The organism is Plantactinospora sp. CA-290183, from assembly GCF_050936375.1.
In the GTDB taxonomy this organism is placed as follows: domain Bacteria; phylum Actinomycetota; class Actinomycetes; order Mycobacteriales; family Micromonosporaceae; genus Plantactinospora.
Genome location: NZ_JBNJMX010000010.1, coordinates 57,672 through 110,547, shown reverse-complemented (window position 1 = coordinate 110,547; position 52,876 = coordinate 57,672). Strand labels below are relative to the sequence as shown.

General features: G+C 72.4%; 37 protein-coding genes, 1 pseudogene and 1 riboswitch (1 of these 39 running past the window's edge). Of the genes and pseudogenes, 13 read left to right on the top strand and 25 right to left on the bottom strand.

Features of this window, described 5'->3' with window-relative positions:
* Positions 1-77: 77 nt before the first annotated feature.
* From ACQEUR_RS17520 to ACQEUR_RS17510, 3 genes and pseudogenes are all read right to left on the bottom strand, one after another.
* A pseudogene (locus ACQEUR_RS17520) lies at positions 78-1,492 on the bottom strand (cobyrinate a,c-diamide synthase).
* The gene (gene cobO / locus ACQEUR_RS17515) at positions 1,489-2,103 is read right to left on the bottom strand and encodes a cob(I)yrinic acid a,c-diamide adenosyltransferase (protein WP_433031965.1); all 615 of its coding nucleotides are present in this window, start codon (positions 2,101-2,103) and stop codon (positions 1,489-1,491) included. The pseudogene ACQEUR_RS17520 and the gene cobO overlap by 4 nt, the downstream one beginning before the upstream one ends.
* On the bottom strand, positions 2,103-4,331 hold the full coding sequence (locus ACQEUR_RS17510) for a magnesium chelatase subunit D family protein (protein ID WP_433031962.1): 2,229 nt from the start codon (positions 4,329-4,331) through the stop codon (positions 2,103-2,105). The genes cobO and ACQEUR_RS17510 overlap by 1 nt, the downstream gene beginning before the upstream one ends.
* A 90-nt stretch (positions 4,332-4,421) precedes the next feature.
* A riboswitch (cobalamin riboswitch) is annotated at positions 4,422-4,550 on the bottom strand.
* 67 nt (positions 4,551-4,617) lie between these two features.
* Between ACQEUR_RS17510 and cbiE the strand changes: the two genes are divergently transcribed.
* The 3 genes from cbiE to cobF all read left to right on the top strand — a co-directional run bounded on the left by cbiE (position 4,618) and on the right by cobF (position 7,453).
* A complete protein-coding gene (gene cbiE, locus ACQEUR_RS17505) occupies positions 4,618-5,865 on the top strand; it encodes a precorrin-6y C5,15-methyltransferase (decarboxylating) subunit CbiE (protein ID WP_433031960.1) in 1,248 nt (415 codons plus the stop codon).
* Positions 5,862-6,623: a precorrin-4 C(11)-methyltransferase gene (cobM, locus tag ACQEUR_RS17500; RefSeq protein ID WP_433031957.1), complete on the top strand. Its 762-nt coding sequence runs from the start codon at positions 5,862-5,864 to the stop codon at positions 6,621-6,623. The genes cbiE and cobM overlap by 4 nt, the downstream gene beginning before the upstream one ends.
* Positions 6,624-6,697: 74 nt before the next feature.
* Positions 6,698-7,453, top strand: a complete 756-nt coding sequence (gene cobF, locus ACQEUR_RS17495) for a precorrin-6A synthase (deacetylating) (protein WP_433031954.1) — start codon at positions 6,698-6,700, stop codon at positions 7,451-7,453.
* Here cobF and ACQEUR_RS17490 read toward each other — a convergent pair.
* A complete protein-coding gene (locus ACQEUR_RS17490; RefSeq protein ID WP_433031951.1) occupies positions 7,432-8,772 on the bottom strand; it encodes an MFS transporter in 1,341 nt (446 codons plus the stop codon). The two genes, cobF and ACQEUR_RS17490, sit on opposite strands and share 22 nt — an antisense overlap.
* Before the next feature lie 244 nt (positions 8,773-9,016).
* On the opposite strand from ACQEUR_RS17490, the gene ACQEUR_RS17485 reads away from it, so the two are divergent.
* Entirely contained in the window at positions 9,017-9,256 is a 240-nt protein-coding gene (locus ACQEUR_RS17485) for a hypothetical protein (RefSeq protein ID WP_433031948.1), read from the top strand.
* Positions 9,257-9,358: 102 nt separating this feature from the next.
* Here the strand turns inward: ACQEUR_RS17485 and ACQEUR_RS17480 are convergent, their stop codons facing one another.
* Entirely contained in the window at positions 9,359-9,547 is a 189-nt protein-coding gene (locus ACQEUR_RS17480; protein ID WP_433031946.1) for a hypothetical protein, read from the bottom strand.
* 328 nt (positions 9,548-9,875) lie between these two features.
* Between ACQEUR_RS17480 and ACQEUR_RS17475 the strand changes: the two genes are divergently transcribed.
* Positions 9,876-11,453 carry a phospholipase D family protein gene (locus tag ACQEUR_RS17475; protein ID WP_433031943.1) on the top strand — a complete coding sequence of 526 codons (1,578 nt, stop codon included), beginning with the start codon at positions 9,876-9,878 and terminating at the stop codon, positions 11,451-11,453.
* 12 nt (positions 11,454-11,465) lie between these two features.
* On the opposite strand, the gene ACQEUR_RS17470 is transcribed toward ACQEUR_RS17475, so the two are convergent.
* Entirely contained in the window at positions 11,466-12,719 is a 1,254-nt protein-coding gene (locus tag ACQEUR_RS17470) for a glycoside hydrolase family 26 protein (protein ID WP_433031940.1), read from the bottom strand.
* 226 nt (positions 12,720-12,945) lie between these two features.
* Here ACQEUR_RS17470 and ACQEUR_RS17465 point away from each other — a divergent pair, with 226 nt between their 5' ends.
* Positions 12,946-13,122 (top strand): hypothetical protein, encoded by a 177-nt coding sequence (locus ACQEUR_RS17465; RefSeq protein ID WP_433031937.1) that lies wholly within the window; start codon positions 12,946-12,948, stop codon positions 13,120-13,122.
* 3 nt (positions 13,123-13,125) lie between these two features.
* Entirely contained in the window at positions 13,126-14,325 is a 1,200-nt protein-coding gene (locus tag ACQEUR_RS17460) for a cupin domain-containing protein (RefSeq protein ID WP_433031934.1), read from the top strand.
* Positions 14,326-14,398: 73 nt separating this feature from the next.
* On the opposite strand, the gene ACQEUR_RS17455 is transcribed toward ACQEUR_RS17460, so the two are convergent.
* From ACQEUR_RS17455 to ACQEUR_RS17440, 4 genes are all read right to left on the bottom strand, one after another.
* Positions 14,399-15,571 (bottom strand): hypothetical protein, encoded by a 1,173-nt coding sequence (locus tag ACQEUR_RS17455; RefSeq protein ID WP_433031931.1) that lies wholly within the window; start codon positions 15,569-15,571, stop codon positions 14,399-14,401.
* Between the two features lie 203 nt (positions 15,572-15,774).
* On the bottom strand, positions 15,775-16,356 hold the full coding sequence (locus ACQEUR_RS17450) for a GNAT family N-acetyltransferase (protein ID WP_433031928.1): 582 nt from the start codon (positions 16,354-16,356) through the stop codon (positions 15,775-15,777).
* Positions 16,357-16,439: 83 nt separating this feature from the next.
* Positions 16,440-17,024: a hypothetical protein gene (locus tag ACQEUR_RS17445; RefSeq protein WP_433031925.1), complete on the bottom strand. Its 585-nt coding sequence runs from the start codon at positions 17,022-17,024 to the stop codon at positions 16,440-16,442.
* A gap of 140 nt (positions 17,025-17,164) precedes the next feature.
* On the bottom strand, positions 17,165-21,457 hold the full coding sequence (locus ACQEUR_RS17440; RefSeq protein WP_433031922.1) for a GH92 family glycosyl hydrolase: 4,293 nt from the start codon (positions 21,455-21,457) through the stop codon (positions 17,165-17,167).
* Between the two features lie 184 nt (positions 21,458-21,641).
* Here ACQEUR_RS17440 and ACQEUR_RS17435 point away from each other — a divergent pair, with 184 nt between their 5' ends.
* Positions 21,642-22,304 carry an acetoacetate decarboxylase family protein gene (locus ACQEUR_RS17435; protein ID WP_433031919.1) on the top strand — a complete coding sequence of 221 codons (663 nt, stop codon included), beginning with the start codon at positions 21,642-21,644 and terminating at the stop codon, positions 22,302-22,304.
* Between the two features lie 48 nt (positions 22,305-22,352).
* On the opposite strand, the gene ACQEUR_RS17430 is transcribed toward ACQEUR_RS17435, so the two are convergent.
* The 4 genes from ACQEUR_RS17430 to ACQEUR_RS17415 form a co-directional block, all read right to left on the bottom strand.
* Positions 22,353-24,305, bottom strand: a complete 1,953-nt coding sequence (locus ACQEUR_RS17430) for an FG-GAP-like repeat-containing protein (RefSeq protein ID WP_433031916.1) — start codon at positions 24,303-24,305, stop codon at positions 22,353-22,355.
* Positions 24,306-24,335: 30 nt separating this feature from the next.
* On the bottom strand, positions 24,336-26,435 hold the full coding sequence (locus ACQEUR_RS17425; RefSeq protein WP_433031913.1) for an N-acetylmuramoyl-L-alanine amidase: 2,100 nt from the start codon (positions 26,433-26,435) through the stop codon (positions 24,336-24,338).
* Positions 26,436-26,464: 29 nt separating this feature from the next.
* Positions 26,465-27,985: an FG-GAP repeat domain-containing protein gene (locus ACQEUR_RS17420; protein WP_433031910.1), complete on the bottom strand. Its 1,521-nt coding sequence runs from the start codon at positions 27,983-27,985 to the stop codon at positions 26,465-26,467.
* Between the two features lie 91 nt (positions 27,986-28,076).
* The gene (locus ACQEUR_RS17415; protein ID WP_433031907.1) at positions 28,077-31,364 is read right to left on the bottom strand and encodes a DUF2961 domain-containing protein; all 3,288 of its coding nucleotides are present in this window, start codon (positions 31,362-31,364) and stop codon (positions 28,077-28,079) included.
* 421 nt (positions 31,365-31,785) lie between these two features.
* Between ACQEUR_RS17415 and ACQEUR_RS17410 the strand changes: the two genes are divergently transcribed.
* The gene (locus tag ACQEUR_RS17410; RefSeq protein ID WP_433031904.1) at positions 31,786-33,063 is read left to right on the top strand and encodes a glycoside hydrolase family 16 protein; all 1,278 of its coding nucleotides are present in this window, start codon (positions 31,786-31,788) and stop codon (positions 33,061-33,063) included.
* Between the two features lie 91 nt (positions 33,064-33,154).
* Here the strand turns inward: ACQEUR_RS17410 and ctaD are convergent, their stop codons facing one another.
* The 5 genes from ctaD to ACQEUR_RS17385 form a co-directional block, all read right to left on the bottom strand.
* Positions 33,155-35,152: an aa3-type cytochrome oxidase subunit I gene (gene ctaD / locus ACQEUR_RS17405; protein ID WP_433031901.1), complete on the bottom strand. Its 1,998-nt coding sequence runs from the start codon at positions 35,150-35,152 to the stop codon at positions 33,155-33,157.
* Positions 35,153-35,382: 230 nt separating this feature from the next.
* Positions 35,383-36,633, bottom strand: a complete 1,251-nt coding sequence (locus ACQEUR_RS17400) for a hypothetical protein (RefSeq protein WP_433031898.1) — start codon at positions 36,631-36,633, stop codon at positions 35,383-35,385.
* On the bottom strand, positions 36,630-36,761 hold the full coding sequence (locus ACQEUR_RS17395) for a hypothetical protein (RefSeq protein ID WP_433031895.1): 132 nt from the start codon (positions 36,759-36,761) through the stop codon (positions 36,630-36,632). Before ACQEUR_RS17395 ends, ACQEUR_RS17400 begins: the two co-directional genes overlap by 4 nt.
* A 150-nt stretch (positions 36,762-36,911) precedes the next feature.
* On the bottom strand, positions 36,912-37,856 hold the full coding sequence (locus ACQEUR_RS17390; RefSeq protein WP_433031893.1) for a nucleoside hydrolase: 945 nt from the start codon (positions 37,854-37,856) through the stop codon (positions 36,912-36,914).
* 91 nt (positions 37,857-37,947) lie between these two features.
* On the bottom strand, positions 37,948-39,225 hold the full coding sequence (locus tag ACQEUR_RS17385) for an SGNH/GDSL hydrolase family protein (RefSeq protein ID WP_433031890.1): 1,278 nt from the start codon (positions 39,223-39,225) through the stop codon (positions 37,948-37,950).
* Positions 39,226-39,663: 438 nt separating this feature from the next.
* Here ACQEUR_RS17385 and ACQEUR_RS17380 point away from each other — a divergent pair, with 438 nt between their 5' ends.
* On the top strand, positions 39,664-39,900 hold the full coding sequence (locus tag ACQEUR_RS17380) for a preprotein translocase YidC (protein WP_433031887.1): 237 nt from the start codon (positions 39,664-39,666) through the stop codon (positions 39,898-39,900).
* A 40-nt stretch (positions 39,901-39,940) separates the two neighbouring features.
* Here the strand turns inward: ACQEUR_RS17380 and ACQEUR_RS17375 are convergent, their stop codons facing one another.
* From ACQEUR_RS17375 to ACQEUR_RS17365, 3 genes are all read right to left on the bottom strand, one after another.
* A complete protein-coding gene (locus ACQEUR_RS17375) occupies positions 39,941-40,198 on the bottom strand; it encodes an amino acid permease C-terminal domain-containing protein (protein ID WP_433031884.1) in 258 nt (85 codons plus the stop codon).
* Positions 40,199-40,273: 75 nt separating this feature from the next.
* Complete coding sequence (locus ACQEUR_RS17370) at positions 40,274-43,984, bottom strand: CARDB domain-containing protein (RefSeq protein ID WP_433031882.1); 3,711 nt, start codon at positions 43,982-43,984, stop codon at positions 40,274-40,276.
* A 375-nt stretch (positions 43,985-44,359) separates the two neighbouring features.
* Positions 44,360-44,635, bottom strand: a complete 276-nt coding sequence (locus ACQEUR_RS17365) for a GlsB/YeaQ/YmgE family stress response membrane protein (protein ID WP_433031879.1) — start codon at positions 44,633-44,635, stop codon at positions 44,360-44,362.
* 581 nt (positions 44,636-45,216) lie between these two features.
* Here ACQEUR_RS17365 and ACQEUR_RS17360 point away from each other — a divergent pair.
* Positions 45,217-45,684 carry a cellulose binding domain-containing protein gene (locus ACQEUR_RS17360; RefSeq protein WP_433031876.1) on the top strand — a complete coding sequence of 156 codons (468 nt, stop codon included), beginning with the start codon at positions 45,217-45,219 and terminating at the stop codon, positions 45,682-45,684.
* A gap of 92 nt (positions 45,685-45,776) precedes the next feature.
* Here ACQEUR_RS17360 and ACQEUR_RS17355 read toward each other — a convergent pair whose 3' ends face one another.
* Positions 45,777-47,009, bottom strand: a complete 1,233-nt coding sequence (locus ACQEUR_RS17355; RefSeq protein ID WP_433031873.1) for a PP2C family protein-serine/threonine phosphatase — start codon at positions 47,007-47,009, stop codon at positions 45,777-45,779.
* A 262-nt stretch (positions 47,010-47,271) separates the two neighbouring features.
* Between ACQEUR_RS17355 and ACQEUR_RS17350 the strand changes: the two genes are divergently transcribed.
* Positions 47,272-50,463, top strand: a complete 3,192-nt coding sequence (locus ACQEUR_RS17350; protein ID WP_433031870.1) for a BTAD domain-containing putative transcriptional regulator — start codon at positions 47,272-47,274, stop codon at positions 50,461-50,463.
* A gap of 7 nt (positions 50,464-50,470) precedes the next feature.
* On the opposite strand, the gene ACQEUR_RS17345 is transcribed toward ACQEUR_RS17350, so the two are convergent.
* Positions 50,471-51,037 carry a dihydrofolate reductase family protein gene (locus ACQEUR_RS17345; protein ID WP_433031867.1) on the bottom strand — a complete coding sequence of 189 codons (567 nt, stop codon included), beginning with the start codon at positions 51,035-51,037 and terminating at the stop codon, positions 50,471-50,473.
* Between the two features lie 460 nt (positions 51,038-51,497).
* Between ACQEUR_RS17345 and ACQEUR_RS17340 the strand changes: the two genes are divergently transcribed.
* A complete protein-coding gene (locus tag ACQEUR_RS17340; RefSeq protein WP_433031864.1) occupies positions 51,498-52,112 on the top strand; it encodes a GNAT family N-acetyltransferase in 615 nt (204 codons plus the stop codon).
* On the opposite strand, the gene ACQEUR_RS17335 is transcribed toward ACQEUR_RS17340, so the two are convergent.
* Positions 52,103-52,876, bottom strand: partial view of a CHAP domain-containing protein gene (locus ACQEUR_RS17335; RefSeq protein ID WP_433031861.1) — the 3' portion only. 147 nt of this gene lie beyond the right edge of the window; the window shows 774 of its 921 coding nt (coding positions 148-921); its start codon lies off the right edge, out of view — the gene reads right to left on this strand; its stop codon occupies positions 52,103-52,105. The two genes, ACQEUR_RS17340 and ACQEUR_RS17335, sit on opposite strands and share 10 nt — an antisense overlap.

The window sequence follows — 52,876 nt, the reverse complement described above, 5'->3', positions numbered from 1 at the left end:
CGGATCGCCCGGTCCCGCCCCGACCAGCACCACCGCACCGGTGCGGTCGGCGCCGTGGTGCGGAGCACGGCCCGCGGTCATCGGAGCACCGCCGGCGGCACGCTGCCCGCCGCACTGCGCACCGCGGCGGCGAACCGGGCGGCCAGGCCCGGGTGTCCTGCCCAGTGCACGTGCAGGTAGGAGGCGTGCAGGGAGCCGCCCCGGCCGCCGACGAACCCCTCCTCGACGGTTCCGGCGACCCCGTGCGGCACCGACGGCCGGGGGCGGAACCGCCACGCGGGCCGGCTGCCCGGCGCGGGTGCCACCCGGGTGCGGTGGAACTCGTGGCCGGTGACCACGGTGTCGGTGCCGGTCAGCACGCTGGCGGTGACCGAGGCCGCCTCACGGTAGCCGAGGACCAGCCGGTCGGTCATCCGGGCGGACGCGTCGACCGCGCCGACCATCGGCAGGCCGTCGAGGTCGCGGCAGAGATAGAGCAGTCCGGCGCACTCGGCGGCCACCGGCACTCCCCGGCGGGCCGCGTCGGCGACGGCCGCCCGCAGCGGCTCGTTGCCGGAGAGGTCGGCCGCGTGCACCTCCGGGAAGCCACCGCCGAGATAGAGCCCGGCGCAGTCCGGCGGCAGCGTCTCGTCGCGGGCCGGGTCGACCGGTACCACGGTCAGCCCGGCCGCGCCGAGCAGTTCGTCGGTCTCGGCGTACCGGAAGGTGAAGGCCGGCCCCGCCGCGACCGCGACCGTCGCCGGCGCGCCCCGGGGCAGTTCGCCGGCCGGGTCCCAGGGCTCGCCGGTCAGTTCCGGCGCCCGACGGGCCACCGCCAGTACGGCGTCCAGGTCGGCGGCTTCCAGCCCATCGCGCCAGCCGCGCGGACCCGTTCATCCGCCGTAACTACGCCACGTTCGGCGGCGGGCACCAGGCCGAGGTGCCGGCTCGGGGTGTCCAGGTCGGCATCGCGGCGCAGCGCCCCGAGCACCGGTACGCCGGTGAGCGCGACCGCCTCCCGGATCTCCGCCTCGTGGGTGGCCGAGCCGACTTTGTTGAGCACCACCCCGGCGATGGTCAGCGCCGGGTCGAAGGTGGCGAAGCCGTGCACCAGCGCCGCGATGCTGCGCGAGGTACCGGAGACGTCCACCACCAGCAGCACCGGCGCGCGCAGCAGCCGGGCGACGTGCTGATGAGCGAAGCCGGCCAGCCGCCCGTCGACCTGCAGGCCATCCGCCCTCGATGACCGCGACGTCGGCCGGAACGGGGGTCGCCGCGCCGTGCAGCAGCAGTGGCACGATCCGCGACTCCCCCTGCAGGTGTGGATCGAGGTTGCGCCCGGGCCGCCCGGTGGCCAGCGCGTGGTAGCCGGGGTCGATGTAGTCGGGGCCGACCTTGTGACCGCTCACCGCGAGACCCCGGGACCTGGCGCGGCCATCAGCCCGGTCGCGACGGTGGTCTTTCCCTGTCCCGAGCCGGGCGCGGCGACCACGACCCGGGGCAGCCGGGTCACCACTCGATCCCCCGCTGGCCCTTCTGCCCCGCGTCCATCGGGTGCTTGATCTTCGTCATCTCGGTCACCAGGTCGGCCGCGTCGACCAGCCGCAGGTCGGCGTCCCGGCCGGTGATCACCACGTGCTGGTGGCCCGGCCGGTCCCGCAGCGTCGTCACCACGTCGTCGACGTCGACCCAGCCCCACTTCATCGGATAGGTGAACTCGTCGAGGACGTACAGGTCGTGCTCGCCCGCCGCAAGCCGGCGCTTGATCTCCAGCCAGCCGTCCCGGGCGTCCGCCGCGTGGTCCGCCTCCGTACCGGACCGGCGGCTCCAGCTCCAGCCGGCGCCCATCTTGTGCCACTGGACCGGGCCGCCCTCGCCGGTCTGCTCGTGCACCCGGCCCAGGGCGAGCATCGCCGCCTCCTCGCCGACCCGCCAGCGGGCCGACTTGACGAACTGGAACACCGCGATCGACCAGCCCTGGTGCCAGCCTCGCATGGCCAGCCCGAAGGCGGCGGTCGACTTGCCCTTCATCGCTCCGGTGTGGACGATCACCAGCGGCCGGTTGCGGCGCTGCCGGGTGGTCAGTCCGTCCGCCGGCACGCTCTCCGGCTGTCCCTGCGGCATCAGGCGGCCCTTCCCGTAGAACTCGAAACGGCTGGCGCGCGCCCCGGCGCGCCCGGCGGGCCGGCCACCGGCACAGCGGTGGCCGGCACAGCGGTGGCCGGCACAGCGCCGGCCGGCACAGCGCCGGCCGGGCCGGTACGCGAACGGACGGCGGCGGTCAGCGTGTCGGCCGCGACCGCACCCAGTGGCAGGTGTTCGGCGCCCATCGCGGCGGCGAGGTCGGCGGCCAGCCCCATCCGCACCCGGCCCGCCTCGCAGTCGACCACGATTCCCCGGATCCCGGCGCCGGCCAGCAGCCTCGCCGCCCGGTTGGCCCGGCCGACCGGGTCCGGACCGGCGGTGGCCCGCCCGTCGGTGACCACCACCAGCAGCGGCCGGCGGCGCGGGTCGCGGATCGCCTCGACCCGCAGTGCCTCGCCGGCCCGGAGCAGGCCCTCCGCCAACGGCGTACGGCCACCGGTCGGCAGCGTCTCCAGCCGGGCGGCGGCCGCCTCGACGCTGGAGGTCGGCGGCAGCGCCAACGCGGCCGCGTCACCCCGGAAGGTCACCAGTCCCACCTTGTCCCGGCGCTGGTACGCGTCGAGCAGCAGGGAGAGCACGGCGGTCTTGACCGCACGCATCCGCTGCCGGGCCGCCATCGACCCGGAGGCGTCCACACAGAACAGGATGAGGTTCCCCTCCCGCCCCTCGCGTACCGGCATCCGCAGGTCCTCGGCGCGCAGCAGCAGGCCGGGGCCGAGACGCCCGCGGGAGCGCTGGTGCGGCGCTGCCGCGCGCAGCGTGGCGAGCAGGTGTGGGCGCCCCGGTGCCGGGCCGGCGGGGCGGGCGGTCCGTACGGTCTGGCCGACCGTGGTGAGGGCCCGCGACCGTCGGCCGGCCACCCCGAGACCGGTGCCCGGCACGGTGAGCAGCCGGGCCCGGTACGGCGTGTCGACGCCGGCCGTGCTCACCGTCGCCGGCTCGCCGGACCGACCGGAGAGGTCGGCGCCGTCCGGTGTGGACGGGCCGGACGGGGTGGGGCCGGACGCGGGGCGGGCCGAGGGGTCGCTGCCGCCACCAGGACCGCCCGGGCCGGGACCGCCCGGATCGGGCGGATCGTCCGGTCCCCCGGGACCCGGCTCGTCCGGTCCGCCGTCCGGGTGCTCCGGTCCGTCACCATCGCCGTCGGGCCGGTCCGGGCCGGGGTCGGGCCGCTCCGCCTCGGCGTCCGACTCCGCCACACCCGCCTCGGCCAACGCCTGGTCGAGCTGTTCCTCGTCCATCGCCGGTGGGTCGAACGGATTGCGGCGGCGGCGGTGCGGCAGGGCGAGCCGGGCCGCCGCCCGGATGTCCGCGACGGTCACCGTGCGCCGCCCGCACCAGGCCGCGTGCGCCATCGCGGTACGCGCGGTGACCAGGTCGGCGCGCATCCCGTCGACCTCGAACGCGGCGCAGACCTCGGCGATCCGGCGCAGGGCGTCGTCACCGAGGGTGACCGTGGGCAGCAGGGCCCGGGCGGTGCCGATCCGGCCGGCGAGTGCCGCGTCGGCGTCGGCGTACCGGTCGGCGAACGCCTCGGGACCGGCCTCGTACGCCATCCGGCGGCGCACCACCTCGGCCCGGACCGCCGGGTCCCGGCTGGCCGCCACCTGCACGGTGAGGCCGAACCGGTCCAGCAGTTGGGGGCGGAGCTCCCCCTCCTCGGGGTTCATCGTGCCGACCAGGACGAACCGGGCCGCGTGCGCGATCGAGACCCCCTCCCGCTCCACCGTCGAGCGTCCCATCGCGGCGGCGTCCAGCAGCACGTCGACCAGGTGGTCGTGCAGCAGGTTGACCTCGTCCACGTAGAGCAGCCCGCGGTGCGCGCCGGCCAGCAGGCCCGGCTCGTAGCTCGTGACGCCCTCGTTGAGCGCGCGTTCCAGGTGCAGCGCGCCGAGCACCCGGTCCTCGGTGGCCCCCACGGGCAGCTCGACCAGGCGGGCGGGACGGGTCCGCGCGGGTGCCCCGGGTTCGTGCGGGCCGTCCGGGCAGCCCGGGTCGGGGGCGGCCGGATCGCAGGAGAACCGGCAGCCGGCGACGACCGTCACCGGCGGGAGCAGCCCGGTCAGCGCCCGGACGATCGTCGACTTGGCGGTGCCCTTCTCGCCCCGGACCAGCACACCGCCGATCGCCGGGGAGACCGCGGAGAGGGTCAGCGCGAGCGCCATGTCGTCCATCCCGACGACGGCGCTGAACGGGTACGGCCTCATCGGAGAGGACCTCCTGCCTCACACGGGTGTCCACGCCCGTGACCGGTTCTGACCACGCCGGCAGACCGGGTCTGCACGGCGCGCGACGGTGACGCGAGTATCTGGCTTCCGGGCCTGCGCTGCCCGGTCACAGTGGCGGGACCGCCCCGGACTCGTCGGCCATGTCGGCCGGCTCACCGGTGTTCCTCACCGCACCATCGGAGCAGATGATGGCACATCCCGGCCCGGACGGGCAGCTCGGACCGGCCGGGTCGGTCAGGTCGGCGCTCGGCTAGCGTACGGTCGCGTGGACGTGCGGAGTGCGACGGCAGAGCTGACCGTGGTCGGCATCGGCGCGGACGGCTGGCCCGGGCTGGCGCCCGAGGCGCGGGACGCGCTCGGCTCGGCGCGGGTGGTGCTCGGCGGGCACCGGCAGCTCGCCCTGCTGCCGCGTCCCGAGGTGACCGCCGAGCGGGTCGCCTGGCCGGTGCCGATGATGCCGGCGCTGCCCGGCCTGCTCGACGCGTACGCCGGCCAGCGGCTCTGCGTGCTGGCCAGCGGCGATCCGATGTGGTACGGCGTGGGCGCCCGGATCGCCGGGCTGGTCGGCCCGGAGCGGATCCGGGTCCTGCCCCACCCGTCGTCGATCTCGCTCGCCTGCGCCCGGCTGGGCTGGCCGGTCGAGCAGGTCAGTGTGGTCAGCGCGGTGGGTCGGGACCTGGACCAGGTGCGTCGGGTGCTGCAACCGGGCCGGCTGCTGCTGGTGCTCAGCGCGGACGCGGCCACCCCGGCCGCGCTGGCCGCGACGCTCGCCGGGGCCGGCTACGGGCCGAGCCGGCTCACCGTGCTGGAATCCCTCGGCGCGCAGCGGGAGCGGCGGGTCGACGGCCGCGCCGAGGACTGGGCGCAGCCGCCGGGCGACCCGCTCAACGTCGTCGGGGTCCGGGTGCACGCCGCCGGCGGCGCCCGGGCGCTCTCCACGGTGCCGGGGCTGCCCGACGACGCGTACGCCAGCGACGGGGCGCTGACCAAGCGCGAGGCGCGGGCGCTGGCGCTGGCCCGGCTCGCCCCGCTGCACGGCGAGCTGCTCTGGGACGTGGGTGCCGGCTCCGGCAGCATCGCCATCGAGTGGCTCCGCGCCGAGCCGACCGCCCGGGCCATCGCCGTCGAGTCCCGCCCGGACCGGGCCGAGCGGATCGCCACGAACGCGGCCACGCTCGGCGTACCCGGGCTGCGGGTCGTCGTCGGCGCCGCACCGGCCGCGCTGGCCGACCTGCCCACCCCCGACGCCGTCTTCGTCGGTGGCGGCCTCACCGCCGACGGACTGCTCGACGCCGCCTGGACGGCGCTGGCCGACGGCGGCCGGCTGGTCGCGCACGCGGTCACCCTGGAGGGCGAGCGGGAACTCGTCGCCCGGGCCGGCCGGCTCGGTGGCGAGCTGACCCGGCTCGGCGTGGAGCGGGCCGGCCGGCTCGGCGGGTTCACCAGCTGGCAGCCGGCCCGACCGCTGGTGCAGTGGGCGGCCACGAAAACCGAACCGGAGGTGACGGCATGACCGTCTATTTCATCGGCGCCGGCCCGGGTGCGGCCGACCTGATCACGGTACGTGGGCAGCGGATCCTGGCCCGCGCCCAGGTCTGCCTCTACGCCGGCAGCCTGGTCCCCGCGGACCTGCTCGCGCAGTGTCCATCCGGGGCCACGTTGGTGGACACCGCCGAGCTGACCCTGGACGAGATCGTCGCCGCGATGGTCGACGCGCACGCCGCCGGTCGGGACGTGGCGCGGCTCTGCTCCGGTGACCCGGCCGTGTTCAGCGCGGTCGCCGAGCAGACCCGCCGGCTCGACGCGGCCGGCGTGCCGTACGAGATCGTGCCCGGGGTGCCGGCCTTCGCCGCCGCCGCCGCGAGCCTCGGCCGGGAGTTGACCGTGCCGACGGTCGGGCAGACCGTCATCCTGACCCGGGCCCAGGCCCGGTCGACGCCGATGCCGCCGGGCGAGGACCTGGCCACCCTCGGGCGCAGCCGGGCGACCCTGGTGCTGCACCTGGCGATCGGGCGGCTCCACGCCCTGGTCGACCAGCTCGTCCCGCACTACGGCGCGGACTGCCCGGTGGCGGTGGTCGCGTACGCCAGCCGGCCCGACGAGGTCATCCTGCGCGGCACCCTCGCCGACATCGCCGGCCAGGTCCAGACCGCCGGGGTACGCCGTACCGCGGTGGTCATCGTCGGTCAGGTGCTGGCCGCCGAGGGCTTCCCGGACAGCTACCTCTACTCGACGGGCCGGGACCGCACCGCCAAGCGCGGGGTCCAGTGAGTGCGAGGAGTGAGCCGGGTTTGCGAGCCCCGCAGTCACGAACGAAAGCGGGTCCAGTGCGGCAGACTCGACCGGTGCGGAAGATCCTGATCATCGGCATCGGCGCGGGCGACCCCGACCACCTGACCGGGCAGGCCGCCCGGGCGCTCGGCGAGGTCGACGTCTTCTTCGTGCTCGACAAGGGCGCCGAAAAGCACGACCCGGTCGCGTTGCGCCAGGAGATCCTGCGCCGGCACGCCCGGCCCGGCCACCGGGTGGTCGAGGCCCGGGACCCGGAGCGGGACCGCGACCCGGCCGACTACGTGGCGACGGTGGACGACTGGCGGCGGCGCCGCGCCGACGTCTACGAGCGGCTGATCCGCGACGAGCTGGCCGACGGCGGCTGCGCCGCGTTCCTCGTCTGGGGCGACCCGGCCCTCTACGACAGCACGCTCGGCATCGTCGAGGAGGTGCTCGACCGGGGCGATGTCACCTTCGAGTACGCCGTGGTGCCCGGGGTCAGCAGCGTCTCGGCGCTGGCGGCCCGGCACCGGATCGGGCTGAACCGGGTCGGCCGGCCGTTCCTGGTCACCACCGGCCGCCGGTTGGCCGAGGGCTTCCCCGCCGGGATCGACGACGTGGTGGTGATGCTCGACGCCCACTGCACGTTCACCCGGTACGCCGACGACGAGGAGCTGGATATCTACTGGGGGGCGTACCTCGGCACCCCGGACGAGATCCTGGTCGCCGGGCGGCTGGCCGAGGTCGCGGCCCGGATCGAGGAGACCCGCCGGGCCGCCCGGGAGCGCAAGGGCTGGATCATGGACACCTACCTGCTGCGCCGCCGCTGACCCCACCCCGGCGAACCCGCCCCTCGCCCGGCTGGCGACCGGGGCGCACCGTACGTGCCAGCAGACGCCTCACCGACGGGTGAGCGCCGGGCCGGGGCCGGCGGGTCCACGGCCCGCAGCCGCGCCACCCGGCGTTCCCGGGGCGGACCCGCGAGCAGGTGGCCGGCCACCGCGGCGAGGCCGACCGCGCCGACGGCCAGCCAGTGCCCGTCGCCGAGATACTGCAGGCTCACCCCGCCCAGCGCCGGAGCGACGAACGCGGCGGCGGGAAACGTCAGGTAGAAGACCGCCTGGTAACGGCCGCGCAGGGCGGGTGGCGCCAATTCGGCGTTGATCTCCGCGTTCGGTGGCGCGGCGAGCATCGAGCCGACCGTCCAGACCAGGGCCGCCAGCAGATAGCCGGGGAGCCGGTCGGCCAGCGCGAGGCTGGCGTACCCGATCGCCATCAGCCCGGTCGCGGCGGCCAGCACCCGGTGCTTGCGGTGCCCGTCGGCCAGCCGGGGCACGAAGAGTTGGCCGGCCACGATCAACGCACCGCCCAGGGCGACGACCAGACCGTACGCCGACGAGGTCAGGCCGTCGGCGCGCATCGCCAGCGGCATCACCGTGGAGGTCTGCGTGGTGAGCACGGCGAGCACGAAGGTCAGTCCGACGAAGGCGAGGAAGGTGCGGTCGGTCAGCGGGGTGCGCAGTCCGGTCCGGGCGGCGGCGGCCGCCCGGGGAGCCGCCCGCACCAGCGTCTCCGGCACCTTGGCGCCGATGATGGCGGCGGCGACCAGGGTGGCCGCCGCGTCGACCAGGAAGAGCGCGAGATAGCTCGCCTCGGCGAGCAGCCCGCCCAGGGCCGAGGCCCCGGCCATGCCGAGGTTGAAGGCCCAGAACTGGAGGTTGAACGCGCGGGAGCGGCGGGCCGCCGGTACCACGTCGACGATCGCGGCGACGAACGCCGGACCGGGCATCGAGTGGGCCATCCCGACCAGCCCGGCGAGCAGGGCGATCAGCGGCAGACTGGTCGTCACCGCCATGCCGGCCATCAGCGCCGCGGCGACCAGGTGCGACCAGAGCAGCGTCCGGCGCCGCCCCCAGCCGTCGGCGAGCACCCCGCCGAGCAGGACGCCCGCCACGCCGCCGATCCCGTACGCCCCGACCACCAGGCCGGCGAGGGCGTCGCCGGCCCCGCGCGCCTCGGTGAGGTACAGCGGCAGGAAGACCATGGCGAAGGCGCCGATCCGGTTGATCAGCAGCCCGGTCCAGAGGTACCAGAAGGTGGCCGGCAACCCGCCGGCCGTGTCACTCAGCCACGGCCTTACCGCGCGCACCGGTCCTCCGGTAAGGATTGTTTCCAGTTTTCCGACCGGGTCGACGGTAGAAGGTGACCGGCCGGCACGCCAGGGTGTCCCTGCTCACGCGACCCCTGACCGTGGACGAGTGGCGGCAGTTCGTTCCCGGACTGCCGTACCGCCGCACGTGCGGGCGGGAATGAGGAGGTCGGCCCGATCGCGTGTGGGTCGCCGGCCGTGGGGGTAGCGGGCAACGCAACAGCGAGGTGGAGGAGAGGACGAGATGACCGACCCCAGGTACGTACCGATCGGGCTGGCCGCCACCGGCGCACTGCCCGGAAGCGAGGAGACCGAGACCGACAACGGCGGGGAGATCGTGGGCGCGGACGACGCGCGTGCCGACGCCGTACGGGCCGGCGCGGACGAGGACCTGGCCGGGGCGAACCGCGACACGGACGGCGTCCCGGTCGGCCAGGCCGACGCCGAGGCGGACCGGGCAGGCGCCGCCGGAGAGACCGCCTGAAGTACCCGTCCCGACCGAGGTGACGGCTCGGCGGCGGCGACCGGCTCTCACCGGCCGCCGCCGCCGAGCTGAACACCCGTCGGTCCGGGATCGCTCCCCCGGTCACGAATCGTCGTCGGCCACCTTGCCGCCCGGCCCGTACGGCGAGGTCTGGCCCTTCGGCACCGGACGCTTGCCGCTCTTGTCGTGGCTGCCGCCCGGCGGCTCGGTCGGGTTGGCGTCCTGGATCCGCTGCTTGGTCGTCGCCGACTCGCCACTGCGGCGCATCTCCGGCTGCTGGATGTTGGTCATCGTGGTCTCCCTTCGGCGTCCAGCTAGTCGCCTGCAGCTCGCCGGCGGCCATGCCGCATCCTCGCAAGGACTCCCGCCGGCCACTCGGCCTGGCCACGCGCGATGTCGGCGCGGTGCGAACAACGCCGCCGGTCCCCGGCCGTCACCTCGCGAGATGGCTTCGCCACCGGTGGTCGGTTGCGCCCACCCACCGTCGCGGTACCGGTGGGGCATCACCCGGATCGGGTGACCGCGTGCGGCGCCGGGGCAGCCGGAACAGGCGCGACCCGGGTGCGCGCCGCCCCCGGTCGGCCTACGGTGGGAAGATCACAGACCGGAAGGGGAACGGGTGCCGGAGCAGGACTGGTTTCTCAGCGCGACGGAACGCGGCAACCCCGACTCCACGTTGCCCGTCTGGTCGGACGGCAACCTCGTCGAGCCGCTGATCCACGGGGCGACGTACTTCGACCGGCTGGTCACCGAGGTGCGGGCGCTGCGCGAGGGCGACCACCTGTTCTTCACCGACTGGCGCGGGGACCCGGACGAACGGCTCCGCGACGGCGGACCCACCATCGTCGAACTGCTCGCCGACGCGGCCCGGCGCGGGGTGGTGGTCAAGGGGCTGATCTGGCGCTCCCACCTGGACAAGCTGGCCTACAGCGAGGAGGAGAACCGGCACCTCGGCGACGCGGTCGAGGCAGCCGGTGGCGAGGTGCTGCTGGACCAGCGGGTCCGGCGGGGCGGCTCACACCACCAGAAGCTCGTCGTACTCCGGCATCCGGGTCGACCGGAGCGGGACATCGCATTCGCGGGCGGCATCGACCTGTGCCACAGCCGGCGCGACGACGCCGACCACCACGGCGACCCGCAGGCGGTGACGATGGCGGGGGCGTACGGCGACAACCCGCCCTGGCATGACGTGCAGCTCGCGCTGCGCGGCCCGGTGGTCGGCGCCCTCGACCTGACCTTCCGGGAGCGCTGGACCGACCCGGCGCCGCTGGACCAGCACGGTCCGATCAGCACGGTGCGGGACCGGCTCCGGGGCGCCGACCTGCACCCGGACCACCTCCCGCCGCGACCACCCGACCCACCGCCGTGCGGGCCGCACCGGATCCAGGTGCTGCGGACCTATCCGGCGATGCGCCCGGCGTACACCTTCGCCAGACGCGGTGAGCGCAGCGTCGCGCGGGGCTACACGAAGGCGATCCGGCGGGCCCGACGACTCATCTACGTCGAGGACCAGTATCTCTGGTCCAAGGACGTGGCCCGGCTCTTCGCCGACGCGCTGCGCGCCAACCCCGGGCTGCACCTGGTCGCGGTCGTGCCCCGGCACCCCGACGTGGACGGCCGGCTGGCCCTGCCGCCGAACCAGGTCGGCCGGGAACAGGCCGTCGAACTGTGCCGCGCCGCGGCCCCCGACCGGGTGCACGTCTTCGACGTGGAGAACCACGCCGGCACCCCGGTCTACGTGCACGCCAAGGTCTGCGTCATCGACGACGTCTGGTGCAGCGTCGGCAGCGACAACTTCAACCGCCGCTCGTGGACCCACGACAGCGAGCTCTCCTGCGCGGTACTCGACGACAGCCGCGACGAGCGGGTTCCGCACGACCCGGCCGGGCTCGGCGACGGCGCCCGGCGGTTCGCCCGGGACCTGCGGCTCGCGCTCTGGCGGGAACACCTGGACCGCAGCGACGACGATGACCTGCTGGACCCGGACTCGGCGGTACGCGCGATCAGCGCGGCCGCCGACGCGCTGCGGGACTGGCACGCGGGCGGCCGGGCCGGGCCCCGCCCACCGGGGCGGTTGCTGCCGCACGAGACCCGGCGGCTGCCGTGGCACCAGCGGCTCTGGGCGGTCCCGACGTACCGGCTGGTCTACGACCCCGACGGCCGCGCCTGGCGGGACCGCCGCGCCGGTAGCTGGTAGCCGCGCCCCGGCTCAGCGGGGCAGTTCGTCGGCGGTGATCACGTACGGGTCGGCGAGCAGTTCGCCGGCGCGCCGGTTGCTGGCCAGCGACAGCCAGGCGTTCTCGGTGTCCGACCAGGGGAAGTCGTGCCAGGAGACCCAGTACGCCACGGCCGGGTAGTCCTCCCGCAGCCGATCGGCGTACCGGGTGGTGTCCAGGTCGCCGTCCCGGTCGTGCTCGCCGCGCAGCCCGGCCGAGTACTCCGCCTCACCGACCACCTCGGGCAGCCGCAGGTACTCCGGATAGTCGGGGATCAGCAGGTCGTCCTGGTACGAGGTGCCGGCGACGACGTCGACCACGTCCGCGCCCGGGTACGCCCAGGCGGCCGGCTTGACCCGGGTGGTCTCCCGCTCCGCCGGGTCCACCGGACGGGAGGCCGGCGAATAGACCCAGAGCAGGTTGTCCAGGCGCCGTTCCTGCGTGAGGTACCGGTACATGTCGCGCCAGAGCCGGACGTACACCGATGGCTCGTCCGGTTGCAGGGTCGTCCCCCACCAGAACCACCAGCCGTTCATCTCCTGCATCGGCCGCCACAGCACGGTGACGCCCGCGTCGCGCAGCTCCGCCAGAGCGTCCGCGACCCGGGCCAGCTTGCGCCGCCACGCCTCGCCGGCCGGCGTGGCCGGGTCGAACAGGTCGGCCAGCTCGACCCCGTCGAGCTGGCCGGCGTCGGTCCGGGTGTCGGTCCAGGTGCCCGGGTCCGCCTCGATGTCGCGTTCGTCGTTGAGCCAGGGGCTGAGCGGGGACCAGGTGACCGCGACCAGGCCGCCGCGCCGCTCGTGCCCGACGAGGACGTCGTTGGCCACCGACAACTGGGCCGGGGTGAAGACCTGGTCGTGCTCGTAGTCGACGCCGACGACGCCGACGTACCGCCCGGTGTCGCGGGCGAGTTCGGCGACGAGTCGGGGATAGCCGAACCAGCCGTCCGGGTCGGTGGCCTGGGAGCCGTGCCCGACGTTCTGCCCGGAGACGACACCGTCGGCGAACCGGGGCGATCCGCAGGTCAGCCGCCACAGGTAGGTGTGCACGGCGACGGCGTCGGCGGTGGCGTCCGGGTTGGCGGGCCGCGGCGGGTGCGCGCAGACCCGCGGCGTGTCGGGATGACCGGCCGGTCCGGCGGCGAGCACCGGCGGCGCGGTGGCCACGAGCACCGGTACGACGCCGGCCAGCAGCACGGCGGCGGTTGTCGACGACTTTCCCATGGCGACCCGGCCCTTCCAGAGCACTCCGGTGGCGGGATGCTCGCCGCTGGCGTCACGATCGTCCGCGCGAACACCGAGGACCTGCGCACGGTAGCCAGCGCATCGATGCCTGTCAACGCGAACGTCGTCCCCCCGGGGCGGCGCCGGGCACCGCTACTGGCAACTCGACGGGACCGGGCGGTATTATATCGATGTTTATGTATCGAATGATCTTCGGAAGTCGGGCGCCAGCGAAGAGATGAGGCCGACCATGCCGAACGACCAACCACTGTGGCCGCCGTTCGCCGAGGACGAGGAATACACGGTGAGCCTGCGGTCGAAGCTGGTACGGACGGTGGAGCGACCGCCCGTGGTCCGCGAGCAGGACGAGAAGGACACGACGTCGAGCCCGGAACTGCTGCCCGGATACCGCGACAAGGAGCGTTAGGCGATGTCGCTTGGACTTCCCGAGCTGATCGCACCGACGACCGAGGCCGACTTCCTCAGCGGGATCTTTCACCAGCGACCGCTGTTTCTGCCCGGCGCCCGGGACCGCTTCGCCGGCCTGTTCTCCTGGGAAGACCTGAACCGGGCGCTCGGCCAGCACCGGCTGGAGTTCCCCCGGCTCCGCCTGGTCCGGGAGAGTGCGGCGGTCCCACCGGAGCGCTACACCGAGCGCGTGTCGGTCGGTGAGGGACGGACGGCCCCCCGGGTGCTGGTCGCCCCGCTGACCGACCTGGTCCGGCAGGGTGCCACCCTGATCGTCGACGCGGTCGACGAACTCTCCGATCCGTTGCAACGGGTCGCGGCGGACCTCGAACGGCTGCTGCGCTCCCAGGTGGGCGCCTGCGCCTACTTCAGCGGCACCACCGAGCCGGCCTTCGCCGCCCACATCGACCAGGTCGACACGTTCGTGTTGCAGCTGCACGGCGCGAAGCGCTGGCGGATCTACGAGCCGACCCGGGAGGCGCCGCTGCTGCGCGACGTCGTCGTCCGGGCCAGACCGCCGGAAAAGGTGATCATCGACGAGGTGATGCGGCCCGGCGACCTCCTCTACTTCCCGCGCGGCTGGTGGCACAGCGTCGAGACGACCGAGCCCCCGGCGATGCACGTGACCCTCGGCGTCGCGCCCGCCTGCGGCACCGACCTGCTGGAGTGGATGACCGAACAGCTCCTCGGCGACACGTCGTTCCGCCGGGACATCCCCATCCTGGGCAGCCCCGAGGAACAGGCCGCCTACATGGACGGGCTGCTGGGCACGATCACGAAGATCTGGAACCCGGACCTGCTGCGGTCGTTCCTCCAGTACCGGGATCTCCAGGCCCGGGCCCGGCAACGGTTCGGGTTCCCGGCCGCCGCCACGCCGGCGATCCTTCCGGCCGGCGACGACGTCCTGGTCCGCTTCGCCGCCCCCCGGGCCTCGATCGAGTCGGCTCCGGGAGCCGTACGCCTGCACGCCGACGGCCGGCGGTGGGTCTTCGACGACGCGGTCACCGGGCTGCTCCAGGACCTGCTCTCCGGCGACGCGCTCTCCATCGGCGAACTCTCCGGACGACATGACGGCACGCTCGACCGGGAGGATCTGCGGATCCTGCTCGAGGACCTGCACGCCGCCGGTCTCCTGCACTGGGTGCCGTCGGCCGCCGGCTGACGCGGGCGCGAGGGGTCACCCGGCGGCGGCACCGACCCGAGCGGCCTCACCGGCCGCGCCGGCCCGTGCGGGGTCACCCGGCGGCGCCGTCCGGAGCGCGGCGCCCGGCCCGCTCGAACCGGTTCTCGTAGTGCGCGATGACGTCGCGCAGCTGCCGGACCTCCGGGGTGCCCCGGTAGCTGTGCAGCGCGCGCAGCAGATCCGTGGACTGCCGCGAGACGATGTAGACGTCCTGCGGAGCGCTGAGGATCACCTCGCTGGCCAGCCGGCACCCCTCCCCCGGCTCGCCGAGGTTGACGTGCGCGGTCGCCATGATGATCTTCGAGTGCGCCACGTGCCGGTGGATCGCGTGCTCTCCGAGGAGTACGACACTGCGCTGGGCCGCCTCCAGCGCACGTTGGGGCTCCTCCAGGTTGAGCCAGCCGATCGCGGTGTTCGTGATCGTGCTGCTCGGGGAGAATCCCCAGATCGGGGTGCCCGGCAGGTCGGAGTTCTGCCCCGACGGGATCGTCTCGGCGGCGGCCTCCGCCTCGGCGATCATGCGCAGGGACAGCGCCCGGTCGTTGGTACGCGCCGCCGCCTGGGCGAGGTTGCTCACCATGTTGGCGCGGTTGGCCCCGCGCGTACCGTCGACGAAGCTCTCCGTCAGCTGCCGCACCGCACGGGCGTTGCCGACCGACCAGGCGACGGCGGCGCGCTCGGCCATGACCCAGGACATGAAGGCCCGGTCGCCGATCTCCTCCGAGAGCAGGTACGCGTTCCGGTAGTGGCTCAGACACTCGGCGAGCTTGCCCTGCATGTGGGTGAGCAGCGCGAGCATGCCCGACAGCCGTGCACCGTACAGGCAGAGTTCGCCGCGTTGCCGGAATGTGGCCGGCCCACGCAGCAGGGTCAGGACCGTTTCGAGGTGCTCGCTCAACGCGCCGTGCAGCTCGTCGAAGTCGTGCTGGTCGAAGGTCTGCGAGTAGTAACCGACCGCCAACTGGATCGTCTCCAGCACGGCCGGCGTGACCCGGTTCTGCTCCAGTGTCTCGGCCACCCTGAGCGGCAGGCCGGGCACGGGTTGCAGGGCCCGAGCCGAGACCTCGCCCCCTAACAGGATGACGCTGGACTGCAGCAGGGCCCGGCGGTCCAGCCCACCGTCCGGCTCAGGTTCGATCTCGACGGGGAAATCCGGCGGAAACCCGAGGGCCGGTACGACAGCATCGGGTGCCGCACCCTGCGGGGCCGCCTCGTTCTGGTCCATCTGCCACCTCGCCGACATCCCGGTGGAGGACCGGCCCGCCCACCCGCCCCCGGTACGGCCGGACGGCAACGGTCAAGGAATGATCACGGTTGTCGTTCCCGTAACAGATGGTAGTCGTTCGATGCGTCGGCGGGCCACCAGCCTTGCCCGAACGGACCCCTACGGCGAACCCGTCGGGGTGCGGAGGGCGGCGCCGGCCGAGGTCACGGGCGGGTCCACCCGGATCCGACCGGAAGGGGCAGTACCAGGGTGTGCATCAACGGGCCACCCGGAGGGCGGGACACGGCGACCTGCCGCCATCCCCACCGCTGGTACATCAGCCGGGCCGGCGAGTGCGGCATGGTGGAGAGCATGGCGTACCGCTCCGGCCGGCCCGCCAGGAGTTCGTCCAGCAGCGCCCGCCCGATGCCCCGGTTGCGGCAGGCCGACCGCACGTCCAGGTCGACCACCGCGAACCGCGCGGCGGCGAGCACCTCCGCCGGCGGCGGGGTGGACTCTCCGGCCCACCACCGGCCGGCCGGGAACGGCAACCCGAACGCGATACCCACCATCGGACCGCCCAGGTGCGCCGTGACCAGGGTGAAGCCCGGCCGGACGAGCTGCTGGCGGAGCCGTCGCAGGAACGCCTCCCGGGTCCAGAGCGGGCCGTCGAACAGCGGCTCGGCACGGGCATCCTGGTAGAGGTCCGCCAGGTCGTCGGCCAGGCCGGCCGCCTCGGCACCGGCGTGCCGGCGCAGCTCGACCGCCGGAGCCGCCGGTGTCCCGGCGTCCGCCTCCGGCCGCACCGGGCCGGCCGCGGTCGTCCCGGCCCTCGTCGGCGCCGCCGGGTCGCCGGTCGTCCCGACCGGATGAGGAGCGCGCCCGGTGGTCAGGCCGACTCCGGCGGTGCGGGGAGGGGCTGGGGGCTGCCGTGCGGGGAAATCTCCCACCACGATCCCGCGGCGTCCCGGAACCGGGCGGTCGCCGACACCCCGGACGGCGGGTCGGCGGACTCACCGTCGACCCCGATGTACTCGTGGCTGGCGGCGGCGCCGGGTGCGAGGTACGGCGGCAGGATCCCGGTCACCTCCGCGGCACCCTCATGCCAGATCATCGTCGGATCGTGGATCGGCAGCGGGCTGGCGTTGCGTACGGTGGCGACGAGGCGTCTGCTCGGGCGCCCCCGTTCGGCGACCTCCTCGCGTAGCTCCTCGACGATGTAGACCTGGACCGCCTGGGCGCGCTGACGCTCCCACTCCTGCCGTTTACGGTCCTGGATGGCGGCCCGCAGCTCCGCCACCTGAAGCGCCAGCACCTCGGCCTGCGCGTCGATCTGCTCCTGCTGGAGCCGCAACTGCGCGGACTGGGTGCGGTACGCGGCGACGCCGGCGAGCAGTGCCGCCATGGCGACCACGGCGGCACCCGCCGTCCCCCAACCCTCGAGTTGATCGGTCAGCGCACTGGCTGCTGGCATGAGAGTCACCGTATCGCTGTGCGGCGGGATCGCAACGCACGCCGGTGGCCGGACCGGCGCCGGTCGCAGCGGATCGAGGCGGCGCGGGGCGCCCGGCCGGTCGCCGGACGCCCCGCGCTGCGGTCAGCCGTCCCGTACGGTCACAGCCCGGCGCACTGCCCGCTGGCCGGGCCCCGCACCGTGTTGGCCAGGCCGTTGCCGACCGGGGCCGGGTCGTTGGCGGCGCAGGCGAGCGGCCCGCCGACCGTCGTCGCCGAGACCAGCGGCCCGGCATTGCCGGTGAGGGTCACCGGGCCGCCGACGCGGGCCCGCTCGACGCCGACCTCGCCGGCGGTCCCGGTCACCAGGACCCGGCCGCCGACCTCGACGTTCCGCAGGACGACGGCGCTGGCGCCGCTGGCCGACACCGGGCCGGCGATGCTCCCGCCGTCGACGTAGAGCGCGGCACCGGCCTGCACCACGACCGGTCCCCTGATCGTCGCCCCGGTCAGGCAGACCACCCCGGACGAGACGGTCAGCGGACCGTTGCGGCGGCCGGTGACCGTCGAGGTGCAGTCCGGCGACGGGTTGGCCAACAGCTCGACCTCGGCAAGCGCCACCGGCGTGTCGGACTCCGCCGGCGTCAGCCGGTAGTGCGCGTACCGGCCGGGCCGCTCGACGTCGAACGACCGGGTCTGCGACCGCCAGCGGAACGTCTGGTCCGCCCGGCTGTCGATGACCGTCCACTGCCGGCCGTCGTAGGAGCCGGCCAACTGCCAGCCCCGGGGGTCGCCCGGCTCCGCCCCGGAGGTGAGCGTGTAGTGGGTGACCTTCTCCGGGGTGCCGGTGACGGACCAGGTGACCGCCCCGTCCAGCGTGGCCTCGGTGGCCGAGGTGTCGTCGGTCAGTGCCGCCGGTCCGCCCCGGACCGCGATGTCGGCCAGCGGCCGGGCGGGCGCGCCGGGCGGAGTCAGCGACGCCGGTACGCTCGCCGCGCCGGTGCCCCAGCTCGACGGTGCGGCGCCCAGCTGGAAATCCAGTACCGCACCGTCGGCGAGTTCGCCGTGCGAGATCGAGGTCCGGTCGTACGGCACGCCGTCGACCCGCAGCCTCTGCACGTAGACGTTGCCGGCACTGTTGTCCGGCGCGTTGACCACGATGTCCCGGCCGTTCTCCAGGTGCACGGTCGCCTTGCGGAACAGCGGCGACCCGATCACGTAGTCCGGGCTGCCCACCTGGAGCGGGTAGAGGCCCAGCGCGCTGAACAGGTACCAGGCCGAGGTCTCGCCGTTGTCCTCGTCGCCGGCGTAGCCCTGGCCGATCTCGCTGCCGAGGTACATCCGGGACAGCACCTCCCGGACCTTCGCCTGGGTCTTCGCCGGCTGTCCCGCGTAGGTGTACATCCAGGGGATGTGGTGCGACACCTGGTTGCTGAAGCCCCACATGCCCATCCGGACGTCCCGCGCCTCGATCATCTCGTGGATCGTCCCGTTGTACGAGCCGGGGAACCGGGCGGTCTCCGGCGTGGCGAAGAACTCGTCCAGCTTCTCCGCGAGGGCGTCCCGCCCGCCGTACAGGTTGGCCAGCCCCTGCCCGTCGTGCGGTACGTGGAACGCGAAGTTCCAGCCGTTGGTCTCGGTGTAGTCGTGCTCGTGGCCCCAGACCCGCGGGTCGTACTCGTCCGGGTCGGACTTCCACCTGCCGGCGGCGTCGCGGCCCTGGAAGAACTCGACGTCCGGGTCGAACATGTGCACGTAGTTCTGTGCCCGGTTCCGGAAGTACTCGGCGTCGGAGCGGTAGCCGGCCCGCTCGGCCTCCGGCGTCGCCGGGTCGGCCGCCAGCGCGGTGGCCATGTTGGCGATGCCGAAGTCGTTGACGTAGCCCTCCAGGGCCCAGGAGACCCCCTCGGAGACCGCCGACGAGGTGTACCCGGCGAAGATCGAGGTCTGGAGTCCCTTGCGCCCGACGCTGGTGTTGTCGGGGTTCGCCCCGGGCGGCGCCACCGTCGCGTTGCGCACCGCCGCCTGGTACGCGGCCTTCGCGTCGAAGTTGCGCACCCCCTTGACGTACGCGTCGGCGAACGCGACGTCCGAGCTGGTGCCGGTCATCAGGTTCGCGTACCCCGGCGCCGACCAGCGCGACACCCAGCCGCCGTCGCGGTACTGCTGCACGAACCCGTCCACCAGCTCGCCGGCCATACCGGGGCTGAACAGCGTGTACGCCGACCAGGTGGTGCGGTAGGTGTCCCAGAAGCCGTTGTTGACGTACACCTTCCCGTCGACCACCTCGGCCCCGGTCTCGGTCGGGGTGGAACCGACCGGGATCGACGACGAGGTGGAGGACTGCACGGCGTGCCTCCAGTGCGGCGCCTCGGGGGTGCCGACGTTCTCGTGCGCCGAGTTCGGGTACAGGAAGAGCCGGTAGAGGTTCGAGTAGAGGGTGACCAACTGGTCCTCGGTGGCGCCCTCGACCTCGACCACCCGCAGCTTGTCGTCCCAGAGCCGCTGCGCCCGCTCGCGGACCACGTCGAAGGTGTCGTTCCGGCCGATCTCGTTGGCCAGGTTGCGGCGGGCCTGCTCGACCGAGATCAGCGAGGTGGCGATCCGCAGGTGCACCTGCCGGGAGTCGCTGGTGTCGAAACCGAGGTAGCCGGTGACGTTGGCCCCGCCGCCGCCGGTGAGCCGCCCGCTGGCCACCACCGGGCGGTCCGCCACGGCGTGGACGAACATCCGGGTGGCGCCGTTGGAGAGCCCGCTGCGGACATCGGTGTAGCCGCTGATCTCACCGTTGTCGCCGAGGGTGAGGCCTCCGTTGTTGTTGACGTTGTCGAAGATCAGGTTGCCCCGGTCGCCGGGGAAGGTGAACCGGAACATCGCCGCGTGGTCGGTCGGCGCGATCTCCGTGACGAGCCCGTTGTCGAAGCGCACCCCGTAGTAGTGCGCCCGAGCAGTCTCGTTGCCGTGCTGGAACGGCAGCGCCCGGGCGGTCCGGTTGGCGTCCGGCACGCCCTGCGCCACCGAGGGCATCACCTGGAAGGTCTGCCGGTCCCCCATCCAGGGGCTCGGCTCGTGGCTGACCGTGAACGCCTGGAGCGTGGGACGGTTGTCGGCGTTGTTGGCGCGCTGGTAGTCGTAGAGCCAGTCGGTCGAACCGGCGTTGGTCATCGGGGTCCAGAAGTTGAATCCGTGCGGCACGGCGGTCGCCGGGATGTTGTTGCCCCGGGAGAAGCCGCCGGTGGAGTTCGTTCCCCGGGTGGTGAGCACGTAGTCGGAGGGCCGGACCCGGTTCGGGCGGGCCGGGTTCGCGGTGACCCGGATGTCGTCCACCCAGCCGTTGAAGACGCCGGTGCCGGTGCCGCTGTCGTAGCCCACCAGGATCCGTACCGCCCGCTTGCCGGCTGCGACCGCGCCGACGCGGGACCGCTTGAGGTTCCACTGGTCGGCGTAGAGCGACTTGGACACCCCCTGCGCCTGCGGGCTCAGCCCGAATCCGTACTGGTCGACGGCGCCGAGGTCGCTGAGGTAGGTGCCGTCGTCGAAGGCCAGGTCCACCGCCGCGTACGTGCTCGGGTAGTCCAGGTCCTGCCCGCTCAGCTCGGGGAAGATCGCGTACGACAGCTCGGTGTCGGGGGTGATGCCGAGGTCCACGTCGAAGACCTGGTTGTACGCGTACCCGCGACCGTCGACGGTCTGCCCGCCGGAGTACTGGAGCGCGTTGCGCCCGGTCCAGCCGGCGTTCGGCTTCATCGTGGGCCCGTTGACCGGGCCGCCGCTGACGAAGCTGCGCATGTCGGTGACCGGTGGTGGCGTGGTGTCGCCGTCGGAGAGTTGCAGCTCGGCGAGTTGGAGGGTGCCGCCACTGCCCACCGCGGTGATGTTCAGCCGGTAGTACCCGTACGTCGTGGTGTTGTCGAGGCGGTACTCCCGGGTCTGGAAGCGCTCGGCGAACTCCTGCCCGCTGCGGGTGTCCAGGGTCGTCCAGCTCTCCCCGTCGGTGGAGCCCTGCAACGTCCAGCTCCGTGGGTCCCGCTCCGGCGCGTCGTTGGCCGAGGTGAGCGCGTAGTGCACCACCGCGACGGGCTCGTCGAGGCGTACCCGGATCCAGCCGGTCGACGCGAAGACCAGCCACTTCGTGCTGATGTTCTGGTCCACGGCGCGCTGCGCGGTCTCGTTCGGCGGGTTCTCGCCGCTGCCGGTGACCTCGGTCGCGCGGTCGGCGACGTTGCCCGGGATCCCGCTCGCCGGGCTGCCGGTCACGCCGGACGTCTTCTTCCGGCCGGTGGGGTCGACCTCGGCGGTGTTGGTCCAGTTCGGTTGGGGGTCGCCGGGCTCCAGCGAGGACTGGAACTCGGTGCCGCCCGCCGGTGCGGCCCGGGCCGGGATCTCTCCGACGGGCACCGCCAGGCCGATCGCGACGACGAGCGCCACCGGGAGGGTGTGTCTGGACAGCTTCATGAGGATCTCCCATGGGGGTTGGTCAGGTGTGGGACGGCACACCGGATGGAGATCACGCCAGCGTTCGGTCCGGCGACAACGTTGTCAAGCCGGCAGCGGGCCGGCTCGACGCGTCGGCATCCCCGCGCCGGCTTGCTGGGTCATGCTGGAGGCGACGGGAGTCCCCGGCGAGCAGGGAGGATCGATGAGCTATCCACCGGAGCCGTGGCACCTGCGGGGGCAGATGTACGTGTCGGTCTGGTCGGTGCCCCGCCGGGATCTGCCGCCGCTGCCGGGGGAGCTGGCGCGCGTCGTACGGCCGGTGACGCTCGGCGGTCGCGGCCTGATCGGCACGGCCTGGGTGGTGTACGAGCCCGGCGGGGTGCTGCACTACCGCGAGCTGCTCTGCGCGGTGCTGGTCCGCGACGGCGCCCGCCCGCGGGTGAGCATCACCGGCATCTGGGTGGACAGCCCGACCTCCCGCGACGGCGGCCGGGAGCTGTGGGGCATTCCCAAGGAGTTGGCCGCGCTGGAGATCGGCGGGACGGCGGACCGCGACGGAGCCGGCGAACTCGCCGCCTCGGCGGGTACCGGGTCCGGACCGATCGCGCGGGCTGTGGTCAGGGCCGGGCGACGGCTGCCGGGGCGATGGCCGCTGCGGTTCTCGGTGGCGCAACTGCTCGGCGCGCGGGTCCGTACCACCCCGGTGCGGTGTCGGGCGGGCGTCGGGGTCGGCTCCGCCGGCTGGGATGTCGATCCGGCCGGGCCACTGGGCTACCTCGCCGGCCGGCGACCGCTGTTCACCCTCACGCTGCGCGACTTCCGGCTGGTCTTCGGGTCCGCCGGTGCCGCCGCCGGACGGCCGTAGCCGGGTGGCTCGTCGCCGTGCGACGACGAACCACCCGGGCGGCCGCGATCAGAGGGTGATCTCTCCCGGCAGGCCGAAGTAGTCGTGCCACTTCAGCCCGGGACCGAAGCTGGTGCCGGTGGAGAGCGCCGTGTAGACGTCGGCGCTGGGCAGGTGGGTGAAGGTGGTGGCGTCGGTCCGGCCGTCCCCGTTGAAGTCCCCCACGTACGGGAACTCGCCGAGCGGGGCGAAGAAGTCGTGCCACTTGCCGGCGTTGACGAACCCACCCTGCCGGTCGGACAACGCCACCCAGACGTCACCGGTGTTGTCGTTGGTGAAGGTCGCGATGTCCGCGGCGCCGTCGCCGTTGAAGTCGCCCAGTCTCGGCGCCTCCAGGCCGATCCCGAAGGCCTCGTGCCACTTCGCGCCGCCCAGGAAGCCGGAGCCCGTCGAGAGCCCCACGAAGACGTCGGCGCTGCCGCCCTGGGTGAACGCGACGATGTCGTCCCTGCCGTCCCCGTTCACGTCCGCGACGCCCGGACTCTCCCCGGCCAGGCCGAAGAAGTCCTGCCACTTCGACGATCCGGTGAACCCGGTGCCGGTGGACAGCGCAACGAAGACGTCGCCCAGGCCGTTGCGGGTGAAGGTGACGATGTCGTCCTTGCCGTCGCCGTTGACGTCGCCGACGGCCGGCACCTCGCCGTCGAGGGAGAAGAAGTCCTGCCACTTCGCGCCGCCCAGGAACCCGGACCCGGTCGAGAGTCCGACGAAGACGTCGGCGGAGGTCCCCTGGGTGAAGGTGACGATGTCGTCCAGGCCGTCGCCGTTGAAGTCGCCGGTCAGTGGCGTCTCGCCGTCCAGCGAGAAGAAGTCCTGCCACTTCTGGGTGGTGCCGGCGAATCCTGTCCCGGTGGAGAGCGCGACGTAGACGTCCGCCAGCGGGCCCTGGGTGAACGTGACCACGTCGTCCCGGCCGTCGCCGTTGAAGTCGGCGTCCGATCCGGTGAACACCCCGGCGAACGTCGACTCCCAGCGCAACGGTGCGACCCAGAGGCCGCCCATGCCCCAGCCGGCGCCGGTGACCCAGGTGGTCCCGTTCGGCTCGGTCACGATCTCGGCGGCGTGCGCGTCGATCCGGCCGGCCAGGTCCGCCACGGAGAACCGGAACGGGTCCCGGCTGCGGTAGACCCGGGTGTCCTTGTAGCCGGACTCGCAGCACACGGCCAGGTACCACCAGCCGTTGCGGAACACCACGAACGGCGACTCGGTCGGCCCGCCGCCGGTGCCGACCGCGGGGTGGTGGAACGCCACCTGCTTGGCGCTCCAGTGCTCCAGGTCGGTGCTCGTGCGGTAGGCCACCTGGTGGTTGCCCCCCTGCGGGGTGCTGTTCGCGGTGTAGTACATCACCCACTGCCCGCTGACCCTGGTGACCATCGGATCCCGGCCGTCCCAGCCGTCGGTGAAGAGCGGGTTGGCGGCGCTGCGGGTCCAGTGGACCAGGTCGGTCGAGGTGGCGAGGTGCATCCGGTACGCGGCGTGGTCCGGTGTCCCCGCGGCGTAGAACATGTAGTAGCGACCGCTGTCGTGGATGACGTGCGGGGCCCAGATGTGGTCCTCGCCGGCGGCCGGGTCGGCGCTGAGCGCGAACGGCTGCTTGGTCCACGGACCGCCCGGCGACGGGGCCGTGGCGTGTCCGAAGTGCTTCTCGTCGATGGGGTTGGCCGGTTCGGCGTGGGTGATCGCGTAGACGTGCCAGGTCCCGGTCACCACGTCCCGAACCAGGGTGTGGTCGTTGTAGTACCACGGCCGGGACTCTCCGACCGACGGGTCGTAGACCCGGATGAACGAGCCGGCGGAGACCGTCGGCGGCCGGGCCGCGGCGATCGACGGCGGTGCCGCCACGGCCGGTACGGCGGCCGGGGTGGCCGCGACCGGTCCGGCCTGGGCCGGTCCGGCGATGGTGCCGAGCGCGGTGAGGACGGCCGTCGCGAGTGCCGCCAGGCGGAATCTGCTACCTCTCATGGTGATCTTCTCCCTGGTGGATGTGTCGGGTCAGAGGGTCGTCTCGCCGGCGAGGCCGAAGAAGTCCTGCCATTTCGCGCCGCCCTGGAAACCGGTACCGGTCGACAACGCGGTGAACACGTCAGCCGACGCGTTACGCGTGAAGATCACCGCGTCGTCCATACCATCACCGTTGAAATCCCCCGTGTACGGGAACTCACCAGCCAACCCGAAAAAGTCGTTCCACTTCGCAGTCGACCCGACAAAACTCCCCTGCCGATCCGACAACGCCACGAACACATCCGCCGCCGCGTTCACCGTGAACGTCGCGACATCCGCCGCCCCATCACCATTGAAATCACCAATCCGCGGCGACTCCCCCGGCGTCGCGAACCAGTCATGCCACTTCACCCCACCAGCAAAACCCGTCCCCGACGACAACCCCACGAACACATCCGCCGCCGGACCCTGCGTGAACGCCACAATATCGGCCTTACCATCACCGTTCACATCACCCAGACCCGGATACTCACCAGCCAACGCGAAGAAATCATTCCACTTCGCCCCACCAGCAAAACCCGTCCCCGTCGACAACGCCACAAACACATCCGCCGACGCGTTACGAGTGAACGTCACCACATCATCCAACCCATCACCATTCACATCCCCAACCGCCGGCACCTCCCCCGCCAACGAAAAGAAATCATTCCACTTCACCCCCGCACCAAAACCACTCCCCGACGACAACGCCACAAACACATCACCCGACGTCCCCTGCGTAAACGTCACGATGTCATCCATACCATCGCCATTGAAATCACCCGTCAACGGCGTCTCCCCCGGCAACGCGAAAAAGTCATGCCACTTCGCCCCACCAAGAAAACCGGTCCCCGTCGACAACGCCACAAACACATCCGCCGACGCACCATGCGTGAACGCCACCACGTCGTCCATACCATCGCCGTTGAAATCAGCCGGCGAACCGGTGTACACCCCGGCCGGCCCGCTTCCGCCAGCGGTCACCAGCTGCATGTAGTACGTCCAGTTCCAGTGCCGGCCCGGGTCGGTGTGGTCGTTGCCCGGCACCTCGTTGTGTCCCACGATGGCCTGCCGCGTCTTGGGCAGCCCGTGCCGGTCGCAGAGCCAGCGGGTGAGCGCGGCGGACGAGCGGTACATCGAGTCGGTGAACCAGGACGGGTTGTCCACGAACCCCTCGTGCTCCAGGCCGATGGTGCGGGAGTTCGCCGACCGGACGTGGAAGGCGGTGTCGCCGTCCCGGACCATCTGGGTGACCTCGCCGTCCGAGGAGCGGATCACATAGTGCGCGCTGACCTGGGACGCCGGGTTCTGGAACCAGCTGATGGTGCCGGCGTAGGAGCCCTGGGTCACGTGGACGATGATCTGGTTGATCGCCGCGGACCGCCCGGTGTTGTAGTTGCTCGGGCTGGCGGGCACCCACCGGGAGTCCGGGTAGTCCAACCCCTGGGCGGTGACGCCGCCCGGCTCGCTCCCCGGCCGCAGGCCGCCCGGCTCGCCCAGCGGCCGTGCCCGCTCGTACCGGCCGCGTTCGGGTCGCCCGGCCCGTGCCGGCACGTCGACCCGTTCCCCGTCCGGGGTCCGGGTCTGCAGGCCGGAGCCGAGCAGCTCGTACACGGTGTCGGCGTACATCCGGGCCACGCTGTCGTCGGTGGCACCGCCGTACCCGGCGACCACCGGGTACCAGGCGCCGATCCGGTCCCGCTCGGCCGCCGAGAGGCCGGCCGCGTCCGCCAGTGACCGGAGTACGGCCGCACCGCCCCGGACGTTGGCCGCGTTCCGGGTTCGCAGCGCCTCGGTCGTCTCGCCGGTGAGCTTCGACGCGAGTTCGAGGGTGCGCCGGACCGGGTTGCTGACCAGGTGCATCACGCCGTAGCCGTTGTCCTGGCTGGGTGCGCCCCGGTGCCCGTCGAGGTGCGTCTCGCCGTATCCGACCGCGACGATCAGGTCACGCGGTACGTCGAACTCGGTCGCGGCCCGCGCGAACGCGGAGTTCAGCTCGCCGACCTCGACCTGCGGCCGGGCGTGCGCGGGGGCGGCGGCGAGCACGGGGGTGGCGACGATCGCGAGGGCGGCCGCCGTGAGGACTGACAGGCACGATCTCTTGCCGTTCATGAACACCATCTCCTGGTGGATGTGTCGGGTCAGAGGGTCGTCTCGCCGGCGAGGCCGAAGAAGTCCTGCCATTTCGCGCCGCCCTGGAAACCGGTACCGGTCGACAACGCGGTGAACACGTCAGCCGACGCGTTACGCGTAAAGATCACCGCGTCGTCCATACCATCACCGTTGAAATCCCCCGTGTACGGGAACTCACCAGCCAACCCGAAAAAGTCGTTCCACTTCGCAGTCGACCCGACAAAACTCCCCTGCCGATCCGACAACGCCACGAACACATCCGCCGCCGCGTTCACCGTGAACGTCGCGACATCCGCCGCCCCATCACCATTGAAATCACCAATCCGCGGCGACTCCCCCGGCGTCGCGAACCAGTCATGCCACTTCACCCCACCAGCAAAACCCGTCCCCGACGACAACCCCACGAACACATCCGCCGCCGGACCCTGCGTGAACGCCACAATATCGGCCTTACCATCACCGTTCACATCACCCAGACCCGGATACTCACCAGCCAACGCGAAGAAATCATTCCACTTCGCCCCACCAGCAAAACCCGTCCCCGTCGACAACGCCACAAACACATCCGCCGACGCGTTACGAGTGAACGTCACCACATCATCCAACCCATCACCATTCACATCCCCAACCGCCGGCACCTCCCCCGCCAACGAAAAGAAATCATTCCACTTCACCCCCGCACCAAAACCACTCCCCGACGACAACGCCACAAACACATCACCCGACGTCCCCTGCGTAAACGTCACGATGTCATCCATACCATCGCCATTGAAATCACCCGTCAACGGCGTCTCCCCCGGCAACGCGAAAAAGTCATGCCACTTCGCCCCACCAGAAAAACCGGTCCCCGTCGACAACGCCACAAACACATCCGCCGACGCACCATGCGTGAACGCCACCACGTCGTCCATACCATCGCCGTTGAAATCAGCCGGCGAACCGGTGAAGACGCCCTGTCCCGGGCGCACCATCCCGCGGGCCTCCTCGATCATCGCCCGGGCCCGTGACTCCGCCTGGTCGTACCGGTCCGGGCAGCAGGAGCGCTGCACGCTCTGCGCCAGCTGGCCGGCCGTGTACTGCGGGAACCGCGGCTCGTTGGCCTGCGCCTGGATGAGGAACTGGGTGGTCGCGTACGAGACGTCCATGATCTGTGCCGGCGTACCCCAGCCCTGGCTGGGGCGCTGCTGGAAGACACCGAGCGAGTCCTTGTCCCCGCACGGCAGGTTGTTCATGTGGGACTCGACCCAACCGGCCTCGAACGCGGCCAGCATGACCTTGTCCGAGACGCGGCGGCTCAGGCCCACCTCGTAGACGACCCGGATCACGTTGGGGTCGTGGTTCGCCGGGATGCTGGGGCAGGCCAGTGGCTGCACCGACAGCGGGACGTGGTCCCCGGGCGGCGGGCCCGGCGGGTCGGCGGCCCCGGCCGGGGCCGCCGGCAGGACGCCGCCGAGCAGCACCGCCAGCCCCAGTAGGGCGAGTCGGGGGGTCCGGGCGGACGTGCGTCTCAGCAGTTCAACGGTGCTCATCACGACTCCGATCGGTTACGGGGGTGAGATCGGTTACGGGGAGTGGGACCGGCTGCGCGGGTGGGACCTGTTGCCCGGACGGCGCGCCGCCTCAGCGGACCAGGCTGGGCCGGGGCACCTCGGCCAGCGAACCGAACCCGTCGTGCCACTTGACCGACGGACCGAACGCGGATGCCGTGGAGGTGGCCACCCAGACGTCCGACTGGTCGGGAGCGCCCCTGGTGAAGGCGAGGATGTCGGCCAGTCCGTCGCCGTTGACGTCGGCCAGGCCGGGCGCCTCGACATCGATGGCGAAGAAGTCATGCCACTTCCACGCGTTCTGCACGAACCTGCCGCCATCGGAGAGCGACACGAAGACGTCGCCGGCACTGCCCCGGGTGAAGGTCACCACGTCGTCACGCCCGTCGCCGTTCACGTCGGCGGCGCCGGCGAGCTCGGTGCCGACCGCGAAGTTGCCGTTCCACACCCACCCCTCCTGGACGAACGCGACCCCGTTGGAGAGCGAGACGAACACGTCGGCCACCCCGCCACCGGTGAAGGTCGCGATGTCGTCCCGGCCGTCGCCGTCGAAGTCACCCACGGCGGGCCGTTCCGTGCCGTAGGCGAAGTTGTCCTGCCACTTGACGCCCGGCCCGAACCCGCTGCCGGTGGAGAGCGCCACGAAGACGTCACCGGCGGCGCCACGGGTGAAGGTGATGATGTCGGTCAGCCCGTCGCCGTTGACGTCACCGACCTCCGGGTACTCGTCGCCGACGGCGAAGAAGTCGTGCCACTTCGCCGACGGGCCGAACCCTGCGGCGGTGCCCGGCGCGACGTACACGTCGGCGGCGGTGCCCCGGGTGAACGTGATGATGTCCGCGCGACCGTCGCCGGTGACGTCGCCGGTCAGCGGCACCTCGCCGTTGGTGGAGAAGAACTCGTGCGCCTTCGTCCTGGGGCCGAACGCGGAGCCGGTGGACTGCGCCGTGTAGACGTCGGCGGCCTCGCCCTGGGTGAAGAGCACGGCGTCGTCCCGGTCGTCGCCGTTGACGTCGCTGGTGTTCCGGCCCTGGGTCGTCGCGCTAACCACCGGCGAGGCGGGGCCGGCGTTGCCGCTGCGGTCGACCGCGACCACCCGGTAGTGCCGGGTGGTGCCCGCGCGCAGCGGCCCGTGCCGGAAGCCCGGGCTGGTGCTGGTGCCGACCAGGTTGGCCGCGGTGACCGGCACCGACGCGTCGGTGGAGGCGTACACCCGGTACGCCGCGACGCCGACGTTGTCGTCCACCGGGGACCAGGTCAGCGGGATCGCGTGCGTCCGGCCGGTGCCCACGGTCACCCCGTCGACCCCCTCCGGCGCGGTCCGGTCGGCGAACGGGGCGACGAGGTTCAACGCGGTGTAGCGCGCCGCCGTCCACGACGGGGTCCCGGCCACCGGGGCGAGCCGTACGGTGATCGAGGATTTTCCGGTGGTGAGCGCCGGCGGCAGGGCGAACTCCTCGTCCAGCCAGCGCTGGGTGGGGTTGCCCAGCGGCTGGACCCAGGTGCCCGCCGCGGCGCCGTCCACGGTGACCACCGCGGACTGGTGGGAGCTGTTCTGGTCGCTGGTGCGCCGCAACAACACGCCCTGGTTGCCCGGGTCGACCGCCATCCGGAACGTGACCGCCCCGGTGGTGGCGCGCACCGCGCCGGTCACGGTGTCGTGGTCGTCGTCGCCCTCGTACACCGCCGTCAGGGAATACTGGCTGGCCGCCGCGGACTCGGTGTAGCCGTGCGCGGAACGGTCGGCCGGGTCGCCGACCGTCAGCGTGTCGGTCGACCGGCTGGCCACGTCGGGCCTGGTGTAGAGAAACGCGGTCGAACTCTCCCGGACCGGGATGTCGTTCTGTGGCCCGTGCTCGATGCTCAGCCGGAAGCCGGAGGTGTAGGAGACCGCGTCGCCGATCTGGAGGCGGTACATGGAGTCGCATTCGACGACACAGGTCGCGGTGCGGACCCGGTGACCGGTGTCCCCGGTGAAGAGCCCGGTGTACTCGCCGCGGTTGAAGTACCAGCCGGACTCGTAGTAGTCCTCACTACCCGTGCCGTGCCACAGCGGGCTCAGCGACCCGTCGGTGTACAGCCGCTCGTCGCCCTCCAGGTAGCCGCGCTCGTTGCCACCGGCCGTCTCGTTGCGGACCACCTGGGTGACGCCGAGGAAGCGGCCCCGGCCCGGCTGGTCGGCCAGCACCCAGTCCCGGCCCTGGACGGTGGCGCCACTGCGGGACTGCGTGGTGAAGTACCCGGCATCGCCCGCCGGGCCGAGCTCGGTCGCCCACCTGGCGTCCGCGGCGTGCACGACCTCCGCCTGGACGCCCGAGACGGTGGCGCCGGTGGTGTTGGCCAGGGAGACCGTCGCCGAGGACGCGAACGGCATCATCCACCAGGCGCTGTACCAGCCGCCGGGCGCCGGATCCATCCCGAACATCAGCGCCCGGACGTCCCGTTCTCCCAGCCCGGCGCCGAAGAACTCGCCCAGCGGGGAGTCGACGGTGGCCCGTCCGTCGAAGGTCATCCGGATGCGGAGGCCGTTCAGCGTGGCCTCGGTGGCGGCCGCGTCGGGCACCCTGATCCGTAGTGCGCTGATCGCGGCCGGGCCGGTCAGCGTGGCCAGGGTGGCCGTACCGCCGGCGGCCGGCGACACCGTCGCGGTCGTGGTGGTGGCGCCCGGCTGGGCGGGCTTCGGGTCCGTCCGGCCCGCCGAGCGGAGCCTGCTCACCACGTCGTTGGCCGGGTCGGCGGGGTTGAACCGGCTGACCCCGGACGCGTCGACGAACCTGCGGTGCACGACGTGGTAGAAGAGCGGATTGTTCGTGGTGGTGACCAGCATCGACTCCCGGTAGGGCATCGGCACCTTGATCGTCACCCCACCCGACGTCTGGTCCGCGGTGGTCACCAGCGGCCAGACGAACGGCGCCCCGAGCTCGCCGTTGACCACGCTCTGCAGCCTGGCGTTCAGTACGGTCACGCCGTCGAGCACGATGCGGATGTTTCCGGTGGCGGAGACGTTGCCCTCGTCCCGGGTGAACCAGATCGAGGAGATCTCCCCGGCGCCGCGCTCCTCGGCCAGCACGCAGCCGGGGCCGTCGGTGCGCAGGCAGGAGTTCCGGCCGCTGAACCCGTCGTCGTTGCTGCCGGTGCGGCTGAAGCTGGAGAACTGCCGGGTCTGCGAGCCGGACGCGAGGTCGGGCAGCAGGTCGAGCCGCCGGTAGGCGTCCCAGCCGACCGCCCCGGGGCTCGCCGCCACGGCGGCCGGCGGGTCGTCCGGGGTGGTCGCGTCGGCGGGGCGGGCACCGGTCGTACCGGCCAGGGCCACCACGACGCCGGTGAGGAGGGCGAGCAGGGGCCACCTGAGTTTTCGCATGGAAGCGCCACCTTCTGATCACTGGCCTGCGTTGACGAGGGGGGTGAGCGACCGTGCCCGGGTGCGCGGTACGTCCGCGAAGCAAGTGTTGAGCCCGTTGGTTTCTTACGTCAAGAGATCGAGTTTCGGCAATTCTTGCCAAACCCGCTCGGCACCGCCGCCGGCGACCCGCCGCGACACGCCCGTACCGGACACCACCCGGCGTCACCGCCCCCGCACGCTGCGGCTTTGTGTCGACCGGCGCGCCCGACCGTCCGAATAGGAGTTTTCCGGCTCGCCGCGGGTGGTGGCCGGAAGCGGCCATCGATCACCATCGACCGCTCGGAGGTGGTGACACTGCGTCGCGAGGCGAAGGTCGTCCGGTCAGCAAGGGAGTGACATGAAAAATCGTTGGCGCGGCCCCCTGCGCTTGGTAAATGCTGTGGCGCTGACGCTCGCCGCCGTCGCTTACGCCCCAGCTGCGGCGTCGGCCGCTGCGGCGCCGAACACCTGCCCGTCCGACATCGGCCAGTGGGGACCGCTGCGGGGCGGACAGGCCGCACCGGGGACGGACTACTACCGACAGGCCGCCACCGGCAGCACCGAGCAGAGCTTCTATCTCCCCCAACAGGCGGTCTCCGGCGGCCAGCAGTGGAGCTTCCAGTTCGACGCCACGGTGGAGGCCACGGCCGGCGCGACCGCCCGGGCCCGGGTCGAGGTCGACTGGTACTCCACCCCGGCCGGGAACAACTCCGGATTCCTCGGGCACGTCGACGGCCCGTGGATCACCGTACCGGTCGGGGCGGGCGCCTCGACCACGCTGCGGCACACCGTCACCGCACCCGCGGGTGCGGTGCGGGCCAACGTCCTCTCCGACGTGGAGGCCAGCGCCCCGGCGAACACGTGGACCGGCCGCGGCTGCGACTACCGCCTGCTGTCCGGTGACGATGGTGGCGATCCGCCGCCGCCGACGGGTGAGGGCGACACCGCCGCCGCGCGGTTCGGCTGGGGAACACCGCTCGCCGCCGGATCCGACGAGTTCAACTACGGCTCCGCCAGCAGCCCGGCGGTGCCGGACCAGGCCAAGTGGTCACTGGCCGGCGGTAGCCCGAACCAGTGCTGGCCCGGACACTCGGACAACGGCCGGCGCTGTGACAAGAACACCCGGGTCGTCGGTGGCGTGCTGCGCCAGACCGGGGAGACCAACGGCGACTCCGGCTGGTTGGCGTCGAACTTCGGCCAGCGGTACGGCCGCTGGGAGGCCCGGGTCCGGTCCCAGGCCACGAGCGCGAACAACGGACGCCAGTACCACCCGTTGCTGATCCTCTGGCCGGACTCCGACCGGTGGCCCCAGGACGGTGAGTACGACTACCTGGAGAACAGCGCGCCCGGCGAGCAGTGCGTCGAGGCGTTCATCCACTACCCGCACAACGCGAACGCCCCGGTACAGCAGGAGTTCGCCCAGAGGTGCGGCGTCGACCAGACGCAGTGGCACAACATCGCGGTCGAGTGGACCCCCAACCACGTCCGGGGCTTCGTCGACGGGGTGCAGTGGTTCAGCTTCAGCGGCGGGGCGAACTCGGTCCGCCAGTGCATCCAGTGCGCACCGTCGATGCACCAGACGATCCAACTGGACAACTTCTTCGGCAGCGGCATGCAGAGCGCCATCTACGAGATCGACTGGACCCGGGTCTACGCCATTCCCGGCGTGAGTACCTGATCTCTTCGGCAGGTCCGGACACCGGTCGCCCGGCAGGGGAACTCCTCCCTGCCGGGCGACGGTGCTTCCCGTACCCGCGCGGCGGGGGCCCCTACTCCCGTTCCTCGTCGCCCTCGGGCTGTCGCCACTGCTTCGGGCTCAGCTGGCCGCGCTCGGCGTCGAGCGGGTCCTCGTCGGCCTCGTGGGTGTGGCCGAAGCTGGGTCGCCGGGTGGTGTCGGGTTCGGGTACCTCGATCTGACGGGCACCGGAGGACGCCGGCGGATGGTGGGCGACGGCCGCCTCGGCGCCGACCGCGCCGTCCGTGCCGACCGGCTCCGGGGCCGGATGCTCGGGATGGAGTTCGTCGCGCAGGTGCTGGGGTGGTTTGGTCGCTCGTTGTGGGAGGTCGCGGCCGAGGTCGGCGACGAGGGGGCCGTATTTGGCGTCGAAGGCGGGGCGTTCGGAGCGGATGCGGGGCATGTGGTTGAAGTTGCGTAGTGGTGGTGGGCAGGTGGTGGCCCATTCGAGGGAGTTGCTGAAGCCCCAGGGGTCGTCGACGGTGACGGTGGTGCCGTAGCGCCAGGATTTCCAGATGTTGTAGATGAAGAAGAGGGTGGAGGCGCCGAGGATGAAGGAGCCGATGGTGGAGATGGTGTGCAGGGTGGTGAAGCCGTCGGTGGGTTGGTAGTCGGCGTAGCGGCGGGGCATGCCTTCGTTGCCGAGCCAGTGGTGGACGAGGAAGGTGGTGTGGAAGCCGGTGAACATGGTCCAGAAGTGGATTTTGCCCCAGCGTTCGTCGAGGAGGCGGCCGGTCATTTTGGGGAACCAGAAGTAGACGCCGGCGAAGGCGGCGAAGACGATGGTGCCGAAGAGGACGTAGTGGAAGTGGCCGACGACGAAGTAGGTGTCGTGGGTGTGGAAGTCGACGGGTGGGCTGGCGAGGAGGACGCCGGTGAGGCCGCCGAAGAGGAAGGTGACGAGGAAGCCGATGGAGAAGAGCATGGGTGTTTCGAAGGTGAGTTGTCCTTTCCACATGGTGCCGATCCAGTTGAAGAATTTGACTCCGGTGGGTACGGCGATGAGGTAGCTGAGGATGGAGAAGAAGGGGAGGAGGACCTGGCCGGTGCCGAACATGTGGTGGGCCCAGACGGTCATGGACAGGATGGTGATGGCGATGGTGGCGAAGACGAGGCCTTTGTAGCCGAAGATGGGTTTGCGGGAGAAGACGGGGATGATTTCGGTGATGATGCCGAAGAAGGGTAGGGCGACGATGTAGACCTCGGGGTGGCCGAAGAACCAGAACAGGTGTTGCCACAGCAGTGGTCCGTTGTTGTGGGGGTCGAAGATGTGGGCGCCGATGATCCGGTCGGCGTAGAGGGCCAGCAGGGTGGCGGCCAGCAGGGGGAAGACCAGGACGACGAGCAGGGCGGTGAAGAGCATGTTCCAGGTGAAGATCGGCATCCGGAACATGGTCATGCCCGGTGCCCGTAGGGTCAGGATGGTGGTGATCAGGTTGACCGCGCCGAGGATGGTGCCGAGTCCGGAGATGACCAGACCGATGATCCAGAAGTCCGGGCCGATCCCGGGGGAGTGTTCCGAACGGCTCAGTGGCGTGTACGCGGTCCAGCCGTAGTCGGCCGACCCGCCGGGGGTGAAGAAACCCGCGACCACCAGCGAACCGCCGAACAGGTACAGCCAGTACGCCAGCGCGTTGAGCCGGGGAAACGCCACGTCCGGGGCGCCGATCTGCAACGGCACCACGAAGTTGCCGAACGCGAACGCCAACGGTGTGGCGAACAGCAACATCATGATCGTGCCGTGCGCGGTGAACAACTGGTTGTACTGCTCCGGGGACAGGAACTGCAACCCCGGACGACCCAACTCCGCCCGGACCAACAACGCCATCACCCCGGCCACCACGAAGAACCCGAACGACGTCGTCAGATACAACAACCCGATCTGCTTCGCATCAGTGGTCGCCAACAAACGGATCAGCGCACTACCCCGAACGATCCTCCGCACCGGCCCCGGATACCCACCCGTCGGGCCCGGGGCCAGAATCACGCCACCCCGACCTCGTCCCGGCTCCGTCGTGACCCGTTTCCGCATCCCCGTCAACCCCACCCATCAACGAAACCGGCCAGAGCCCGACCCAGGTCAGGCGGTGGGCTGGAGGACGGCGCGGAACCGGCCGTCGAGCTTCCCGCGGGAAATCCGGCAGCCGCGTGGCGCGTCGTCGAGCGGCATGGCGTGCGTCGCGAGGTGCCCGGTGACCAGCTCACCCCGCCGCAATGCCGCCCCCCGGTGCAGCACTAATCGTGCTTACGGGGCAAACCATCTCACATCGGGCGCCCGGTGGGTGGATGATCCGGCATCAACGCCGCACCGTAGGGCGGGATGGTGGGAGCGTCGTCGTTGATGTCCGGCCCGAAGAACAGGAACACCACCAGGTCCCCGTCGCCGGTGTTCTCCACGACGTGCGGTGCCGTCGCGACGTCGTACGACACCAGGAGCTCGTCGCGGTCCGCGTCCCCGCCCCGGACGTCGTGGCCGCAGTAGCGACCGGTGCCCGCCCAGACGAGGATCGAGTAGACCCCGCGTTCCGTCGTGGTGTGGCTCTGGCCGGCCGGCACGACCACCTTCTTACCGCTGAACCTCCGGCTGTTGTAGAAGATCCACCATTCCCGGCCGTCCACCGGCTCCCCCACCGGCTGTGGCGTCAGATGGTTGTTCTCGTAGAAGAACGGATCGGCGTTGAGCTCCCACTCGACGAACCGGAGCGGAAACCGCTCGGCGTGCGCCCGCCGATCCTGGGGTCGTACGTCCTTGAAGAGCAGGTCCTTGGAGATGATCCGGCCGGCGTTGAGGGCCTGGAACATCGCGAAGACGTCCGAGTCCTCCTGGAGCTCCACCGTCAGCGCGGTGCCCGGCGCGTGCAGCACCCCCGACGGCACCTGAAAGCCCTCGTCGGGCACCTGCAACTCGGCGCGTGCGTGCCGGAGGATCAGGTCGCTGTTCCAGTCGACGAGGTACGGCAGCAGCACCTCGTACGCGCCCTCGCGGGCGATCCACGGGTGCACCCCGAAGAACGTCTCCGGGTGCGGACCCATGTCGACGCCCGCCGGGAAGTAGTAGGCCTCGTCCTTCGAGCGGCGGCCGACCAGTTCCGCGAACTGTTGCGTCGGGTGGACGTGGTAGGGGATCCGGGCGCCGTAGTCGAGGAGTTTGGCCAGGCGGCCGAGGCCCTGCGGATGGGTCGCCGCGTACGCCTCGCCCATGATGGCGGCCGGGTCCGCGCTGACCGCCTCGCGCAGGGTCAGCCGCGGTCGCCCCTCCCCGTCGACGACGTACCCGAGCCCCTCGTCGGGTGGACCCACCCGGTTGTCGGCCCTGGTGGTCGAGCCCAGCCACCGCTCGCAGACGAAGCCCCGCCCGTCGAGGTCGTAGCCGTCCTCGGGCAGCCCGAGCCGCCGTCCCGGTGGCACCAGATCCCGCGCGACGAACGCCGGCGCGAGCCGGAGCACCCCGCCACCCGAGTTGAGCAGCTCCTCGACCAGCGCCCGGGGCGACTCGGCCCGGTTGTCCGTCATCGCGTCAGTCCACCCGTCGAGAGGCCCTGGAGCAACCGGTGCGGGAACACCAGGGACGCGACGATCACGGGGAGCGGGCCGGCCACCGAGCCGGCCATCGGCGGGTTCCACGACGTCCGGTACTTCATGGTCGCCAGAGATAGCAGAAAAACGGCGTCGCGTCCGGGGAACCGCCGCCTGGCGAACGTCCAGGTTGCCGGGCCGGCGGGTCCGGGACCCCGGTGCGGCCCCGGCCGGCTCGTCCACCGGAGGACTGCGGACCCCCGGGTCCGTACCCGTCACTGCGCCGGGCCCGGCTCCCGCCCGGCGGCCCGGAACGCGTCGACCACGCCGAAGTAGTGCTCCAGGAACGCCTCCGGCCGCACGTCGACGGCAACCTCGTGCCGTCCTCGACCGGAACCCGGGCCGGCGTCCCGCGCCGCGCCGCCGGCCGCCCGCCACGTCGTACTGCCCGCCGCCGGCCCACCGTCACGGGTGACGGCGACCTCCCCGGGGGCGAACGTGCAGAGGGACGGCTCGAAGAGCGTCGCCCCGGCCAGCGGGTCATGGAACGTGATCTCCGACCGGTCGGCGAACCACGATGCCGCCAGGTCGGCGACCGGTCCGAGCAGCGGACCGGTGCAGCGGGCCAGGAAGACGTCGGCGTCCATCCGGACCCGGGTGGTGACGTCGAGGCCGACCGAGCGGTGGACCGCCACCGGCGCGGCGTAGACGCGGGCCGCCGCGTCCGGATCGCACCGGATGTTCCACTCCGGGCCGGGGGCGGTGGCGAACGCCCCGCCCATCAGCACCAGGGACCGCAGCAACGAGGGGATCTGCGGATCGACGGCGAAGAGCAACGCCACGTTCGTCAGCGGGCCGATCGCCAGCAGCGTCACCCGCCCCGGACGGGCCCGGATCGTCCGCCGCAGGAACTCCACCGCCTCGCCGGCCGGAAACGACGTCGCGTGGTCCCACCGGGACAGGGCGGCGGCCTGCGGAGGAGGGCCCTGCACGGACGGGCCGACCAGCGGTTCCGCCGCGCCCGGAAAGATCGGAACCTGCCGGCCGGCCGCGCGGCAGAGCACGCTGGCGAGGGCGGCCCGGGACTCCGGTTCGGCGGTGACCGTCGTGATGCCGAGCAGGTCGCAGCGCGGCTGCGCCAGCAGGTACGCCAGGCAGACGGCGTCGTCGATGTCGGTGCCGATGTCGGTGTCCAGCAGGACCGGACTCTGGTTGTCCATGGCGAAACCATTCTTCAGGTGGCGTCCCGGTCGACCCCCTCGACAGGCTGCCCGCCGCGTGGCGCCGGCGGTCAGCGGCTCCCCGAGGGCGTCACAGGGAGCGCAGGTCGACGGCCTCCGCCATGGCGCGCATGCCCGCGTCGTTGGGGTGCAGCCCGTCGCCGCCGTCGTACTCCGCGCGCATCCGGTCGGGGTCGGCCGGGTCGGCGAGCGCCCGGTCGAAGTCGGCGACCGCGTCGTACTCGCCGCTGGTGCGGATCCACCGGTTGACGGTGTCCCGGACCGCCTCCGCGCTCTCGCTGTGGTAGCCCGGGTACGGGCAGCCCTTGGTGGGGGTGATGGTGGCGCCGATGATCCGGACTCCGGCAGCCCGGGCGGCGGCGATCAACGCCCGGTGCCCGGCGATCAACTGCCCGGCCGTGACCGGCGTGCCGGCGGCCTCCCCCATGCCGATGTCGTTGATGCCCTCCAGCACGATCACCGTACGGACCCGGGGCTGGCTCAGCACGTCCCGCTGGAACCGGGCGACGCCCCGCTCGCCGAACCCGGGCGCGTCGGAGAGCAACCGGTTGCCGCCGATGCCGGCGTTGAGGATGCCCGTCGGGCGCCCGGCGGCGACCAGCCGCTCCGCGAGTTCGTCCGGGTACCGGTTGTCCGCGTCGGGTGTGGAGAACGAGCCGTCGGTGATGGAGTCGCCGAAGGCCACCACGGTGCCCCGCCCGTCACCTCGGCCGCCGCCCGCGGGCCCGGCCACGTCCACCCCGGCCAGGAGGTACCAGGACGCCGAGGTCTCGTCGAACGCCGCCGCGTCCCGGTCGAACCGGTGGTCACCGGCGGCGCGGTACGACGTCGCCATGGCGAACGGGTGGAACGGGACCGGCCCGGTCGGCTCGGCGAAGGAGAGCGTCACGGTCAACCGCTCCAGCGGCGAGACCCGCAGCGGCGCGGCGTCGGAGGCCACCTCCCGGCCGGCCGGCACCACCGCGGCCGGCGAGCCGCCGAACGTCAGCGGCCGCAGCGAGCCCGCCCCGACCGCCGCGCCCTCGGCCGCCCGGCCGATGGTGGCGCCGGCCAGGCGCAGCGGCGCCGCGCCGTGGACGTTGGACACCCGGATCCGGACCGTCGAACCACCCCGGCTGACCCGGACCACCTGCCGCAGGGACTGGTCGGCGAACCCGCCCGACCAGTTCGGCTCCCCGAAGAGATCCGGCTGCGCGGCGACCACCGAGGTCCCCCATCCGCCCGTCCACCGCCCCGGCGGTCCGTCCGGATGCGCCCCGACCGGCGCGGCGACCAGCGCGGTGAGCGCGGCGACCACCGCCGCGACCAGCGCGACGCGGGCGTTCCGCCAGCGACCCGACACCTGCATGGAAGTCTCCCTCGGCACCTCGGCGACGTCCCGCCCCTCGGCGTCCGGGCGGGTCAGCCCTCGTCGGGCTGGGCGTGGCTCGTTTCCCGGTCGGCCCGGGCCGGCCCCGGCGGAAGGACCGCGTCGGGGCGTCGGAGAGGACCGGAACCGGGAATCGATCAGCACCGTTGCCAACCTAGCGTGGGGGTCCGACAGGCCGGGCCCCTGCCGCGGGTCGGGTCGCGGCGGCCCGGGCGGCCGGAGCCGGCCGGGACGGGTCGCCGGACCCGGTACGGTCGCCGCCGATCGCGTCGCCGGCCACGCTCGAACCCGGACGCAGGTTTCCCCGACCGACCGCCGGGAAGTCGGCCGCCATCGCGGAGTCGTCGGCGCACCCGCCCGCCCCCCGGGCGGGACGGGCCCGACGTCCCCGCTACCGGCGACGGTGTGGAGGCAACCATGGGATATCAGGCACGTCAGGGCGAGCAGCCGGTCGACCCGGAGCGCGCCGAGGACGAGGCCGGCCAGGCCCGGCTGACCCAGGTGCCGGCCGACACCGACGTCCCGGCGCCGGACGGCGCGGGATCGAAGCCGGACATCGTCACCGAGGACGACGGATCCGGCGTGGCCGGCGGGTCGTCCGGCAGCAGCGGCGGTGGTTCGGGGATGCCCGGCCACCCGGACGCTCCGCGCTGACCGGGACACCGGCCGTCCACGCCGCCGCCGAAGCCTCCTCCTACGCCCCTCCCGTCGGTTGGCGCGGCACCACCGGTGCCGGCCGGGCATCGTCCCCACCGGCGGCGCGCCCCAGCCGGGCCAGCCGGTACCGGCGCCGGCCGTACCCGAGATAGATCACCGCGCCCAGGGCCAGCCAGGCCAGGAACCGCAGCCAGGTCTCCACCGACAGGTACAGGCGGGCCAGGGCCGAGAGGAGGGGCAGCACCGGGGAGAACGGCACCCGGAACGGGCGCTTGCGACGGGCGTGCGGGTCCACCGGCGTACGCGTGCTCCCCGGGTCTGGTGCCCGGGGAGCACGCGCGGCCGGCCGCTGTGCGGAGGCGGAGCCTGGTCAGCGCCCGGTCGGACCGAGCGGCGGCCGGGACGGCTGCCCCCCGGTGATCACGAAGCTCGACCCCGGTTCGGTCACGATGTTGCCGGTGGCCGAGTTGGTGATTGTCACATTCGTCAGCGTCGCGCTACCCCGGGCGCCGCTCATGGCGAGGATGCCGGCACCGTTGTTGGACCTGTCGATCCGCACGTTGCTGATCACCACACCCGGCACGGTGCCGCCACCCGTCTTGAACTGGATGCCGTCGTAGGTCGAGTCGTGGATCTCGGTGTCCCGGATGACGACCCCGGGGATGTCCCGGCTCGCCGCGAAGAGCGTGATGGCCCCGAACTTCTGGGCCTCGCCCCAGAAGGCGCCACCGGTGCGGTAGAGCCCGTTGTTGGCGATCAGGGTCTGCCCCGAGAAGGGCAGCGGGTCGTGGTCGGTCGCCAGCATGATCCCGGGGTAGTTCATCGTGTCGGAGATCAGGTTGTTCTCGATGGTGTTGCCGTAGCCGCCGTAGATCGCGATGCCGTTGGCCCGCCACGGAAGCTGCACGGTGTTGTTGACGAAGTGGTTGTCGTGGCCGATGTCGACCGAGGTGTCCCGGACGTACCGGCTGGCCCAGACCGCCAGGGCGTCGTCGCCGTTGGTCCGGAACGACGAGTTGAACACCCGGGAGTTGCGCGTGCCGTTGGCGAAGTTGATGCCGTCGGCGTACGTGTTGCGGATGCGCATGCCGCTGAAGTCCAGGCCGTCCCCCGGGTTCCAGTACGCGGGGGTGTCGGAGTAGTCGCGGCCGACCCAGGCGCCGACGTTGACGTGCTCGATCCACACGTTGCTGATCTTCGTGTTCTTGCCGAGCCGGCCGTTGATCCCGTGTCCCCGGTTGGCCCGGTTCGTCGTCATGCCGAAGATCGCGAGATCCGAGATCTGGGTGTTGTCGTCGATGTCGAAGCCGACGTTCCCCTCGTGCGGGTGGTTGATGTTGCCCCGCACGTTCTGCGGCTCGGTGGTGGTGTAGAGCTGCGAGTGCCACATGCCCGCGCCGCGCACGGTCACGTTGCGGATGCCCTTCTGGTTGTACTGGCCCCGGGTCGGATCCGGCGAGAGGATCTTCTGCTCCTGCCGCCACTGGCCCGCCGGGATCCAGACGCAGCCGATGACACCGTTCTCGTCGTCGGTGACCGCCCGCTGGATGGCCGCCGTGTCGTCCACCCCGTCGTCCGGCACCGCGCCGTAGGTGGTGATCGACGTGCAGCCCGCCGGCTGGCTCAGTGGCGGCGCCACCTGCTCCAGGTCGACCAGGTCGATGATGTAGAACGCCGCCGTGTCACCCGCGTCGCGCTGCAACCGGAACCTCGTGCCGGGCGGGTACGACTGCGGCAGCAGCGCGTGTGACTCGTCGAACAGCCGTCGCGCGTTCGCCTGCGGGCTGTTCGACAGCCCCTCGGTGTCGTCGGTGAGCCCGTAGAGCCAACTGTTGCGCGAGGACAGGGTCAGCTTGCGCGAGTACGTGCCGTTGACGTACAGGCTGATGGTGGCCTCGATGCCACCCCCGCTCGCGGCGTCCGGGATGGAGTTGCGCACCACGATCGAGTTGGCCGCGTTGGCCGAGGTGACCTCGACGTACTGGCCCTGGCTGTTCAGGCGCACCGACTGCCGTCCCGACGACTCGGTGGCGAAGTTGGTGTGCCCGAAGGTGCGCAGCGGGTCGGCGGTGAGCAGCGTGCCCTGGTACGTGCCGGCCTCCGCCTCGTACGAGACGTACGGCACCGCCGCGCCCCGGCCGACCACCACCGACTGGGTCCGTACGTTGTTCGTCTCGTTGGTCTCGGTGACCACGTTGGTCGCGTCCGCCGTGGCAGTGATCGTGGCCCCGCCGCTGGTGGCGGTCCAGCTACCACTCACCGCCACGGTGGCCGTGGCACCCGCCGCGATCGACGGGGTGTTGGTGTTGAGCGTGGTACCGCCGACGGTCAGCCGGGTGACCGTGGTCGCGCCGGTCGCCGCGGTGCCGCGGTTGTTGACCGCCACGCTGAAGGTGACCGCCGCGCCGACGGCCGGGTTCGGCGGGTTGCTGGTGATGCCGGTGACCTGGAGGTCGGGGCCGGGCGCCTGCGTCACGACCAGCGGCGAGGAGGAGGTGAAGGTGTTGTTGCCGTTGTTCTGCTCGATGATCGTGTTGCTCGGGTCGACGGTGGCGGTGACGCTGTAGCTGCCCATCGGCCGGGCGCCGGCGTTGACCGAGACGGTCGTCGAGGCCCCGGCGTTGAGCGCGCCGACCGGGGCGGTGCCGGCGACCGCGCCGCCCAGGTTGACGGTGACCGTGGTCGCGCCCGCCGCCGCCGATCCCACGTTCTGCACGGTGGCGGAGAGGATCACCGGGGTCGCCTCGCTGGGCGAGGCCGGGGTCCAGGTCACCGCGCTGACCACCAGGTCGGGATTGGGTGCCGGGGTCCCGCACACCTCGAACTCGGCGACCTGACCCGACGGGGCGCCGGTGTTCGAGTTGAATCGCAGCTGCACCTCGGAGGTGGTCGCGCCGACCGGGATGGTCACCGCGTTGTTGCCCTGGACGAACTGGTAGTTCGCCGCCGACACCAGGTTGGTGAAGGCGGTCGAGGACTGGTCGCGGCCGAGGATCTGGAAATTCTGGGTACGGGTGCCCCAGCCCGGGTCCGGGTTCAGCTTGACGTTGACCGCGGTGATGGCGTGGTTCGCGCCGAGCGAGACCGTCAGGTTCTGCGGGTACGTCGCCGAGCCTTCCCAGTACGTGCCGAGCTGGCCGTCGTTGGCGTTCTGCGGGGTGTAGACGAAGGTCGAGCCGGTGGCCGTGATGGGCTTGCCCTGCGCGATGTTCACGCAGCCCGGGGGCTGGGTGCCGGCCCGGGTGGTGGTGTTGCTGTCGCCGGAGAGGTTGCCGGCACCGTCCCGGGCCCGGACCTGGTACGACGCCGTCACCGTCGGCGGCTGGCTGTCCTGGTAGGTGAGGACGGCCCCGAGGGTCGCGACGAGGCTGCCGCCGCGGTACACGTTGTACCCGGCCAGTCCGCTGCCACCGGTGTCGGTGGAGGCACCCCAGGTGAGGGTGATGACGCTGCCCGAGCCGCTGTGCGACAGGGTGCCCGGGACGCTCGGCGGGGTCGTGTCGGCACCGCTCTGCGCCGCGTAGACCTCGAGTTCCGAGAGCTGGCCCGCCGGCCATCCGCTGTTGGCGGTGATGGTGATCCGTACGTAGCGGGCGGCGGTGGCGCCGAAGTCGACGGTCACCGAGTTGCCGTCGGTCGCCGGGTTGAAGGTGTAGGGCCGGGCGGCGGCGAGATCACCGAACGACGATCCGTTGGTGCTGCCCTGCACGCTCAGGGTTTGGGTACGGGTGCCCCAGCCGGAGGTCGGCAACCTCAGTACCACGCGGTTGACGGAGACGGACGAGCCGAGGTCGACCTGCACCCATTCCGGGAAGGAGTTGTTGGCGCTCTCCCAGTAGGTGCCCTGGTTGCCGTCCACGACCCGGGACGAGTCGTAGACCTCGGCGTGGCCGCTCTCCTGGGTGGGGCGGCCCTGGGCGAGGTTGCCGGGTGCTCTGGCGGTGCCCGCCGCGGCGGGCTTTCCGGGGCCGAGGTCCGGTGCGTGGGCCGCGTGCGCCACGGGTACCGAGAACCCCACGGTGGCGATCAGGGTGGCCGCGACGGTCGTCGCCACCACCGTGATCCGACTGGAGCGTCTCATCACTGTCCTTTCCGCTGAGGGACGGTTCCGCCCTCGGGCCGAGCCAGGGGGTGCGAGGCGGGGGCGGAGGTCGGTACGGACCCGTCGGGCCGGGGACGGCGAGGACGGGGCCGGGGTGCGCCGTGCTGAGGGGTGGTGACGCGCCGGAACGGAAGAGCACCAGCGGAAGGACCAGTTGCGGAACTTACAGTGTGGAGTAGCGAAGAAGACAGTCACCTGTCCAAATCTTGCAGTAGATTGGCCAAAGGTTACCGACGTGCTACAGGAACGTCAACGCTTCCACCACGATCGATACGGGACGGCCCGGCGGCCGGTCGGCCGACAGCAAAAGGCGGCACGCTCCGGATGGAGCGTGCCGCCTTTTGGAGCGGACGGTCAGCGTGATACTCCTCGACGGCCGTAGACGCCGGCGACGAGGGCGACCCCGACCGCGGCGAGCACGATCTGGATGAGGACCTCGATCCAGTCGACGCCGTCGGTGTCGGCCCAGCCGGCACCACGGGCGATGGCGGTGCCCAGCAGGGCGGCCACGACGCCGATGAGCAGCGTGAGCCAGATCGGGATGTTCTGCTTGCCGGGCACGACCAGGCGCCCGAGCGCGCCGATGATCAGGCCTACGACGATCGCGGAGATAATGCCGCCGATGGGCATCTGGTGCCTCCAAGCTTGAGGGAAACTGCAGCAGCCTCGTTCTGCCCGCCACCTGGGAAGCCGAAACGCTGTCCGCCCGACCGTGATGTTGCCGCAAGCACAGAACAGCACGAAAGAGGACATAACTCACATCCCCGCCATCGCCGCCTCTGCGCCCCGGCGGGCAGGGACCGGCCGGACGCGATTGCGCGTGATGCCTGAGAGGCATGATTATGTCCCAGAGTCATCACCCTCGATCGCGTACTCATCCGATCCGTCCGACGGCCGCAGCGGCTGAGCAGACCGAGCGGGACATCGGCGGCGTGCCCGGCCGACGTCCCGCATCGACGAGGTGCGCGATGCCCCGACCCGTCCTGAGTCGACCCGGTACTCCCACCCGGCCACGCTGGTCGGCCCGGCCAGGAGCGGCTGACAGGCCTCTTTCAGCGACCTTCCGCGTCGACCCCGGTGCCGGAACCGGCACCGGCAGGACCGGGTCATGCCGGGCGTTCTTCCTGGTCCGGTGGGGTGGCGGTCGATTGACTGGGGACAGCTCACCAAGAGCTACGTCAACGCTCCAACCGCCAAGCAGAGGATGGAAAATGAGGAAGCACAACTCGCTCCGTGTCCGGGGTGGCGCCGTGGTCGCGGGTGGCCTACTCGGCGCGACGGCGCTCGTCGGCCTGCTCGCGTCTCCCGTCGCGGCCGGCGCGGCGCCGGACCGGGTCGGCGCCGTCGCCGCCGACGTGACCGCGGCCGCCCCAAGCGCCTGTCGGGTGTCGTACGCCGTCAAGGACCAGTGGTCCTCGGGCTTCATCGGCGAGGTCACGGTCCACAACGACGGCCCGCAGGTCAACAACTGGAAGCTCACCTGGTCGTTCTCCGGCGCGCAGCAGCTCAACGGCGTGTGGAACGGGCTGTTCCAGCAGGATGGTGCGGCCGTCACCGTCACCGGTGACGGGCACAACTTCAACATCCTGGAGGGCGGCTCCGTGACCTTCGGGCTCAACGTCTCCGGACCGCCGGCCGTGCCGACCCAGTTCGCGCTCAACGGTGTGGTCTGCGGCTGACTCACCGGGTGCGGCTCGGGTCAGGGTCTGCCGCGGCCCTGGCCCGAGCCGGCCGTCCGGGGTCCGGTCATCGCACCGGCCTGTACGGACGGCTACCCGGGAGGGACCGACTCAGGGGCGGCGGCGGTGAGGGCGTCGAGGTGGGCGAGCGGACTGCGCGGCGGCCGCCATTCGAGGAACATCGCCGTCGCGTCGTCCTGGAGCTCGTCGTCCTGATGTGTCACGACCGCGCCGACCAGCCGGCGCATGGTCTCCGGCGTGGGCAACCGGTCGTTGAGCGCCCGGTGCACGAAGTCGAGCAGCCGGTCCACGCCGAACCGTTCGCCGTCGGCACTGAGCGCCTCGGTGATGCCGTCCGTGTAGGCCAGGATCCGGTCGCCCGGGTGCAGATCCTCCTCGTGTACGGCCGGGCGGCGCGACGACAGGTGGCCGAGGCCCAGCGGCAGCGCGGTCGGACCGGGCAGCTCCCGGACGGCCTTGCCGTCGCGCAGCAGGATCGCACCCGGGTGGCCCGCGTTGATCATGCGTAGGCGCCCGGTCCTCCGGTCCAGTTCGCCCAGGAGCGCCGTCGCGAAGAGGTTCGGGTGCTCGCTGCGCACCCACTTGTCGATGCTGCTTGCCGTATCGACCAGGTCGAGGCCGCACCGGCGCGCGTTGCGGTAGGAGTTGACGACGAGCGAGGCCAGCGTGCTCGCCTTGATGCCGTGCCCACACGTGTCGAACAGGCCGACGCTGAGCAGGTCGCCGTTCAGCGCGTAGTCGAACACGTCCCCGCCGACGTCGTAACACGGCTCCAGGATCGCCGTGACCATGACCTCGTCGGTCGCGAACGTCAACGGCGGCAGCAACCCCCAGACGATCTCCGCAGCGACCTGCATCGGAAGGCGCCGCCGCAGCAGCTCGATGACGTCGCCGTAGGGGCGGCGGTTCACCAGGAGCTGGGCGACGCAGACGGCGAGTTCCCGCGCGGGCGCCTCCAGCCCCGGATCGTCGGCGGCCGGCGAGACGATCTCCAGCACACCCATCCGCTCGCACCCCACCAGCAGCGGCACCCACAGCCGGTCAGCGCCGTCGACCGCGTGCTGCACCTCGAGGCTGCTGAACGCCCGGCCGGCGAGGGTCGTATCGATGGGAAGGACATCCCGGACGAGACCGGCGCCGAGCAGCGGCACGAGCCGAGCCTGCGCGTAGTCGGCCAGATAGACCACGATCTCGGTCGCTCCGATCGCCGGCGCGGCGCGCGTGACCAGTGCCGGCAGGTCGTCCGGGCCGCCCTGGGGCGCGGTCACCTGCAACCAGCGCACGGCCTTGCCCGCGTCGCCCACCGATCACCTCCCCCATGCCCCGCACAACCATAGGGGTCCGGCTTCGAACCTGCCACCACCTGCGCACTCGCCGGCTCCCCGACCTCCTCCGGGGCGCAGCTCCACCACGTCTTCGCGGTCGGGACCGCATCCGCGGGACGACACATGACCACGACCGGACGCGACCTGTCCGCGCTGCGCGGGCTGGCGGGCGGTGGCCCGGGCCGCGGCGGCCGCCGGGCTGCACGTCGTGCCCGTCGGTCGGCTTCCGTACCCTGGGCCGGTGCGATTCGGGGTGCTGGGGCCGCTGGCCGTGTGGACCGACCACGGCCAGCCGTGCCCGATCCCCGGGCGCAAGGTGCGGGCACTCCTGGCCGACCTGCTGGTCAACGAGGGGCGACCGGTGTCCGGGGACCGGCTGGTCCGGGACCTGTGGGGCGAGGCGGCGCCGGCCGACCCCACCGCCGCGCTGCACGTACGGGTCTCGCAGCTGCGCCGGGCGCTGGCCGGGGCGGAACCCGGCGGTCGGGAGCTGGTGGTGTCCCAGGCCCCCGGGTACGCGCTGCGGGCCGGGCCCGACGCGGTCGACGCGGTACGGTTCGCCACCCTGGTCGGGCGGGCACGGGCGGCCGGCGATCCGCGCACCCGGGCCGGGCTGCTGGCCGAGGCGCTGACCCTGTGGCGGGGGCCGGCCCTGGCCGACTTCGCCGACGAGGAGTTCGCCCGGACCGTGGTGGCCCGGTGGGAGGAGCAGCGGCTGACCGCGGTGGAGGCGTACGCCGAGGCCCGGCTGGACCTGGGCGAACACCGGGAGCTGGTCGGCGAGCTGGCCGAGCAGGTGCACCGGCACCCGTACCGGGAGCGGTTGCGGGCCGCCCACATCCGGGCCCTCTACCGGGCTGGCCGGGCGGGTGAGGCCCTGGACAGCTTCCAGGAGCTGCGGCACCGGCTCGCCGACGAGCTGGGGCTGGACCCGGGCCCGGAGCTGACCGCGCTGCACCGGGCCGTCCTGGCCGGTGACCCGGCCGAGGACGCGCCGGCACCGGCACCGCCACCGGTGCGGCCCGCCGCCAACCTGCCGGCCCCGGTGACCGAGCTGATCGGCCGGGACCACGCGGTGCAGCGGGTACGGGAGCTGCTGGCGACCGGCCGGCTGGTCACCCTCACCGGGCCGGGCGGAGTGGGCAAGACCAGTGTGGCCATCGCGGTCGCCCGCGCCGTCGCCGAGACGTACCCGGACGGCGCCTGGCTGGTCGACCTGAGCACCTGGGACGGGCGGGGTGACCCGGCCGAGGTGATCCTGTCCGTGCTGTCCATCCCGGATGCCTCGGGCGCTGCCGAGCCGGCAGGTGCGCGGTTGGCCGTCGCGCTGCTCCAGCGGCGGATGCTGCTGGTGCTGGACAACTGCGAGCACGTGGTCGCGCCGGTGGCCGAGCTGGTCGGGGCGCTGCTGCCGGCCGCGCCCGGCCTGCGGGTGCTGGCCACCGGCCGGGAACCGCTGCGGCTGCGCGGCGAGGCCCGTTGGGACCTGCCGCCGCTGGAGATCCCCGACACCGACGACCCGGCCCGGCTGGCCCGCTCGTCCGCCGTACGACTGTTCCTGGCCCGGGCCGGGCTGGTCCCCGCGCCGGAGACCGCCGCCGCCGTGGCGGAGGTGTGCCGGCGGCTGGACGGCATCCCGCTGGCCCTGGAGCTGGCCGCGACCCGGGTACCCGCGCTGGGCGTACCCGAGCTGGCGGCCCGGCTCCGGGTGCCCCAGGACCGGTTCGGGCTGCTCGGCACCGGGCCGCGCGACGCGCCTGCCCGGCAACGCACCCTGGCCGCGGTGATCGACTGGAGCTGGCGGCTGCTGACCGAGGCCGAGCGGGCCGTGCTGCGCCGGCTGGCCGTCCACTCCGGCGGTTGCACCCTGGCGGCGGCCGAGGCGGTCTGCGCCGGGGACGGGGTGGCCGCCGGCGAGGTACTGGACCTGCTCGCCGGTCTGGTGGACCGCTCCCTGGTGGTGCGCTCTGACGGGCCCCGGTTCCGGCTGCTGGAGTCGGTCTCCGCGTACTGCCTGGACCGGCTGCGCCAGGCCGGGGAGGAGGCGGCCCTGCGGCGCCGGCACGCCGAGCACTACCTGGCCCTGGCCGAGCGGGCCGAGCCGCGGCTGCGCGGGCCCGGTCAGGGCGAGTGGTTGCGCCGACTGGACGCCGAGGGCGCGAACCTGCGGGCGGCCCTCGACACGTTCCGGCGCGAGGGCGCGGCCGAGGCGGCGCTGCGGCTGTCCGGAGCCCTGGTGTGGTACCGGTTCCTGCGCGGCCGGCTCACCGAGGCGCGCCGGGCGCTGGCCGGGGCCCTGGCCCTGGTGGGTGATCCACCTGCCGTGGTCCGGGCCAGGGCCGAGGTCTGGCACGCCGGCATGGCGATCCGGCAGGGGCAGGCCGGCCCGGAGCGGGTGGCGGAGGTACTGCCCGGGTACGCGAAGCTGGCCGACGGCGCCGAGCTGGCCCGGGCGCAGTGGTTCCTGGCCACCTCGGTCGCCGAGTTCGGGGACGGGGCAGCCGCCGGGGAGCTGCTGGAGCGGGCACTGGAGACGTTCCGGGCCGTCGGGGACTCATGGGGCGAGGCGGCGGCGTTGAGCAGCCGCGCCATGCTCGCACACGTCCGCGACGACCTGACCGCGCTGGAGCGCGACGCCCGGCGCAGCGCGGAGCTCTTCACCGAGCTGGGTGACGAGTGGGGTGTGCTACAGGCCGTGGACTGGCTGATCGGCCTCGCGGACCTGACCGGCGACCATGCGGAGGCCGCCCGGCTGAGCCGCAGCGGCCTGCGGCACGCCGAGGAGCTGGAGCTGTGGACCGATGTGGCCGGTCGACTGGCCTGGCTGGGCTGGATATCCGTGCAGGTCGGCGACTATCCGAGCGCCCAGGAGTACGCGGAGCGGGCGAGGCGGTTGGCCGTCGGGCAGGGGCAGCGGGCCGGGGAGGTGTTCGCGACCATCAGCCTGGCGTTCGCCGCCCGCCGGGCCGGCCGGCTCGATCCGGCCGAGGAGCACCTGCGGTGGCTGCTGGCGTCCGCCCGCCGGCAACAGGCCGGTGACGGCCACCCGCCGTACCTGTCGATGGTCCTGACCGAGTTGGGGCTGCTGGCCGCGCAGCGGGGTGATCCGGGCGCGGCGCTGGCCTGGCACCGGGAGGGCTTCGACGTCTTCCGGGACCAGGGCTCGGAGCGCGGCACGGCGTGGGCACTGGCCGGGATGGCGGCCGCGCTGGTGCTGGACGGACGCTCCGTCCTGGCGGCGCAGCTGCTCGGCGCCGCCGACGCGGCCACCCGGAGGACCGGGCCGGTGCTGTCCGCCTCCGACCGCGACGAGTTGGCCCGGACGACCAGGGCGGTCCAGGCCGCCGAACCCGCCTTCGCCGCGCACTTCGCGCGCGGCAGCGGGCTGACACCGGAGCAGGCCCGGTCCCTGCTGGACGGGGACCGGGCCTGACCGGGACCTACCTGGGCACGTAGACGTGGACGACGATTCCCGAGTCGAACCGGTGCAGGTCGGCCAGCTTCAGGTGGGTGGTGTCGAAGCCCGCGCCCTCGAACAGGTGCTTGCCGGCCCCGACGATGGCCGGGAAGTACCAGAAGTGGAACTCGTCGACCAGACCGTGCTCCACCAGGGTGCGATCCAGCTCGCCGGTGCCCCACTTCAGGATGTTCGCGCCCGGCTGCTCCTTCAGCTTCGCGACCTCCTCGGCCACGTCCCCCTGGAGGAGGGTGGCGTTCCAGGTGGTCTCGGTCAGGGTCCGCGACGCCACGTACTTGGGCATGCTGTTCATCTGGTCGGCGCCGGGCCCGGACTGCGCGGACCAGGCCGCCGCGAACCCCTCGTACGTCACCCGGCCCAGCAGCATGGCGTCCGCCGAGCGGGTCAGCTTCTCGGCGTAGCCGGCGTGGTCGTCGTCCCAGTAGGGGTGGCCCCAGTGCTGCGGCTCGGCCCGGGACGCCGTGGACGGCCGGGTGTCGTCGATGATCCCGTCCAGCGACACGAACGTCGACTCGATGAGCTTGCGCATCTTCTGCTCCCTCTGCTCCGGTGCGGCCCGTCCGGTACCGCCGGCCTCTTGGAGACAGCCTGCCCGGCGCCCCTTACCGTTTCCTTCAGGTCGCCTACCGGGCCGTCGGCGCACCGGTGATCGGCGGGAACGAGCGCGGCGGCTGCGGGTCGGGCGCGGCAAGCGGGCTCCCGGCTCCACGACCGTCCGGTGCACGCGGCGGGTTGGTCGGCCCGGCGGTCCGGCACGCGGAACCAGGCCGGCGGGTGACCTGCGCCGCCCGATGATGCGGGCCCCGCCGCCCCTCGTGAGGGTAGCGAAGCCCGTCTTCTGCCGGGCTGCTCGGCACACCGTGACAATACGCGCCAACCCTACCGGCCGGCCCAAGCCGGGCAGTTCGCCACCGGACGACCACCGCACGGCCCACGCCAGGGGCAGGACGGACCGTGGGCCGGGCCGGACGCGCCGGTACAGTGCCCGGGTGTTCGCGATCATGCTGGACGACGGGGCCGAACTGCGCCCGCTGGAGCCCTGGCAGGCCGAAGAGTTCCTCGCCCACCTGGAGCGGGCCCGCGCTGCGGTGGACCCGTGGGTCCCGTGGGCGACCCGGAGTACCGACCTGGACTCCGCCCGCGCCACCCTGCAGCGGTACGCGGACCTCGCCGCCCGCGACGCCGGCCGGCTGTACGGCATCTGGCTCGACGGCACGCTCGTCGGCGGGACCATGTTCGTCGCCTTCGACGCCACCGCGGGCACCTGCGAGATCGGTTGCTGGCTCGAGCCGGCCGGGCAGGGCCGGGGGCTGATCACCCGGGCCGCGGGCCGGCTCGTCGACTGGGCGGTACGCGTGCGCGGCATCCACCGGGTCGAGTGGCTCACCCGCCCGGACAACACCGCCAGCCGCGGCGTCGCCCGCCGCCTCGGCATGCGGCTGGACGGAGTGCTGCGCGAGGAGTTCGCGTACCGGGGGGTCCGGCACGACACCGAGGTCTGGTCGCTGCTGGCACCGGAGTGGGCCGGCGTGCCCGCACCGACCACGCCGTGGGCCGCCACCCGGAGTCCGGGCGACGGCCCACAGCGCACTGGTCAGCCCTGAGGCAAGTGCAGGTAGACGAACCTGCCGCTGCTCACTCTCCGAGTGCCGTAGGCCTCGGGGTTGCTGTAGTTGTACTCCTCGACGGTTACCGTGCCGTCGGAGTGCACCGCGGCCACCCATGCGACGTGACCCGAGCCGCTGTCGGTCTGCGCGACCGAGCCGACCCGCGGGGTGCTGTTGACGGTGATTCCGGCGCTGCGCGCGGCGTTGTCCCAGTTGTAGGCGTTGCCCCAGTGGACGCCACGGTAGTAGTTGTGGAACGCGATGTTCGTACGGTCATTGAGCCGCCAGGCCACGAAGGACGTGCACTGGCCCTTGTAGAAGTTCCACGGGTCGACCCCCGAGGTCTGACCGCTGTACGGATAGTCGTTACGCACACCGCCCGGCTTGCTGAAGCCGCGGCAGGTGTACAGGTCGGGACGGGTCCGCAGCCGGCTCGCGTGCAGGAAGTAACCCTTCACGAAGTACCACAGGTCACTGCCGTTGACAGTCTGACCGGCAGCCACACAGACGGCCTGGACATTCTCGTTCGAGGTGAACCAACCCGAAGCCGCCGGCGCGTCGAACGACGGACTGCTGTACCCGTTCGCCGCCAACGGCACGTTCGTCGGCCCACCACACTGCGGAATCCCCGTCGCCACCGCGAACGCGTACGCCGGGTAGTACCTCGTGGAGATCCGGTACCAGAAAATCGAGTTACCCACGTACTCACGACCACGGATATAACACTCCACCGACACCGACCGACCCGCCGTCAACACCGA

What these genes read in the sequence shown, in the direction of transcription:
- cobO (WP_433031965.1), bottom strand. Translation starts at nt 2,103, where the DNA reads ATGCCGCAGGGACAGCCGGAGAGCGTGCCGGCGGACGGACTGACCACC.
- ACQEUR_RS17510 (WP_433031962.1), bottom strand. Translation starts at nt 4,331, where the DNA reads ATGAGGCCGTACCCGTTCAGCGCCGTCGTCGGGATGGACGACATGGCG.
- cobM (WP_433031957.1), top strand. Translation starts at nt 5,862, where the DNA reads ATGACCGTCTATTTCATCGGCGCCGGCCCGGGTGCGGCCGACCTGATC.
- ACQEUR_RS17485 (WP_433031948.1), top strand. Translation starts at nt 9,017, where the DNA reads ATGACCGACCCCAGGTACGTACCGATCGGGCTGGCCGCCACCGGCGCA.
- ACQEUR_RS17480 (WP_433031946.1), bottom strand. Translation starts at nt 9,547, where the DNA reads ATGACCAACATCCAGCAGCCGGAGATGCGCCGCAGTGGCGAGTCGGCG.
- ACQEUR_RS17465 (WP_433031937.1), top strand. Translation starts at nt 12,946, where the DNA reads ATGCCGAACGACCAACCACTGTGGCCGCCGTTCGCCGAGGACGAGGAA.
- ACQEUR_RS17460 (WP_433031934.1), top strand. Translation starts at nt 13,126, where the DNA reads ATGTCGCTTGGACTTCCCGAGCTGATCGCACCGACGACCGAGGCCGAC.
- ACQEUR_RS17455 (WP_433031931.1), bottom strand. Translation starts at nt 15,571, where the DNA reads ATGGACCAGAACGAGGCGGCCCCGCAGGGTGCGGCACCCGATGCTGTC.
- ACQEUR_RS17445 (WP_433031925.1), bottom strand. Translation starts at nt 17,024, where the DNA reads ATGCCAGCAGCCAGTGCGCTGACCGATCAACTCGAGGGTTGGGGGACG.
- ACQEUR_RS17440 (WP_433031922.1), bottom strand. Translation starts at nt 21,457, where the DNA reads ATGAAGCTGTCCAGACACACCCTCCCGGTGGCGCTCGTCGTCGCGATC.
- ACQEUR_RS17435 (WP_433031919.1), top strand. Translation starts at nt 21,642, where the DNA reads ATGAGCTATCCACCGGAGCCGTGGCACCTGCGGGGGCAGATGTACGTG.
- ACQEUR_RS17430 (WP_433031916.1), bottom strand. Translation starts at nt 24,305, where the DNA reads ATGAGAGGTAGCAGATTCCGCCTGGCGGCACTCGCGACGGCCGTCCTC.
- ACQEUR_RS17425 (WP_433031913.1), bottom strand. Translation starts at nt 26,435, where the DNA reads ATGAACGGCAAGAGATCGTGCCTGTCAGTCCTCACGGCGGCCGCCCTC.
- ACQEUR_RS17420 (WP_433031910.1), bottom strand. Translation starts at nt 27,985, where the DNA reads ATGAGCACCGTTGAACTGCTGAGACGCACGTCCGCCCGGACCCCCCGA.
- ACQEUR_RS17415 (WP_433031907.1), bottom strand. Translation starts at nt 31,364, where the DNA reads ATGCGAAAACTCAGGTGGCCCCTGCTCGCCCTCCTCACCGGCGTCGTG.
- ctaD (WP_433031901.1), bottom strand. Translation starts at nt 35,152, where the DNA reads ATGCGGAAACGGGTCACGACGGAGCCGGGACGAGGTCGGGGTGGCGTG.
- ACQEUR_RS17400 (WP_433031898.1), bottom strand. Translation starts at nt 36,633, where the DNA reads ATGACGGACAACCGGGCCGAGTCGCCCCGGGCGCTGGTCGAGGAGCTG.
- ACQEUR_RS17395 (WP_433031895.1), bottom strand. Translation starts at nt 36,761, where the DNA reads ATGAAGTACCGGACGTCGTGGAACCCGCCGATGGCCGGCTCGGTGGCC.
- ACQEUR_RS17390 (WP_433031893.1), bottom strand. Translation starts at nt 37,856, where the DNA reads ATGGACAACCAGAGTCCGGTCCTGCTGGACACCGACATCGGCACCGAC.
- ACQEUR_RS17385 (WP_433031890.1), bottom strand. Translation starts at nt 39,225, where the DNA reads ATGCAGGTGTCGGGTCGCTGGCGGAACGCCCGCGTCGCGCTGGTCGCG.
- ACQEUR_RS17380 (WP_433031887.1), top strand. Translation starts at nt 39,664, where the DNA reads ATGGGATATCAGGCACGTCAGGGCGAGCAGCCGGTCGACCCGGAGCGC.
- ACQEUR_RS17370 (WP_433031882.1), bottom strand. Translation starts at nt 43,984, where the DNA reads ATGAGACGCTCCAGTCGGATCACGGTGGTGGCGACGACCGTCGCGGCC.
- ACQEUR_RS17365 (WP_433031879.1), bottom strand. Translation starts at nt 44,635, where the DNA reads ATGCCCATCGGCGGCATTATCTCCGCGATCGTCGTAGGCCTGATCATC.
- ACQEUR_RS17360 (WP_433031876.1), top strand. Translation starts at nt 45,217, where the DNA reads ATGAGGAAGCACAACTCGCTCCGTGTCCGGGGTGGCGCCGTGGTCGCG.
- ACQEUR_RS17345 (WP_433031867.1), bottom strand. Translation starts at nt 51,037, where the DNA reads ATGCGCAAGCTCATCGAGTCGACGTTCGTGTCGCTGGACGGGATCATC.